Genomic DNA, 57,671 nt, shown 5'->3' on the forward strand with positions numbered 1-57,671 from the left:
CCCTTCTGATAAGATTATTTCCATCAAAATTAAAGTGGGCGTGGTAGAATGGGGAGAATATTGGTTCCACCTGACAAATTGATGGAAGTGGCTGATCAGTTCTTACACGGAAAGCATGAAATGGAACGTATGCTGAATTCTTTGAGCAGACAAATTGATTTTGTGCAACAAGGCTGGTCAGGAGCTACCCGAGAAAGATTTTTTCAGGAATTTCAGGTTTCTCGTCAATCCATGAGTGTAACGCTTGAACGACTTTCTACGGTTGCACAAGAACTCATTTTTATTTCAAATAACTTCACACAAGTAGATGGGGAAAAAGTCGTATTAGATGTGCCAGGGAATGGTGTACCTATCAAAACAGCATCCAGCGGTGAAGGTTGGTTACATAAAATTTTTGAACAGATTGGAAAAGCGGAGATCACCAAGGCGGAAGCTCAGTTGGAAGCTAGCAAACTACAAGGAGAAATTTTCTGGGATACTGCACAGGGAGCAAAAGGTGCTATCCAGGAAGATTTAACCCTAGGGATACTGCCTGATAAAGAACGGGATTATGATCATCCTATGGCAGCTAAAGTAGGCGAAATTCTCGGCCACGTAGCTACGACATTGCAGGGCGCTGGTGAGGTGGTAGCTGGAATAGGTGGAGAAGGATTATCAGTTGCTGTTTCATCTACAGGAGTTGGAAGTATCGTTGGAGTACCAGGATTAATTGGATCAGCAGCTTTGGCAGCGCATGGAAGTACCACCGCATATAAAGGTGCAAGCGGAATAGGGAAAAGCTCAGCGGAATTGTGGCAGATGGTAAAGGGAGAAGATGCTCCTTCTTATGGGAAGAAATCTGTTCCATCAGGTCCTTACCGTGAAGTAGACGGTTATCCTGTAAAAGTAAAACATGGAGATCAAGAGAAGCATATTGTGGGGACACCCAACTACAAACAAGACTTAGCAAATGGTAAGAACAAGAGTATCCTCTATGGTGATAACAAAACCGCACAAGAATTACTTGATAGTTATTCTGGAGAAGGTGATATGTTTAAAGCCGGACGGGAAAGGATTGATTTCGGAAAACCTATTGGGAAATACTATAATAGAGATACTGGTATGTTCGAGGAAACCACAAAAGGAATAATTCATTACAGTAAAGATGGCGCTCATATTGTACCTGCAGCGCCTTAAACCAAGGAGGAATATATGGGATATGATTCTTTAATTAAAGCCATTATTTCAGTACCAAAAGAAGAATTAACTATTCATTGGAATAGTGGATTAAAGATTATTGGTACTAGGGACACCATCTATGAAACAAACAATGGCTTAGATGAAGATGATAATGGGTTCATTGAATATGATGCTGCAGTTGTTGAAGTTAAAAAAATAATATCTAAGCCGATTACCGATGAAGGAAGTATATATAAATGGTTGCAAAAAGGAAAAAGTTCCTTTATTGAAATTTCCCTGCATGATGACCCCCCCAGCATGATCACCTCTTCTGATGGGTCTATTATTTGGAAAAATGAATAGCTTAGATTATCCTTAATTGAGTTTTTTTCACTTAATTGAGGATAATCTTTCACTTTTTTTCATGATGTTTATAATTATAAGTTCCATCATCTACTCCTTTCATGGGAGCTTTAGCTATTTTTTAGTTTCAACTGAATAAATTTCAGTGTTTGTATATTATTATAAAGATTGCTATTCGATGTTTCTTCATAACTATCGCCTTTTTGTAGATTAAAAAGCTTCTACTATAATCATTCTAACGGATAAGCTTCCTTAGAAATATCATGATACTAAAATAAGACATATTGCCTATTTCCTGAATTTCCCTTATGATAATTATACTATTACCAGACAAGGGGATACATATGAAGAAAGCTATTCTACTATTATTAATGTTTGTTGTTTTAATTCCATCACAAGTATTGGCAGCAACATCTACAAAAGCTATGTCAACAAGTGAAATCGAAAAATTATACTTTGAGAATTACAAAGATCGTGTAAAAGAAATTAAAGCTGCACAAAAAAAACTTAATGCTGTTCTGGGGGCAGAAGTTCGTGAACTAACTCAGAGATTAAACCAGGCAACTGCGCGATATAAAAACGAAGTGAAAAATAAGTCTAGTAAAGCGGTAATAGCTCAAGCCAAGGCTGATTGCGATAAATTAAAGAAGCAACTCAGTGTGGCAAAGGTGGAACTAAGTAAAAGTATTAAAAATTACAAGCGAGAAAGTGACCAAATTTTAAAGGATGTTGCAAAACAGAAAGCAAATCTTATAAAATTCATTAAGAATCACACGGCAGGAAAAGATAAACTTACCGAGTCTCAATTTAGCAAGCAAGTTAATGGAGAAATTATGTCGATCGACAATTCATTTACTGGAGCTTTAAAAACGTTAACGGAAGCTGAATAATAGGGAGTAAGGCGGCAGGCATTACCTGTTGCCTTTTTTAATTTAGATTTTATTGTTTCTAATTTATAGCTGTTCAATTGCTTGGGTTATAGTGATACGTATAAAACACAGGATAGTAGAGATTTTGGAGCAGATTTGGTATTTACGGATCGTGAGGGATACCGTAATGTCCTTCAGGCCAAACGGTATGCAGTCACCAATCCTGTTGGGATAAGCTTAGTACGTTTAAATGGTGGGATTTCCTATATTTCTGTGCATGTGAATATCAAACAAAATGGGTGTCATCAAGTGTCCCCCAAGGAAATATCCTTTTGTAATGTCGTCACTATTCCATGTCACCAAGGTGACACGATTCCTACTCCGCGAAGTCGCGGAAAATTCGTTCATGAGTGAGGGAGTAAAATTGTGCTGTCTCCCTTTTATTCTTCGCTGGACAGAATTGTCCAATGTAACGATGTCGTTACAAATTAATGTCCGGTGACAATAAAGTTTTTGACCAAGAAAACAAAGTTGTAGACTGGCTGCTGGTATTAAGCTAACGGGCAGTATGGCGTAGCCATGATATTTGAATATATGATACGGTTCACCGTACCGTAGTGTATTTAAACACAAAGTACAATTTGACCACAAAATATACCTCTATATAAAGACAAAGCCACTCCTTACAATGGAGTGGTTTCTTTGCATGGAACTTCTCTTTTACTTATAACTGAGTAACGGCTTTTTTCTATGTTTTGTTCGTTGTTCATATGCAAATGCTATACGAATTAGCATAGGTTCACTAAATGCCTTTCCTGCAAACGTAACTCCAAATGGTCTGCCGTTGTCTTTGAAGCCAGCGGGAACAGCTACTGATGGATACCCTGCCCTTGCACAAATTTCTGCTCCCACATATGATGGAAACATAATTGCATCCAATCCGTATTTCGCTATGGCATAATCTATGCCTTCATTCTGGGAATAATATAAATCAGTTAAAGACTCTAATATATAGTTCGGATTCTTCAATGGATTCACTAAATGTTGACGGTTCTTCAGTAAATCTTGTCCATATTTCAAAGCCTTCTCGGAGTTTTTTTCGTTCCACTCAACCAATTCACTAAATGTATGTACAGGCATACTTTGTGGAAGGTTTCGGAGATAGTTATCAAGACCATGCTTAAATTCGTTATTTAACTTGTTCCAATTCCATTTCCTATCGAAGGCTGGCATTTCAATGTCTTCAATGACGATTGCTCCCGCATTTGTTAGTTCCTCTACAGTATTATTAAATAATATTTTATCATATTCGTCAGGGTCACGAAATTGCTCTAATGGTACATCTCTATAAACCCCAATTTTCGCCCCTTCTAAGCCATTCTTGTCTAAGTAAGTTGAATAGTCAATCGTATCATCATTTTTCCATGTAGCAGGGTCATTATCGTCTTTACCTGCAAGTACACTAAGTAAGATTGACGCATCTGATACTGTCCTTGCAATTGCTCCAGCGGTATCTTGAGAATAGGAATAAGGTATTATACCTGTACGACTTATAAGCCCAACTGTAGGCTTTATACCCACAATCGAGTTTTGAATAGCTGGACTTAAAATTGATGCTGAAGTTTCCGTTCCAACTGCAACACTTGTAAAATTTGACGCCACAGCTACAGCAGAACCAGAACTTGACCCACCCACGAAAAAGTCACCGTATGGATTTAATACTTGTCCGCCTTTAGAACTGTAACCTGCCCACATATTTGAGGATACACCGTTTGCCAATTCAGTCATGTTTGTTTTTCCAAGGATAATGGCTCCAGCTTCTCTAAGTTTTTTTACAAGAAAGGCATCCGTTTCGCTAATGTTGTTTTCCAGTGCTAACGCTCCTGCACTCGTCCGCATTTTGTCCTTTGTTTCAATATTTTCTTTCAACAAAACAGGTATACCATGTAAATACCCTCTAATTCCTCTTGTTTTTCTTTCTTTGTCTAGAGCTTCTGCAATAAAAATCGCATCTGGATTGATTTCCATTATAGAATTTATATTTTGACCACTCTGGTCGTGTGTTGCAATACGATACATGTAGTACATAACAAGTTCCCTAGAAGTAACCTCCCCTTTTCCCATTGCTTCTTGCAATTCAAAAATGGTTACTTCCTCACCATTTAGATTCTTAAGTTTAAAATTAGGTTCCATTTAGTTGCTCCTTCAATGATGAACTTTTCTATTAGAAATTACATGAAATCTATGCTTTGTATACTAGCTTTTATGCTACCATATGTTGGAACTAACTACAATATCCGTTATAGCTTCATATTCTGCTTATAGTCGGTCTATGGAAGTGCCTACGGTATATGTGATAACGACCAACATGGAAAAGGTGTACTCCAACTATCCCTAACCACTTCATGAGAACGACTAAACAGCCTTCACAGGCATGTTTCAATCCTACATTAAGGTCTATCACAACCCTATCAAAGTCGTTCAGAAGTCCACACAGACCCACTCCTGCTCAAACATACAATGTCAATAACTTCGAGGGTGTAGGAGTGTCAGAAAGTCTGCCTAATGGATTTGAAATGTTTCGTATGTCTATTAGTAACATCTGAAATGTAAAATTAGCTAATCTATCCGATAAATTGTAGGATAACTCACGGTGAACCGCATTATAAAGAGTGTGAAGTCATTGAATTAACGGGATAAGTTAGTTTAATAAAACGGCAGTAGTTTCGGACTTTATTCTCTTCGGACGCTTGATTCATTCAACGTAAAATTGCGTTCAATCGGGGTACAAAAACAACCCTAGATATCTTGTCTAGGCTCTTTGCTGTGTCTATGTAGGTAATAAATTTATTATACTGTGTGCTATTCCTCATTTTCCTCGAACTGCATCAATACAGATACATTTTTAATGTTTAATGCGTCAGCAATTCTTGTCAACATCGCTAAATTAACTTCTTCACGTTCATTCCTGCACAATTCGGATATTGCTGCTTGTCGTACATTTGCTTTTTCTGATAATTACATCTGAGTGACCCCCTTTTCCTTCATAACTTCCCTCAGTTTTAATTTTAAGGGGGGATAGTTTACACCCAAAACTCCCATTAAATTTCCAAATAATGCAGCAGCACATCATTTTATAAGCGATCGATTCAGACTTTCGAACAATTTGGTAAATATGCAGAATGCCTGCGCATTTCCAGTAGGCAAAATATTCGAAATGATATCTCTTCCTGAATTAATTGGTACCGATACGGAAAATTTTCTGGAACGGAGGGGTGAAATCAAATAACCATTCAATTTATATAAATATGTGCCTAGCACTTCCACTCCCCGACATAGCCTGAATTTTATACCATCTCTAATATCATTAAGGTTGCTTGTATGTCATACACCCAATTTAAGCTCAATTCATAGATTAATTACAAGGGAGTACATACATGACTATTTAATGGAGTAACTTTGTATTGGATGAGTTGTATTATGATTTACCCAATAAACTATAGATCAACATAAAGATGATACCCTTAGTCATAAAATCATCGCAAACTATCCTAAAAGGTATCTTAAGTTCATATATGAAAGGTATATGATTTTATTCCAAAAGATGGTACAATCATGATCATTAGAGCATTCTACTACTTGTTTCACAACTACATAATAATTTTAACTATGCATCGTATTATGAGTTCACGTTGAAAGGGTGGTTTAATCCATGAAAATTACACCCACGATTAGAGCAGAATTGGAGCAATATCTTAAACAAGAAGGCTTGAGCTTATCGCAATTTGGACAAATTACAGGGATGAATAGGGGAATAATAAGTAGCATTGTAACAGGTAACAAATCTATGTCTATTAATCAGCTTGATCGAATTACTGAAGCTATGGGCTTACCAGAGGGTCACTTTTATGATCTATTTATAGAAAACTACATCATTGACCATCCTCCTAATATGAGGCGAATTGAACCGTTTTTATATCGCTGTGCGGAGTTGGAAAAGTTGGATGCGATCCGTCGAGTGGTGGGAGCCATCATGGACAATCTACTCTATTCGCCCAAACTATTTGAAATTGCAGAAGGATTGTTGGCGCAGGGACGACTAGAAGCGGCATTGATACTCTATGAGGGGGTAGCTGAAGCGGAGAAATATCAACACTCTGAACGCCTAGCCATCTGTCAATATCGCCTATTTAAGATTCAGATTGGAAATGACCAAGAAAAGAATTTCCAATCAGCACTTCAATTTGAGCCATTTGTTAAACGTCTCGATGCTATAGACCAATTAGATGCCCTTATAGATTTGGCTAATGTATACCGATCATTGCGAAAATGGGAACGCGTTAAGGAAATTGCTAAGGATTTAAGAACTTTAGCCAAAGCACAATACTCCTTAGAATATTCCCAGAAGAGGGGAGAGTGCAAGCCTCAGCGACCGTTATTTTTTTATATAGCATTCAGTAAATCACTTATTGGTGGCGTTTATTATGAACAAGGAAAATATGAGTTGGCGTTACAAATTGCGTATGAGTCTTGTGATTTGGATTGGGTGAGAGAGACCGACGAAGAAGCATTGCGCTGGAAAAGCTTGTTTCAAGAATGGGGCGAGGCTAACATATGTTTAACTAAACTCATGGCTGGAGATACAGAGGTACTTCCTTTATATATTGATCTTATTTCAACAAACAGAGAGGAATTACTACCGGGTCTGTGGAATATAATGATAGTAGCCAATCGTTATAAATTAAATGTAGACAGTATTTTGAGCCAATTTGAGTGGGAAATATCCAACATACATGATCAAGAAGGAAGACAAACGAATGACAAGCAGAATATTAATGATCAGCTTGTTGGCTTTTTAAGTGAATTGGCTGACTATTATTTGACCAATGGTCAATACAAGAAGGGAATTAGTTACTTATTAGACTGTATGAGAATATCCACTATAATCAATAATGAGCACTCTATACTTCGTTGCGTGAGAATGTTTGAACGTTGTCGCCAATTTGTCACAGATGAAGCTAAAGTGGAGTATCGAAATTTAGTGGAAATGGGGTAATGTTATGAAACGTTTGATTAAAGGGTTATTCGCGACTACTTTCTTATTAGTTTTTATAGCAAGCACACAAACAATAAACCTTCAAGATTTTGGTATGCCACAGGCATTTTCTAACGGTGGTTTCTCAGTGTTTGGCTGGCACATAGGTAGTTAGTACATTTGTTTAGATAGTTCGAAACTTTTGTTTTTGAAAGAAGAATATTAAGTCACAATTAAGGGTTAGACGGGATTGTCCGTTTAGCCCTTTTGATTTGTATGAAAAAGATCGCTAAATGTATTGTTGAGTTGGAGAGAATTTATGGTGTCCAAAATGAAAAAATCAGCATACTGACAGGGAGTCAACTAATTTTAATCCCTATGCTAAAAAACAAACCGGTATTGCTCAGGAACTTGGCATCACGAAGCAGCAGTTACATAACTACTAAAAACTTCTCACTCTTGATCCTGAATTGCAGGATATGGTTGTCGTTACAACTATAAGGTCTTTAGACATAGGTAGAAAGGTTAATCCTTCACATAACAATTAGGAATTAAGATGGTTTTCCATAAATTTGAATAGTGTTACTATGTCATAACGAACTTAAACTAGAGGTATATTATGACAACCATTAAGGTGACACCTGAGCAGCTTATGACTGTCTCCAAGCAGTTTGAGTTAGCACAGCAAACGGCAACTCATATGAACAGTAACTTAGTACAACAAATTTTATCTATGGGGCAGTTGTGGGAGGGTATAACAAAGGAACACTTTTACTATTCCTTCCAGACCTCTCAAAAGAATATGAATGACTTTGTTACACTTACGGACTCCATTTCTAAAGAACTACGCCATCATGCAGATAAATTCAAATTAGCAGATCTGATGGAAGCAGGTAACATTGACGCAAGTTGTTTACCACCTCCACCTAATTCATGTGCTGTTCCTGCTCCAGATACACGAAATGCATTCCAGAAATCAGTAGATACTTAACTGAACTAGGTCAGGATTTTGTAGACGCTAATTCAGTACGCTATGAGAAGAAGTTTGATTCGGTTTGGAGCTTCTTAGATTATATGTCATATGGTATTCCAAAAGGAATGTATCAAGGATACATGGAACGGGCAGCTAAACAAAATGATTCATGGAATGACATGCTCAATTTCGGTACATTTGGAGTAACGGGTATGATTCAGGGAGCATTCAATCCCAACAATGCCTGGTCAAAGGAACACTGGGCTAATATAATCGGTACAGCAGGATTGTTTGGAGGAGTTAGTTCTGTAATTAAGCCTAAAATTGGGATTGGTAGTACAATAAAGTTAAACGGTGAAGTTAGACCATTTCCCAAAGGCCATGATCTAGATTTGAAATCGTGGGAAGAGATGCCTGTAAGTGGTCAGAGGAAGGTAACTCCAACTGGACACAGAATTATGAATGTTAGTGAAATGAAGTCATTTAAAAAAGAAATGGATGCACTAGAAATAAAGGTTTTAATTGATAAGAAAGATAAAATTTTGCCTGAAAGTGCTGCGGCTGGTTTTAATCCAGCTACAGGAGAAATAGTTTTGAGAAAAGAACCGACAAATTTGAGTGCAATTCATGAGTCTTATCATGCCAAGCAGTGGAAGGAACTAGGGAAGGATAACTATCTACAACAAAGCACTCTTGAGAGAGAAGAATTCGTTTATAATGAAATCATGAAAAACAAAGAGCTATTTAATGATGGTGAAATTCTCTTTTCACAAAAATATATCTATAAATTAAGAAACGGGGATTGGCCTCCACCGGGCTGGAAAGGTTTTGAAAATAATGAGTGAAAAGATAAGCAAACATCTCACAGCTGAACGAGCTATGCAAATAGCTGAGAACTACAAGGAGAAGTATAACCTTTCTGGAACAATAGACGGTACAAAGGAACGTACTGTAAAATTTTATACTCAGTTTGACGATTCCAATCTCCCAGTTTGGCTTGTAATGGTAAGTATAATTCCAACTGTATTCCAAGCAGATGATGAGTATACAATTGTGATCTCAGATGCAGAGGAACAGGTCAAATATCTAATTGATCCTAATGGACATTATTATGCTCCTCATACAAAAGAGGATGGATTAACGGACGAAGAATTTGATAGATTATGGAATGAAGATTCAGAAGACAATTAATCCGTGAAGCTTGCTCCCTAAACATAGAGAGTAAGCTTTTTTCATAGTGATTAAATTGGAATAAGAGTGTGGGATGATTCTTTCTAGTTGGGTGAAATCAGGAGCAAATCGTGCAGTTCGAATGCTTGCTTGAGCTTCGTCAAGTGTAAAGTTCCTAGTTATAACGTTAAATTCTTCATCCATAACCTGAGTGCTATTAAGAGATGGAATTACTAGATTAAAAAACGTAGGTATCAAAATTAGGGAAGTTAAAGATATAGTGTTCATACATGAACGCTAGAATGGAGAGGTTCTCTTTTGGAGATTATGAAGTTAGACGATATTATTAAAAACACCCAATAAAGGAATCATTTTAATTGGAACGAATTTTGGTTTAGATAAGCAGGATCATACCAATTTGAAAGGTTTGATAGGTTCAAAAATACAAGTAGATAAGATAGATGGAACGAAAAGCGAACTGGACGTATTGGATATAAGCATTTCTTTCTCCATTACTAACCATCCGCTAATTGGAATTAGTGTAAAGGATTCAGAAAACATTGAAGATATAAAAAACGGAACACAAGTAATACGATTTTGTAAAATAAATTAAGCGAATATTACTTTGATGAAGACTGGTATGGGGAAAATTCATGTGAGAATCTAACTATTTTAATATAATAAATTACATATTAGAAAGGAGGGGGATTTATGAATCGGAAATTCTTTATTATGGCTTTGGTAAGAGGTATTTTCGTGTATTTTCCTTGTGGATTAGGAGTTGCAATAATAGCGATGGCTTTTAGCATAAATAGTCTAAGAAGTTTTTTTATTGGAGCTACAATCTTCCTTATCGGGGCATTGGTGCTTTACTTCACAAGACGCTATGAATCATCAGATTGGTTACTATAAATAGAAAAACATTTTATTAGAAGGAGTACATCATGTTAACGCCAAAACAAGAAGAGAGCCTCAGTAAATTTATGAGTAAGATTCTTAGGCATACACCAGAACAGTATGGTCTGGAGCTGGACCATGAGGGTTATTGTGACATTCAAGATCTGATTCAAGGAATAAGATCAGAGAATAGATGGTCTGAGGTCAGTGAGTCGGATATCGAGCAAGTAGTAAGCCATTGTCCAAAACAAAGATATGAGATGGTTAATGGGTACATAAGAGCTAATTATGGGCACAGTGCAGGCAGATTAAATTATGAGGAAGCTACTCCACCAGCAGTTCTCTATCACGGTACAAACACAAAGGTAATTCATAACATTTTCACTGAAGGAATTAAGCCAATGGGCCGAACGTATGTACATCTGTCTGAAGCTCTTGAGTTTGCGATTTTAGCAGGTAAAAGACGCGGGGAACTAGTGATCCTCGAAGTCGACACAGCAAAGGCATTGGCTAATCAAGTGAAGTTTTATAAAGCCAACCATGGAGTTTGGCTTGCCGACTTTGTACCGCCACAGTACTTGAAGAAGCTTGAATAAAGCGTATACCTAGAATATTACGATGATCACAGAGACTAGCAAGGAAAGATTTTGTCTAGTCTTTTTGACATTGCCTGTTTTGCTGTACATACGTGATCCGCCTAAAATTTTGAATATATCCACGAGTGTCCACACTTACCCGCAAATGCCGCATAAAATATCCCGGATGAACAAAGAGGAGGTGCATGTAATAACCATGATACACATGGAACCCATTCAAGTGGGTGAGCATACATTTACCGGGGTCGAGGTCAAACTGCCTAAAACAACGCTGTTGACGATCTCCAACTCCCGTGGTTACATCATGTGTGGTGCGTTGGATGTCGGATTACTCAATGAGCGGTTGGCGGATCGGAAAATTCTTGCTGCACGAGCTGTAGGGGTAAAAACGCTGAAGGAACTGTTAGAAGCACCAATGGAGTCAGTGACAACGGAAGCTGAGCAACTTGGAATTAAGCCGGGGATGCCAGGCTATGAAGCACTATTAAAACTGGTGTAGGAAGCCTAGTAATAGTTGTTGGATAAAAGCAAAAAAATCAAAAAACCGGGCGCTACGGCTCCGGTTTTTTCTGTGAAATTTTTCATTCTATCGAGTGAAGTATTTGAACTATTTGAATTATATACGAAGTGTATAACCTGCAAGAGCAATTAATCGGCAAACAAAGCGGTGAGGTTCTCGCTAAAAGGGGCCTGAACCATTCCTTTTTCGGTAATAATGGCCGTAATGTACTCATGAGGTGTAACGTCGAAAGCGGGGTTGTAGACTTTGATGCCTTGTGGGGCAGTTCTTTTGCCAAAGCTTTCGGTAACTTCTTCTGCGGCACGCTCCTCAATTGGAATATCTGCGCCAGTCGCTGTCTGCAAGTCAATGGTAGATAACGGCGAGGCAACATAAAAAGGTATACCATGTGCCTTCGCCAGTACAGCCAGGCTGTAGGTGCCGATTTTGTTGGCCACATCCCCATTAGCGGCAACTCTGTCTGTGCCGACAATGACCGCCTGAACCCATCCTTTGGACATCACCATGCCTGCCATATTGTCACAGAGCAGGGTGACATCTATACCTGCCTGCTGAAGCTCAAAGGCGGTCAGACGCGCACCCTGTAATACGGGGCGAGTTTCGTCAGCGAATACTTTCAGGTGGATGCCGTTCTCCTGAGCCAAATACATAGGCGCCAGCGCTGTTCCGTATTTGGCTGTTGCCAAGCCGCCTGCATTGCAATGAGTGAGTACGCCCATCCCGTCCTCGAACAAAGGTAAAGCATGGATGCCGATTAGGCGGCAAACTTCTTCATCCTCTGCCTGAATGGCTATAGCTTCACGCTCCAGCCCTGCATTCCAGTCTTCGATCTGGCCTCCCTTAGTTTCAGTGACGAGTTCGCCGGCACGCTTCTTCATGCGGTCCAGAGCCCAGAACAGATTCACGGCAGTCGGCCGTGAGGTGGCCAAATGGCCACACACTTCGTGTACATGCTCCAGCCACCCAGTAGCGTCATTGCCTCGATAGGAGACAGCCCCCAGCACAACACCGTAGGCTGCGGCCATGCCAATGGCGGGAGCCCCCCGTACCTTCATGGCATGGATGCCATCCCACACTTCTTCGGTGGTGAATAAATCCAGCATGACGATCGTTTCGGGCAGTAGACGCTGATCCAGCATGGACAAGTGGGTACCCTTCCATACCAGCGAAGATAAAGCCTGTCCAGTCATAGCTGCTTTTCGGGAGGAGGTAGGGGTCCATTCTATGTTTTCACTCATATGCATGATGCTCCTTTGGTTTGGCTCGCTGTTGCTGTCCGAACAATATCTTCTAGTTCCCGGATCGAATGAAGCTCGCGATTGCGGAGAACCAGAGCTTTTCCGATCGATAACGCCAAGCGTTCTGCGGCTTCCTTGATGTCTGGATCGGCGATGGTATCGATATCCGCCACATGCGACAGACTGATGATCCGGCGGATCACTTTGCACCCTGCAAAGCCAATTGTATCTTGCAGCACTTTCTGAAGGTACAAGTCCTGGTATCCTGGTGTACGTGCCATATGATCAGTGACATGTTCGTCCCACAGTTTACGGAACCTACCCTCAAACCGCTCCCATACTTGAATGGCAGTCTCCAGAAGCCAGTCACGCCGTTCTTTTAGAGCCTCCTCACCAGAAGTCCATCCAGGCTGTGCTGCGTAGTTCAACAGCAGATTGGCGATGACCGCCCCGATATCAAACCCCATAGGGCCGTAGTAGGCAAATTCAGGATCAATGACTTTAGTTGATTCAGTTGTAACAAAAATACTGCCCGTATGAAGGTCACCATGCAGAAGCGCCTCTGTTCGTGTCAAAAACTTTTCTCGCAGCAAAGCCACTTCCAGATGAAGCACTTGATCTGATCGGAGTGCCTCGGCTTCGTCTTCAATGTATACACCATAGTTGTTATTGTCTGAGAAGCGATATGGTTCATCTAAAATCAGATCCTCAGTTATTTTGCAAAGTTCAGGGTTGATAAAGCGTTTAACCAGCTCTTTTTTATCCTGCTGATTCATGCCTAAATCTGAGGTGAAAAAGAGTGTGCGTGCCAGAAACTCCCCAATATGATTAGCAAAATGAGGGTAGGTGTTGCCTTCTATTAGCCCCCTGCGCATGATTGTGTGTGAGCTAAGATCCTCCATCACGGTTAACGCCAGCTCATCGTCGTAGCTCAGTACTGCGGGAACCAATTCCGGGCAAAGCCGGTGTTCCTGCTGAAGGGCCTCTCGTTCAATACGTGCGCGATCCAGCGACAACGGCCAGGATTCACCTACAATTTTTACATAGGGAAGTGCCTGCTTGGCAATGATACTCTTGTTAGACTTGGAATCCGTAATATGAAAAACCAGATTTAAGTTGCCGTCACCGATTTCTCGACATTCTAGATGGGCTGTCTGACTGAAAAATCCGGGGATGTTCTTCACGAATTCAATGGCTTCTTCAGTCGTTAAGGGATGATATTTGGACAATGAGGTCACCTCCGTAAATTGTGCACATGTAAATGGGTGAAAAAAATATCACATTATTAAACCAAGTATTTTGATAGGATAGAGAAAGTATAACGAAATTCACTGAAATTTTGTACATTTTTTTTATGATAGATTGGAAGAGAGGAAACTGTTCTTATTGTTTCGTCTCTGTACAGAAAGGGTAAGTATAAAACAGACGTCCGGCAGGTGATATTCGAATGCCCGCTGGCGTCTTACCGTCAGCAGTGACGGTGATGGATACGTAAACGCTTCTGAAAGTCAATTTGATAAAAAGGAAGGGATTTATGATGGCTAAAACAACAAGTAACTCAAAAAATACGCAAACCCAATCGGTCGAGGAGCTTTTAAACCGTCAAGTCGCTAACCTCAATGTGTTATATGTAAAAATTCATAACTATCACTGGTACGTGAAAGGCTCCAGTTTTTATACACTCCATGTCAAATTCGAGGAATTATACAATGAAGTGACATTGAAAATGGACGAAATTGCTGAACGTCTGCTCGCCTTGAAAGGCTCTCCTTCCGCAACGTTGAAGGAATATCTGGAGTTGTCCTCAATTAACGAGGCCACTGGCAATGAAGATGCTCCGAAAATGGTGCAAACCCTCATTGAGGATTTTGCGACTGTATGTGAGGAATTTCAGGAAGGTATCGAATTGGCGGAAAGTAATTCCGACCAGCCTACTGCAGATTTGCTGATCGGCTATAAGGCGGATCTGGAAAAACATATGTGGATGCTTCGTTCTTATTTGGGCTAACTCTCAAGGACTTTACTTAATCGGATATGCTTTAGCTTGAGGAATTTAAAATACCCCTTACATGTAAAACGCTACTGACGTCATGCTGTCAGTAGCGTTTTTATGGCTAAAAGGATTATGTATGCCATGGTTTTTGTACTACACTGTAACTATACAAACATTTGTAGGATGGATTTTGCTATTTGTGTGCTTGGTAGGATGAACATTTTATGAAGAAAGGAGGATAACGTGCGTCTGTTAGTTGCACCCTTAAAGATATTTATTATAAAATAACTTGAGAATCATTGAGAATCAGTTTAGAATGATTATAAATAAATTTTGAAATATTGCATTTGCTTGAAATCAGGGGGCTCCCCTGTTTAAATATACTTTCTGATTTCGACACCACACTACATTTTTTGGAGGGTATTGCGAATATGGCTACAAACTTTAAGATTGAAGGTCTCAAAGCGACCATTGAAGGCAAGGAAATTTTGAAAGGTATTAACCTCGAAATGAAGGGTGGAGAAATCCATGCCATCATGGGTCCTAACGGAACAGGTAAAAGTACACTCGCTTCTGCTTTGATGGGTCATCCTAAATATGAAGTCACAGATGGCAAAGTAACCTTGGATGGAGAAGACGTGCTGGATATGGAAGTGGATGAGCGTGCACGTGCAGGCTTGTTCCTGGCAATGCAGTATCCAAGTGAAATTGCAGGGGTAACAAACTCCGACTTTTTGCGTAGTGCAATCAACGCGCGTCGTGAAGAAGGACAAGAGATTTCCCTGATTAAGTTTATCCGCCAAATGGAAAGCAAAATGAAAGAGCTTGAAATGAATCCTGAGTTTGCTCACCGTTACTTGAATGAAGGTTTTTCCGGTGGTGAGAAAAAGCGGAATGAAATTCTGCAAATGATGATGCTTGATCCGAAAATTGTCGTTCTGGACGAAATTGACTCCGGTCTGGATATCGATGCTTTGAGAATCGTAGCTAACGGTGTAAATGCTATGCGTTCTGAAGACCGTGGCTTCCTTGTGATCACTCACTACCAACGTCTGTTGAACTATATTAAACCAGATTATGTACATGTGATGATGCAAGGACGTATTGTTAAATCCGGTGGTCCTGAGCTTGCAGAGCGCCTGGAAGCGGACGGCTACGACTGGATCAAGGAAGAACTGGGTATTGTTGATGAAACTGTGGGACAAGAGGCGTAAGCCGGAAGCGAGGAGGAAAACTGATGACAACACAAACAATCCTTCCGGTAGATTCCGAGCAACTGCGTGTTCTGTCTGAACGTAATGGCGAGCCAGCATGGCTGGCCGAAGACAGACAAAAAGCACTTGAGCTTGCAGGCCAACTGGAGCTTCCGGTATTTGAAAAAACAAAAATCGAGCGTTGGAATTTAAACGATTACGGTCAACATAAACTGAGCGAGGCCATTGCATCGGTAGGGCAGGTTCCAGCAGCCATTGCCGATCTGGTCAAAGAACAGCAGGAGGGCGGTCTGATTATACAGCGCAACTCCGGTGCGGTATACGTGAAGCTGAGCGAGGAACTGGCGGCGCAAGGCGTCATTTTCACGGATTTGCAAACGGCGGTCAAAGAGCATGCTGATTTGGTCAAAGCTCATCTGAATACTGTTATTAAAGCTGAAGAAAATTCATTATCTGCATTGCATGCAGCACTCTGGAACGGCGGAGTATTTGCTTATGTGCCTAAAAATGTAGAGCTGAATGTTCCGCTTCAAGCTGTGTTCCTTACGGACGATGCGACTGCAACATTTGCGCCGCATGTGCTGCTCATAGCTGAAAATCATAGTTCCGTGACGTACGTAGACAACTATGTATCTGCGGATTTGGCGGCACCTGTTCTTCATAACGGTGCGGTAGAAGTGGTTGCAAATGCGGGGGCTAAAGTGCGTTATGCCACTGTGCATCAGTTTGGAGAGCAAGTAACGGATATTTCCATTCGTCGTGCCACACTGGGAAATGACGCTGCTATCGAATGGATCGTAGGCGAAATGAATAACGGTAATACAGCAAGCAATACTATGTCCGTGCTTAAAGGCAACGGCTCCAACTCGGATGCCAAGGTTATTGCTGTAGGTTCCGGCTCACAAAAGCTGAACTATACGACTCAAGCACAGCATTTTGGTAAAAATTCTGCTAGTCAGATGATTACGCGCGCAGTTATGCGTGAAGAAGCATCTTCCATCATTAACGGAATTACGAAAATTGAAAAAGGTGCTACCAAAGCAGACGGTCAGCAAACGGAACGTGTTCTGATGCTCAGCCCGCAAGCACGTGGTGACGCTAACCCGATCCTGCTGATTGATGAAGATGATGTAACGGCAGGACACGCAGCTTCGGTTGGTCAGGTTAACCGTGAGCAAGTGTATTACTTGATGTCCCGCGGAATTAGCCGGGCAGAAGCTGAACGGTTGATTATTTATGGCTTCCTGGCACCAGTCGTATCTGAAATTCCGCTTGAAGGACTTCAACATCAGCTGCAAAGCCTTGTTGAAAGGAAGTTAGGCCAATGAACACTGCATTGATCCGTGAACAATTCCCGATTTTACATCAGGAGATTAACGGTCATCCGCTGGTTTATTTGGATAATGCGGCCACTTCGCAAAAGCCCCTGGCGGTCATCGAGGCGATCAAGCACTATTACGAATTTGATAATTCGAACGTGCACCGTGGTGTGCACACCTTAGGTAGCCGGGCTACGGATGCTTATGAAGGTGCGAGAGAGAAGGTAGCCCGCTTTCTGAATGCCAAGCGCAGTCAAGAAATCATTTTTACACGCGGGACAACAACTGCACTGAATCTGGTGGCTTCTTCTTACGGTAGAGCTAACTGTAAGGAGGGTGATGAAATTGTCATCACACCAATGGAACATCATAGTAATCTGATTCCGTGGCAGCAGGTAGCCAAAGCCACGGGTGCGACTTTAAAATATATTCCGCTTCAAGAGGACGGTAGCGTTGATCTTGCTGACGTGGAGAAAACCGTCACAGAAAACACAAAAATTGTAGCGATTGCGCATGTCTCCAATGTGCTTGGTGTTGTAAATCCGGTCAAAGAGATTGCTGCTATTGCTCATCGCAAAGGTGCAGTCATCGTTATCGACGGTGCACAAAGCACGCCACATATGAAAGTAGACGTGCAAGACATAGATGCTGATTTTTATGCTTTCTCTGGTCATAAGATGTGTGCCCCTACAGGAATTGGTGCACTCTACGGCAAGAAGGCGTTGCTGGAAAACATGGAGCCCGTTGAGTTTGGCGGTGAAATGATCGACGATGTCGGATTGTATGAATCCACATGGAAGGAGCTGCCTTGGAAATTTGAAGGCGGCACCCCGATTATTGCTGGAGCTGTTGGCCTGGGAGCTGCCATTGATTTTCTGGAAAGCATCGGACTAGACGCCATTGCCCAGCATGAGAGCCGTCTATCCAACTATGCCCTCAACCGTCTTCGTGAAGTAGAGGGTTTGACGATTTACGGACCTGCTGAACGTCATGTCGGGCTCGTAACATTCAACCTGGATGATGTGCATCCGCATGATGTAGCTACTGTACTGGATAGCCAAGGGGTGGCCATACGTGCAGGCCATCATTGCTGTCAGCCATTAATGCGCTGGTTGAAAGCCAGTGCCACTGCACGTGCCAGCTTTTACCTCTATAATACGGAAGAGGAAATCGACGCTCTGGTCAGCGCCTTAATCCAAACGAAGGAGTATTTTGGCGATGCAACTTGATGACTTGTACCGACGCGTGATTATGGATCATTATAAAAACCCGCGTAATCGCGGACGTTTTGAGGACGATGCTGTTACGGTGGATTTGAACAATCCTACGTGTGGTGACCGGATATCCCTTCAACTCAAAACGAAAGACGGCGTGGTGGAGGATGCCCGTTTTACTGGCGAAGGCTGCTCGATTAGTATGTCCTCGGCTTCGATGATGACAGAAGCGGTCAAAGGGAAAACGATTGATCAGGCCTTGGATATGGCGAGCCGTTTCTCCTCCTTGATGAAGGGCGAAGCCGTCGAATTTGACGATTATGAAGAATTGGAAGCTTTGTCAGGTGTTAATAAGTTCCCAGCTCGTATTAAATGTGCGACATTGGCTTGGAACGCGCTGCGCAAAGGGATTGATGAAGATAAATAATTTAAATAGGATAGAGGAGGTTTGAGAAACATGGCCAAGAAAGCACCGGAAATGGAAGAGTATAAGTATGGTTTTCGTGACGAGCACAAGTCCATTTTCCAAACAGGTAAGGGTCTCACTCCGGAAATTGTAAAAGAAATCTCCAAAATTAAGGGTGAACCAGATTGGATGTTGGAGTTCCGTCTGAAAGCATTGAAACAATTTGAAAAAATGCCAATGCCAAAATGGGGCGGAGACATGGATGAACTGGATTTCGATGATATCCAGTACTATGTAAGACCTTCCGAGAAACAAGGGAAAACATGGGAAGAGGTTCCTACAGAAATTAAGGAAACCTTTGATAAACTGGGGATTCCTGAAGCGGAGCAAAAGTTTCTGGCTGGTGTATCCGCGCAATATGAATCCGAGGTTGTCTACCACAGCATGCAAAAGGATCTGGAAGAGCAGGGTGTCATTTTCATGGATACCGATACGGCGTTGCGTGAGCATCCCGAGATTCTGAAAGAGTATTTTGCCACAGTTGTACCTCCTGCGGACAATAAGTTTGCGGCACTGAACAGTGCAGTATGGTCAGGCGGTAGCTTTATATACGTGCCTAAAGGCGTAAAATGTGAAGTTCCGTTGCAGGCTTACTTCCGTATCAACTCGGAAAACATGGGTCAATTTGAGCGTACGCTCATTATTGCTGACGAAGACAGCTTTGTGCATTATGTAGAAGGCTGTACGGCTCCAATCTACAGCACGAACTCGCTGCATAGTGCCGTGGTGGAAATCATTTGTAAGAAGAACGCACGCGTTCGTTACACAACGATTCAGAACTGGGCACCCAACATCTACAACCTGGTAACCAAACGTGCGGTTGCTGAAGAAAATGCAACGATGGAATGGGTCGATGGTAACATCGGTTCCAAGCTGACAATGAAGTATCCTGCTGTTGTATTGAAAGGTCGTGGAGCGAAAGGGATGGTCTTGTCCATCGCTGTTGCAGGCAAAGGCCAGCATCAGGATGCAGGTGCGAAAATGATCCACTTGGCACCAGATACTACATCCACAATCGTATCCAAGTCGATCAGTAAGCACGGTGGTAAAGTAACGTATCGCGGATTGGCTTCCTTTGGTCGTCAGGCTCAGGGTGCAAAATCGAATATCAAGTGTGATACGTTGATTTTGGATAATCAGTCAACCTCGGATACTATTCCTTATAATGAGATCATGAATGACGATATCACACTTGAGCACGAAGCAACGGTGTCCAAAGTATCGGAAGATCAGCTATTCTATCTGATGAGCCGCGGTCTGACCGAAGCTGAAGCGACGCAAATGATCGTCATGGGCTTTATCGAGCCGTTCACCAAAGAACTGCCGATGGAATATGCGGTAGAAATGAACCGTTTGATCAAGTTCGAGATGGAAGGTAGTATCGGTTAAAACCTAGTCATCCTTGATGCGATAAGGTTTTAAGGCCATCTAAAGCTGTTATAATGAAGTCGTGCTGATTTTGTGCCGATTCGGATTTCTCGTTAGTGTAGAAGGCGAACTTTTTAAGTTCGTCTTCTTCTTTTTTTTGTAATGTTATGTCTAAATTGATGTCGGCAGTTTCTAATTGTCTTATAACATATTTCTTCAGTTCGGCTACCGACATTCTAGTTTTGCGAAACCAAAAATTTATTGTTAGGACTGCAGATAATTGCCTAGCACGTAACTATGTTTGCTTAATAGGATATTGTAAAAGCTGAACCAAACATAAGGAGGCAGGCAACGGATGCAGAAGAATAAACCTGTAGTCAAGAAGAAAACAATCTCTCCTAAACAGACACAGAGGCATGTGCACGAATTTGAAGGTAGTACCAAACTGGCTGAAGCAGGCGCAGACCGACATAACCACCGCTTTGCAGGTGTCACTGGGCAAGCAATTCGAGTTGGAAGAAGTCATGTCCATGAAATTGATCTTACCAAAACTGATTTCTTGAACCACTTTCATAATCTGAAAAAAATTAGAACAGGACCAGCTATTCCAGTCGGAAATGGAAAACACGTACATTTTGTTACGGGCCAAACTACATTAAATGATGGTCACGTACACCAGTTTAATTTCGCAACATTGATTGAGGCACCTCTTATTTAATGAACAGTGGTTCGAGCCGTTCACCAAAGAACTGCAAACCGAGGCCGTACCGATTGTGTACTGACTCGGATTCTCTGTTAGTAGAGGAGGCGAACTTTTGGAGTTCGTCTTCTTCTATTTATTTGGTTACCTCCGAATACGTGTTTACAATGATTTTTGACTCACTTTCGTTCAATTCATTTAGACACGTATTTTTTGTCGCCCACATTGGTCGACAAAAAGCCAAAGCCGCCCCAAAAAGTTGGGACAGCTCGCTTCTACATATTTATTTATCTGAGGTTTTATGATCTAAGTCATGATGTAATTCGGTTGCTGGTATTTTGGCACTATAGATTTGACCTTTGGCAACGGGATTAGAGATGTATACATAGCTTCCCGTTCCATCTGGTGCGCTACCTGTTGCCCACAGACCTTCACTGGATTCCTCGCCTTCAGACAGGTTCCAAAACTCATATGCTTCAGGCTGGGATTCTTGCTCTGCTTCAGGAGGAAAGGAAGCCGGTACCACAACACCATTTTTTTCTTCTAATTCTTGGATTGCCGCCATCCATTGATACTGATGGTAGCGATCGCGTGCTAGCATTTTCCGTAAAGTAGCCCTAACGCTTTCGTCTTGGGTCATATGATATAGTCTTGCAACCTGCAATCGACCTTGACTCTCTGCATGCAGGTTGGAGCGCATATCTGCCAAAAGATTACCACTAGCAACAATGTAAGAACCGTTCCATGGAACTCCATTTGAATTAGTAGGTAATCCGCCAAGACCACTAACCAGCAAGTGTTGCGGGTTGATTCCTCCCATAATGGCAGCTGTAACAGGGTCTTTGGCAGCTTGCTCCTGATCTTCTGGTTTAGCCCCATCAAGTAATTGACTAATTAAAGCACACAACATCTCCACATGCCCTATTTCTTCTGTTCCAATATCCATTAACATATCTTTATATTTTTCATCACCGCGACAGTTAAACCCTTGAAACAAATACTGCATCATCACGGTCATTTCTCCAAATTGGCCTCCCAAAACTTCTTGTACCTGTCGGGCAAATAGAGGGTCAGGTCGCTCTACTTTCACTTCGAACTGCAACTCTTTTTGATGTCTAAACATAATTAGTCCTCCTATAGGTTTAAAGCAGTTTAGTGAATCCAAGCTATATTAACCCATTCAATGCACAACAAAACGAGGAGCTGCCTAACAACAAATACCCCTGATACTAGACTGATAGAAGCCTTTATGAGAATAATTTTTTATTTCTTTGACTTGTATAAAAATGATAAAATAGAGTAGCCATTTTCCGTGATAACTCTGTTTAATATAGGGATTTAAATCATGCTCCTTTGGATGAAGCGATAAAACATGCCAATCCTCATCATTTTATTATGGGAGCTCAAAGTTCCTTACCCGTTGATGCGAGTGGTAATCCTTGGTTAGGCAGTTATGTCTATTCCCACGGCAATCTGATTTGCTTGATAATCTCGTACTCGAATCTACAGGGGTTTTGCAAAAATCCCGAATTTACGAAATGAGCACGAACAAAACATTCCGGGAGACATTGGCTTTTTTGATTGTACGGGATAATGCTCATCAAAATGCGTTTGCCAAAGCATTAGAGACAAAATTAGACTTATGTCCATAATACAAAAAGAGGCTGTCCTTTGTAGGAAAAACCTACGGATAAGGACAGTCTCTTTTCATTCGTGTAGCCTGTGCTTCGAATAATCATTCCGTACAAACAAAGTAACGCTGGGTGGCAGTGGCAGATCAGGATTCCAGATAAATTTCATCAATGGATACATGCCGATCCTTGGACAAATCTATATATTCATTATCGTTAATTCTTACTAAGGGGCTAAAGTAATCCACAGGATTGTTCAGAATAATGGTTCCTGTCTGACCTGTCGTTAATAGAACTTGCTTATTAATAAAATTCGGAAGCATATGTCTGATGAACACTTGGGTAGTTTCGGGATTCAGATGTCCAAAACTCATGCTGTGCAGCTCACGTAATACGGTGAGCAACTCCTGCTTCGTCTGATACACACGATTGGAAATCATTGCGCTATATACGTCGGCAACAGCTGTGATGCTGGCAAAAGGATGAATCTCTTCCTTAAATAGTCCGTGGGGGTATCCACTTCCGTCTTCGCGCTCGTGATGCTGCAAGGCGACAATTGCTGAAATTTCATCGCTGGTTGAATTGCGGATAATATCATAGCCATACAGAGAATGTTTCTTCATCTCATGAAATTCTTCAGGTGTCAGTTTATCCGGTTTGTTCAAAATTTCATCCGGTATCATGGACTTGCCTATATCATGTAAATATCCAGCTTTACCCGCGGTATATGCCTCTTCTTCTGTGTATCCAAGCCAGGTGGCAATGTAATATGATAGTATTCCTACTTGGAGAGAATGATTGTAAGTATAATGATCTCCCCGTTCCATAATTAACAGCAGAGATACGACATCCTTTTGACGAGCCAGCTCCGAAACGAGAGGCCCGAACAGCTCATCAACTCGATATTCCTCAAATTTTCCAGTTGAGGAAGCTTCGAGGAACATGCTTTCAAAGCCGCTGATTGTCTGCTCTATGAGGGGAACGGCGCGTTTAAGGGACTCGGGGGAAGCTGGAACATCGGGGGCAAAGCCAACCGGAATGCTCGCAGAACCAGCATCAATGTCGATATAATCGACACCGTGCATAATGAGCTTGGAAATATCGTCATGCTGAAGCTCGGTGCCCTGTATCATGACAGGCACACCATGCCCATTGTATGTATCGGATTTGAGGCGATCTCCCGGCTTGGCATCGGTAACGTGAACTCTCATGCGCTAACCTCCTTATTGTCGTAAATTTGTCGAAAATACGAAACAAACCTAATATATCAAGAATTATATGGGATGACAACGACTAATTTACTATTATTCCAAGCTGTGAAATGGGTCCCAAGAACCCGTTTCCTTTGAGTTACACATAGAAGGTTACGACAACGAGTTTTACTATGCTTATGACTTGAAATTGTAGAGAGACTACAGTACGATATGGTACCTATGCCCACTCATATGTACCATATTGCTAAATAACATGGTATGCTTAAACATTAGAAGCTCCAAAGTCGATATATAAAATATAAAGGAGGGCGGTTATGGAGATGACGACTCAGCAAACGTTGACCATTTTGCATACCAATGACATCCATAGTCATTTTGGCAGTATGCCTTCGATAGCCGCGATGATCAATGAACGAAGAGCTGCATCAGGAGATGCGCTACTTGTGCTGGACATAGGAGACCACATGGACCGGATGGCCCCCGAAACTGAAGGAACGCTCGGTGGGGCAAATGTGGATGTGATTAATCTGACAGGGTACGATGCCATTACGATCGGTAACAATGAGGGTCTGACTTTTACCCCGGATATGATTGAGCAGGCATATGCGGGCATTCATTGTCCAGTCGTATGTGGCAATATGACAGAGCGTGCTACGGGGATGAGTCCTTCGTGGATGAAGGAATCCCTTATTTTGGACAAAGCAGGGATCAAGATCGGTTTACTCGGTGTGACGGCTGCCTTTACCGAGTTTTACCAATTACTGGGCTGGGATGTGCTCGATCCGTTTGAGGTGCTAGGAAAGCAGATCGAGGCACTCAGAAAGCAGGTGGATGTAGTAATCGTGATGTCTCATCTGGGATTACCCTCTGATGAGCAATTGGCGTCCCGATTTCCTGAAATTGATGTTATCCTTGGCGGTCACACCCACCATGTACTGGAGGAACCACTATGGATCGGGAACACCGTTTTGTGCGGGGCAGGTAAGTTCGGAGCGTTGCTCGGTGAAGTGACACTAACCCGTAACCATAGTCTTGAACCGTTTCGAGTCACCTCAGGAGGTGTGGTTCCTGTAGATCAGACGCTGCTGGACGAAAAAGTGGCATCCGCCATTGTAATGCATCGGAGACAAGCGGAACGCGCCATGGAGAGCACGGTGGCAGTAACGGATCGGGAACTTAAGATCGCTTATGATCAGGAGTCCCCTTTCGGGAATTTGTTGGCACAATCGGTGTCCCATTTTACAGGAACCGACATTGCTCTCGTCAATGCAGGCCAACTGCTCGGTCCATTGCCTCAAGGAGATATCAGCAAAGGAATACTGCATTCCTTATGCCCATCGCCGATTAACCCCTGTGTGATGAAGTTGCGGGGAGGAGACATTCGCTTGGCGTTGGAGCAGTCTTTGCTGCCTGAATTTATAGACAAGCCCATGACGGGCTTTGGTTTCAGAGGCAAAGTGCTGGGCACGATGTGTGTGGAGGGGTTGACCATTCAGTATGACCCGGACCGTGCTCCTTATGAAAAAGTGACGGACATTCGTGTAGCGGGTCAATCCTTGGAAGAGGATGGGGAATACACTGTGGGCACGTTGGATATGTTCACATTCAAAGCAGGTTATAAGGTGCTTGCGAACGGAACAGATCTCCGATTTATGCTTCCAGAATTTTTACGGGATTTGATTGAAATGGAGTTGAAGCGTCCGGGCGCGATAGAAGAATGTTTTGCAGCTAGGTGGCTTCAGGTATCAAAACAATCGGGAGAGGATTAAGCTGCGACTGGTACCTGTTACATTATTGAGAGCCGGCATGAAGCTGGGCAAAAAAATATACAATGAAAATGGAATGGTGCTGCTCTCGGAAGGTGTTGAGCTTACTTCGCGATTGATTGAACGTCTAGGCCAAGTCGGTATTGGATATGTATACATTGAGGATGCTGTGACAGAAGATATCGTAATTCCCGAGATGATCCATGAACAGACAAGGGCCGCGGCGCTACAGGAAATCAAAAAGCAGTTTCAGGGTTTGTCATCCTACTCCGTAGATCATAAGCACAAATATTTTGGCAAGTCCTTTTATAAGGTAATGGAGTCCATTCTGGACGATATTGGAGGCCGCCAGGACGCCATCATTATGTTGATGGATATCGGGGCCGCGGATCAGGATTTATATCATCATTCTTTGAACGTATGCTTGTATTCACTAGTCCTGGGGATTTCCAACGGCTACGATAATAACCAGCTCATGGAGCTGGGGATAGGTTCATTATTGCACGATATTGGTAAAATGAAGATTTCACCTCAAGTGCTCTATAAGCCGGGTAAATTGACGGACGAGGAATATGAGCATATGAAAACACATACAGTGATCGGCTATAAGCTACTTAAAGACGAACCCGGGATTCCCTTGTTGTCAGCTCATTGTGCATTACAGCATCATGAGCGTATTGACGGCAGTGGCTACCCACATGGTTGGAAAAAGGACCAAATCCACGAATATGCGAAATGGATCGGCCTGGCGGACTCGTATGATGCGATGACAGCAAGTCGGATATACAAACAGGCTTTGTTGCCTTATGAAGCAATGGAAGTGCTATATGCCGGGGCAGGAACGTTGTATGAGCAGCGGATGCTGGAAGCCTTCCGTGACTGTGTAGCTATTTACCCTCTGGGGCTGTCTGTAGTGCTCAACACGGGAGAAGAGGGAGTCGTAGTGCGTATACATCCCAAAATTCCGCAAAGGCCTGTTATTCGTATTGTAAGAGACCGGGATGGGCAGGAGCTGAAGGCACCTTATGATGTGGATTTGTCCGTGTCCCTTTCGGTTATGATTACAAACACATTGGGCGCTGCTACCGGCCCTTTCGGAGGAGTACACGTAGATTAGCAGATGATGTGGAAGAAAGCATGCAGACACTTTACACATCATGATATGATAATTATACGTCTTTTGAGGTTAATAACAGAAATAAGGTGAAAACATAATGACAGTTCTTCAAAATAACACATTGCCCCAAATATCGCCGACGTATGATCCGTGGGACCCGATTGTCTCACTGCGTACACATGGCCGTCATTTGCTTACAAGCGTGGAAATGACTGTAACACATTTATGTAATATGCGCTGTGAGCATTGCGCTGTTGGCGATATGTTGGTTATGAAGGAGGCTCCTTTCCTTCCTTTAGACTTAATGCTGAAGCGGCTGGACGAAGTTGAGCATCTGGAAACCATAAGTATTACAGGTGGAGAGCCTGCTTTGCTGGATAAAACAGTGGATGAAGTGATCGTTCCGTTGCTGAAATATGCGAAGGAGCGCGGTATTCGTTCGCAAATCAACTCCAACCTGACTTTGGATATCCGCAGATATGAGAAAATGCTTCCGTATCTGGATGTCATGCATATTTCGTTTAACTATTTGAACGCCGACGATTTTTATGAAGTGGGATTTGCCAATACCGGACGTCCGACTCCACGCGCGGGTGCTGTTCGCCTGTATGAAAAAATGATAGAGAATGCACGTAAATTAAGCGAAATGGGCATGTTCATTTCAGCCGAGTCCATGATTAACTATCGGACACACACGAAGCTGGATGGCATTCATCAGTTGATCAACGAAATGGGATGCCGCAGGCATGAGGTTCATCCGATGTATGCATCGAATTTTGCCTCTGCCCTGCCTGTACTTTCGCTTGATGATATGCGGAAATCGATTGATAGGCTGCTGGATGTACGAAATCAGGACATGTGGATGTTGTTTGGCACACTCCCATTCTTTGCTTGTTCAGATCGGGAAGAAGATCGCAAACTGCTTCGCCGTTTGAGACAAGAGCCGAATATCACGGTGCGTAATGATCCGGACGGAAGAAACCGTGTAAATGTGAATATGTTCACGGGTAGCGTATATGTAACGGATTTTGCAGACATTCCAGCTTTCGGAAACATTCAGGAAAACAGTTTGGATAATATTTTTGGTGAATGGCTGAATGAGCATCCGTTGAATCAGACTGTGAACTGTCACTGTGATGCGGCTGCATGTTGCGGACCGAATCTGCTCGTAGCGGATATGTATTACAAGGATGTCGATTTTAAATCAAGAAAAGCACTACAATTATAAGCATTTTTACATGATTCCAATTACAGTTTCCAATCATAAATACTGAATTGAAAAGCTTGCAAGTCGAATGGTGCAAAATGCTAACTAAAGAAATGGGGAGTTCGTATTGGATGGTCATACCGAGTTTCATTGGGGATTGCTAGGGGTGAATCTCTTCTTGGTACTGCTGCTTGTCTTTCTAAACGGTGTTTTTGTGGCCGCAGAGTTTTCGCTGGTCAAAATGCGCCAATCCCGATTGACACAGCTCCAAAGTGAGGGTCATCGCCTGGCGGGCTATGCGCTGAAGGTGAACCAAAAGTTGGATGCTTATCTGTCTGCCACCCAATTGGGCATTACGCTGGCTTCATTAGGGCTGGGCTGGATTGGTGAGCCGGCAATATCCGGTTACCTGATAGAGCCACTCATGCACAAACTCGGTGTAACTGACGGTACACTGATTACAACGGTATCCGTTGTCGTCGGATTTTGCGTCATTACTTTTTTGCATATTGTATTGGGCGAACTGGCTCCCAAGTCTTTGGCGATTCAAAAGACTGAGGGTGTGGCGCTGTTTTTATCGGCGCCCTTGCTGCTTTTCTATAAGATTTTTCTGCCTGTAATCTGGGTGTTAAATGCTGCGGCAAATATGCTGTTACGCGCATTCGGCATTCAGCCGGCGAGTGAAGCCGAAGCGGCACATTCGGAGGAAGAGATCCGCATATTGATGAATCAGAGTGCTAAAAGTGGTGTAATCGATAAGGATGAAATCAAGCTGATGGATAATATCTTTGATTTTTCCGACTTGCTTGCCCGTGAGATTATGCTGCCGCGTACAGATATGGATTGCTTGTACACGAATTTGTCGTTTAAGGAAAATCTGAAAATTATCAGTGAGACCAAGCATTCCCGTTACCCGGTAGCAGTGGAGGATAAAGATCAGATCATCGGCTTTGTCCATATTACAGATCTTCTGTTAGCCGAGCAGGGTGAGCAGCTGGATTTGGCCTCGGTAGTGCGTCCTATTCTGAATGTGCCTGAGTCTATGGAAGTAAGTCATGTGCTGCGTCTTATGCAGAAAAAGCATTCTCAAATGACTCTCGTGGTGGATGAATACGGGGGAACTGCCGGTCTGCTGACAGCGGAGGAAATTCTGGAGGAAATCGTCGGGGATCTCTATGATGAGTTTGAGGATGAGCGCCCAAGCGTAGAAATGAAGGAAGACTTCATCTCTGTGGACGGTCGTATGCTCATTGAGGATGTTAATGATTTGACTGGAGTAAACATTGAAGACGACGAGGTGGATTCCATCGGAGGCTGGCTGTTCAAGGAATTGGAGGGCAGTCCGGTGAAGGGGAAGAAAATAGAGTTTTATAATCTGACCTTTGAAGTGGAGGAAGCAACGAGACTTCGCATTATGAGAGTGAAAATTCACCGTAAGTCGGAGCCTGTCATTGAGGATGAACTTTCTAGCGATGAGTAGTCCTGATCCACTGAAATAAACATGAACAGTTCAGATAGGTAAGCTATATATAGTGCTGAAGAGAGAGCCTTTAGATCCACGTTACCGTGGTCTTAAAGGCTCTTTTTGAGTTTTATTTCGTTGAATCCATTTTTTTGTTCGAGACTTGGGCGATGCGGCATATGTTGAATAGTAAAGCAGAAGGATCAATCAAAGGAGGTCCCGGCCCGTGAAATTTCCACAGCAAGGTGAGTTTGCCCCGTTTGTCGGCCCGTTCGATCCGTGTCCGCCCGTTCTATGCAAGACCTATGTGCTTCCGCCAAACTTGTTTATACAATTTCAGCCCCCTGGTCTACCGCAATTCAGTCCAGAAGAGGCGCTGACGAAAGGAACGCTATGGCCACTGCTTTACAGTCCTTATGAGCCCAGAAGAAACCAGGGGGGAGGCGAATAGAATGGAGAATCCAAATCAAGGTCAGTCCCCAAATCAATTCCAGCAGCAAAATCAGCATGAGAGCGGATATCAACAACCCAATCAATCTCAAGGCCCTTATTCAAATTCGTATCAATACCAGAATCAGTATCCATATCAAAACCAGTATCAATACCAGAACCAGTACCAAGACCAAAACCAGTATCAAGGTCAAGCTCAGGATTATAATCAACCCAGAGATCCGATCCAAGGCTATACGCCCCAAGGCTGTGCGCCTCAAACCAAGCCGGGTGATGCCCAATTTTATGCGCTATTGGAGAAGCTCCAAGCGGTGGATTTTGTGTTAGTGGAGTTGAATTTGTATCTGGATACACACCCGGATGATTTGCAAGCCATCGAGCAGTTCAATAAGCTGACACAGGAAAGAACGGCGATTGCTAACGAATACCAGCTTTTATATGGACCTTTGCAAAATTTTGGTCGCGCCTACTCCAAGTATCCTTGGGAATGGAGCCAGGCTCCTTGGCCATGGCAGGTATAGATAGGGAATCGCACAACCTTTTGTATAAAGGAGGAACATGAATGTGGGTATATGAAAAAAAACTGCAATATCCCGTACGTGTCAGCAAATGTGATCCTCATATGGCCAAACTGCTTATGGAGCAGTATGGCGGAGCGGATGGCGAGCTGGCAGCAGCATTGCGCTATTTGAATCAGCGGTATACGATTCCCGATAAGGTAATCGGTGTACTCAATGACATCGGCACAGAGGAATTTGCTCATCTCGAGATGATTGCGACTATGATCTACAAGCTGACGAAGGATGCGAGTGTGGAGCAAATGGAGGCGGCTGGACTAGGTGAATATTATGCAGCGCATGATCATGCGTTATTTTACCAAAACGCTTCTGGAGTTCCTTTTACAGCGGCCTACATCCAAGCCAAAGGTGATCCGATTGCCGATCTATATGAGGATATTGCGGCAGAGGAAAAGGCGCGAGCTACATATCAGTGGCTGATTGATTTGACAGACGATGTGGATTTGCAGGATAGTTTGAAGTTTCTGCGTGAACGTGAGGTGATTCATTCGTTGCGTTTCCGTGAGTCAGTAGAAATTTTGAAGGGAGAAAGAGACCGGAAAAAGGTGTTCTGAAGGAGTCTTGTATGACGAATAGGAAAGGCCATCTGCAAGCATCAAGTGCAGGTGGCCTTTCCTATTTATAAAACTAGTAACTTATAAACGAAGCAGATTATAGCTAATAAAGTCGATTTTCTACAAAAGAAATCGACTTTTTCAATGGCGCTCAACAGAATATTATTTTTGGTCTAGCTGTGCAAAATACTGCTCGTTATATAAAACACTTGGATGAGTAGGATGGTGCAACTGGGCTATGCGATGATGCGATTTTGCTTTTTCGATGTCACCGATTCGGTCATAACAGAGACATAATTGCAAGTGTGGAAACCAGGTATAGTACGACGAATTGGTTAAGGCCATTACATCTTGCGGGGGCCCAATCAGCGTCGCCTGCCGAAACCAATAAATGGCTTGAGCATACTGCTCATCTTCAATGAACAAATTGCCGAAAGCACAGCAGAATTGGGCGCGTGGTACATCGAGGGTAAGTGTGCGAAGCAGTGCCATACGTTGCTCCTGTTTTTGTGCTTGACGACCGTAGCAATCCGCAAGCTTAAAGCAAGCAGCAATCCGATCTTCTATCCATCCTTGATGTAGCCCTAGATAATGTTCGTACTGCTGAATGGCTTCTAGTGTGCGTCCGTTATCATATAATTCATTGGCGAAGTAGTAGTGATCTCGTTCAGAAAATAAGGTGCCCTGCTCCCGATGCTTGAGATATATGTGCAAATTACGAGCAGTATAAGCTCGTGTTTTGTTATGAGTCACCGCCATATTACTGTGAAAGATGCTGCCTGTTACATTCAGGAACTCGTGAACAAATCCGGTCCATCTGAATCTGCGATCACGCCGTACAATTCGGTTTCTTTTGAGCTTATACAACGGCTGTCCTTGTTCATCTATGGATAGCACATAATCCATTGTAATGCTGTCATAAGAGAGGGTGGCTTGTTTTTTCCAGTTGAGAAAGGATAGTCGATCTTTTTCTTCTAGTATGTCATCGGCATCCAGCCAAAATTGATATTCTTGCGTGGCTTGATCAAACGCATAATTACGGGCAGCGGAGAAATCATCGCACCACTCAAAGTTGTATATCCGAGCGTTGAATGATGCAGCGACCTCTTGGGTTCTATCGGTAGATCCAGTATCAACGATAATGATTTCATCCACCAGGTCATGGACTGATTTCAGACAGGTATGAAGGGCTTCTTCTTCGTTTTTGACAATCATACATAAGCTGACAGTCACCATGCTCTTTGTCCCTCCTGAAAAACTTGGTATAATTTCCATTTTATTAGGATAGCTTGCTCATTATGTAGTAATTCGGCTTGAACATGTAAAGGGGATATGATGATCATAAATTCAGTTCTGCTCTAATAAATTAGAAAATCAAAGCTGGATGTTTGGGGGAAGGGTATGGATTGAAGATGTGTGTGACATTCCGGGTTAGGATGTGCGACAGGATGGGTTTTATCGTTGAGTGGGGAGATTGTATTTTGTATTGATGTCGTTTTTATTGATATTTCCAGGTGTAAGTCCATTCATACCACGCTCACTCCCAATCGCTTGGTCGCAATTATGGTATGCGTTAGGACATGGAGGGGGAACGGTTATGAGGCTTCCGCCTGATGGAGGCGTTGACACATGCGTATACTAATCGGTAGCCCGGTGCACCAGAAGCCGGAAATTTTGTCTTTGTTTCTTCAAGCCTTGGAACGCCTGGAAGCACCTGACGTGTTACCAGATTATTTATTTGTGGATGATAATGACAATCCGATGTCAAGCCAATGGCTAGTTGACTTTTCCAATCGGCTTCCAGGCCGGGTTCTGCCCTTGTTAACAGGCTCGCAGCAAGTGGAGAACCGTAGTGATGAGCACACTCATTATTGGCCGCCTGCTCTCGTTTGGAAAGTGGCCGACTTTAAAAATCGTCTGATTGACTATGCACTTCAGCATAATTATGACGCGCTGTTTCTGGTCGATTCAGACCTGGTTCTCCATTCTCGTACCCTGTGTAGGCTGGTGGAGACGGAGAAGGATATCGTATCAGAGATTTTCTGGACACGCTGGCAACCGGAAGGACAGCTGTTGCCTCAAGTGTGGGTCAGTGATGAATATAATTTGTTCCACTGTGAAGATGGAGAAGTGCTGTCAGCGGAGGAGCGGGCGCAACGTGAGCTGCATTTTATACACCAGTTGCACGTTCCTGGTTTGTATGAGGTGGGCGGTCTAGGTGCGTGTACCCTAATTCGCAGACGGGCGCTTGAAGCAGGAATTCATTTTGGCAAAATTAAAAACGTTTCTTATTGGGGAGAAGATCGACATTTTTGTATTCGGGCGGCTGCATTTGGATTTCCGCTTTTCGTGGACACACACTATCCGGCAATGCATCTATATCGGGAAGTCGATCGAATAAAGGCAGAACAGCTATTATTCACCCTAAAGTATTTTACATCGAACCATCCAGAGCATTTAACGCATACAGAACACTCCAATACCTCTCCAAGCTCTTCAGCCTTCAATCATCCAGCATATTCAAGACCCCCTGAGTTCCTTGACCCTCCAGTTATACCTGATCATCTGCGCGAAACTGCTGTCTTTGCCAAGTACACGGCGGATTCGGTTGTAGTACCACAGACGTTCACGGGTCCAAGACAAAGTGAGCTTTATACACCGCCTGTCTCTAATCCTAAATTGACGCTGACCATGACGGTATACAATGAGGCAGATCGCAAGCTTACTGACGTGCTGCTGAGTCACCGGGAATACATTGATGAAGCAGTCATTATTGATGATGGTAGTCATGACAATAGCGCAGAGTTGTGCCGGGAGATCTTACAAGGAATCCCACTGCGTTTGATCCGCAATGAAACCCCCTCTTTTAACAATGAAGTCGAACTGCGAAAGCAGCAGTGGAGAGAGACATTGGCTTCCTCTCCTGAATGGATATTAAGCATGGATGCAGACGAAATGTTCGAATCCCGCTTTGCCCAAGGGGTACATTCTTTGTTAGCGGGAACGAAAGCGGATACGATTTGCTTCAGGTTGTTTGATATGTGGTCTTCCACGCATTATCGTGATGATGATTATTGGCAGGCCCATCGATATTACCGTCCTTTTTTAATTCGATATAAAGAGGGATTCCCTTATAAATGGAAGGAGCAGTCCTTGCACTGTGGGAGATTACCCGAAAATGTACTTGATCTTCCCACTGAGATCAGCAACTACCGTATTCAGCATTGGGGATGGTATACACCTGCTATTCGCATGGGCAAATTTGAGCGATATCAGCTGCTTGACCCAAGTGCTCGTTATGGCTGGAAAGAGCAATATGAATCCATTCTGGACCCGAATCCACGACTTACACTCTGGGTCGATCAGGACAACAAAAACACAGAAAAGGAACCTACACAAGAATATGAACCTGCGCAGCAGGCGAACGACTTGGATGTCGCCAAGGTGGCCAGTGTGCAGGTCATTAACAAACCCGATCTCCATGAAGCCAAGGCTATTTCTTATGGTAAGGATAAGGGGAGAGGAGCAGAACAGAGCGTAAAATGCAAATTGTGTGGCTCAGCCGACACGATAGTATTTCACAATTATGAACACTTTACCTTGATGGGATGCGGCTTCTGTGGATTGGTTTTTCGTAAGGATGTGGATCATATTCAGTCTGAGAAAATGATAGCAGAGATTTATAATGCCAATTGGGTTGCTATGCGGGATAGTGCAGCGGCGTCTACCTATGGGGATCATGCGCTTTTTGGACTTATGCTGCTGGATATGTTCAGTCCCAAAAAAGGAAAGCTGCTTGAGATTGGTTCAGGGACTGGAGAATTTATCCATGCTGCTCTTCAAGCTGGCTGGAATGCAGTGGGCATTGAGCCGTCCAGTGAATCGCGTGCCTATGCCAAGTGCAAATATGAGGTGGAATTATTACCGGGTTATTGGAACGGTGAAACAGATTTAGATACTCAAATTCAACAATCTCTAGAAATTAACCAAGATTATAAAGATCAGGAAGCGATTGAGACTGAAAGTTTAGAGGAAGAAGCGGACTTACCTCTGGAGCACCAATACGAAGCCATAGCATGCTGGCATGTGCTGGAGCATATCACGGACCCGATCACATTTTTGACGGATTTGCGTGAACAGCTTCAACCTGATGGAACGTTATATATTACCGTCCCCAATAAAAACTCGTTTACCAACGAGGCCTATGGCGTTCACTCGCCTTTATTTATGGAGGAGGATCATCTGTTCCATTATTCAGATCATACGCTGACGCTTTTGCTGGAAAAGTCCGGCTTGCGTCCGGTGACTTTGTTTACCCGCCAGCTCTCCTCTGGTCTGGATGCCTTGCTGCAAGCACACCCTTTGTACGGCGAGCTTGCCTTTACAGAGCAAATGGGATTGTTGGCTAAGCTTCAAGGCGAGAAACGGGGTCATGAATTATGCTGTGTAGCAAGAGTAATCTAAACATCCGCAAAGGAGGCTACATTCATGAATATGGCTGACCCGTATCTGTCTCGCTTTTTTGTATATTCTGATCCCAATTCGTCCAATATGATTTACAGACTCCCTCAAAGCTGGTGGAGTCGTCCCTATGAGTATGAGTGGTGTCTCCAATTTATGTCCGGGCAAGATACAGTATTGGACGCGGCTTGTGGAATACCGCATCCGTTCAAATTTGAGCTGGCCCGCCGTTGCTCTCAGGTCTATGCCTGCGATTTGGATATACGAATCGTTTCTGTAGATGCCATCTTGGCTGAGGTGCGACGGGATATTGGAGAGGAGGCTGCTGAGCGCATTCAGGAGATTTTACCAGTTCGGCTCCACTCCGCACATGCCAATTTGACTGCTCTGCCCTATGAGGATGCCAGTTTTGACAAAATTGTATGTATATCAGTGTTGGAGCACTTAACACCCGATGAATCTTTGGCAGCCTTGCGTGAATTTCACCGAACGTTAAGGGATGACGGCATGCTTCTGTTGACGTTTGATTATCCTACAGTGGATCTTTCAATGATGGAGCAATGGATAGAAAAGGCAGGATTTTCGTATTGGAGTGGTGTGGATCTCAATCTACCACGGGGAGCTTTACACACAGATATGTGGGGCGGCTTACATTGTTTTAGGACTGTTCTAAAAAAATATAAGAGTTAAAGGTATGCGCAATGAGGTTTACACAGACCTCTCTTATTGCTTATCATGAGAGGGGTCGGAGTGTAAACTTACATAGGAAAGGAATGACTGATAACTACATGAACAATGCACCTGTGTTGAAGAAACCTGAGGCTATGGTATTTGATATGGACGGTACACTTTTTCAGACGGAGACGCTGCTGCTTCCTGCGTACCACAAGCTGTTTGATACGCTGCGCGCCGAAGGACTTTATGAAGGAGAGACTCCTCCCGAGGAGCTTATTTTGAATAGTTTGGGGATGCTGCTGGATGAGATCTGGAGAAGAGTCATGCCGGAAGCCAGTGAAGCAGCTCATCGAAGAGCGGACGAGTTGTTGCTTCAGCTGGAGCTGGAAGGGTTGAAGAGTGGAAGTCATGCTCTGTATCCACATGTAAAAGAAACACTCCAGGCACTTCATGAGCAAGGTGTCCGATTATTCGTAGCTAGTAACGGGCTGGAGGATTATGTAAAGGGGATCGCTGCTGCGTATGAAATGGTTCCTATTTTTGAAGGACTGTACAGCGCTGGGGAATACAGCACGCTATCCAAAGTGAATTTGCTAGAAATTCTGTTGAGCAAGCATGATATTTCGAATGTATGGATGGTAGGAGATCGTTCCTCAGATGTGGAAGCTGGCAAAAAGAACGGACAGACGGTAATCGGCTGTGCTTATGCTGGATTTGGTGTGAATGATGAATTAAAAGGGTCCGATGCGATTATTACGGACTTTACGCAGTTGCTTACGCTTTATAAAAACGCCGAGTAACTGTGAAAATACAGATAAGGGTTATAAATAGCTTTGGCGTACCATATAAATAATACATGCAAATGATGTTGGGCAGATGACAAAACAAAGGAAGGCAGCCACTTACGCGGAGCCTTCCTTTGTTTTATTCTCTGTTTGATCTTCTACCTGATCAGCAGATCTTTGTTCCGTCTGTGGCTTCGGATTAATCTGAGTGTGGTAGACCCACAAGGCGTATTCCATGGGCCTGGTGATGGCACGACGATAGGTTTCTTTTTCGCCAATACGTGAAAATACCTCGCGCGCCGGCTTTGGATTGACCTCAAGCAGGTAGATATGACCGTCCTTATTGATTGCCAAATCGAGCGCAAGCTCACATAATGACCCGTAGATTTCTTCCAGATACGCAGCAATGTCCAGTCCGAGCCGTTCCCCTTGCTTAATGATTTTCTCTCTATGGTCTTCATCCCGAATCCATTGCGTCAGCAATTGCTTCATCGGTATTGCCTTGCCTCCGCCATGCAGGTTGGAAGTGACACTCCGGTGCGCCCCAATGCGCCCAGCGCATCCCGTTAGCTCCCATACTCCCTGGCTATTTTTCTGTACCAGCATACGGTAATCATGGACCCTGCCATTCGGCAACTGCACAGGAATACCTTCCTGAACAATGTAGTTCTCCATGTTCCAACTGCTCAGACGCGGCTCCAGGCGATCCAGACGTACCCGTTGCTGGGGAATAATATGACGCTTGCGATTGCGTCCCTCAATCAGATACAGGCCGCTTTGCTTGTTAACAGGTTCAATGCGTAAAATGCCGCGGCCTCCCGTACCGTTAATTGGCTTGAGGTATACCAGTGAATTCTGTTTAAGCATTCGCTTCACACTATGAAATCCATCGAACAGCTCTGTGGCAGGTAGATGGGGGCGAAAGGCGGCCCTTCTTGCAAGCTGCTGATGAATAGCCCATTTGTTGCTCAGCGGTCGGTTTAAATAAACAAGGTCTGTATACTGTAAGCGAAATTTCTTTAATTGACGATACCGCTCACTGCGCTGTACCCGGCAGCGGTCGAAGATCATATCCGGAAACTCTCGCCATTTTCGGGTCCATTTACCACTGTGCGGGTCATACATTTGGGCAAGAAGCAGTCTGCGTTCCTTATGGACATCCGCAGGAGTGAATACATACATATCCAGTCCCAGTCTTTTCCCTTCTGCAATCATGCGCTCATATATATCGCGTTCTTCCAGTTGCTTCTTACTGTTCAAATACAAAGTCATGATGCCTAGGACAGGTTTTGGCACAGCATTCCACCTTCCTCTGCCGTCTGCTCATCTTCGGATAACTCTCCACAAAATATCAGTGTGGGCTTTCCCGTCGGTCCAGTCGTCATTTCATGCGCAATAAGTCCAGCACGGAAACAGGTTTTGAGACTGGCCATATTGTCGGTGGCTACGCTGCACGTCAGACGGCGCAGCTGTTGGAGCTGGGCGGACAGCAGTCTAGCGCCCAGTCTGCGACCCCGGTAAAGCGGACGAACAATCACGATGCAAGCATCCTTCCCATAATTCAGAGCAAGGGAAAAACCCGCAATCCGCAGCCCCTTCTCTGTGCGCACATATGCGCACAGGAGAGAGGAGCCGGGGGTGTTCAATTGCTCCGGCGTTAAAACAGCCAACTGCCGCAGAGCATTGCGAGTAATGCGCATGCCGCCGGAACTACGAGCCAAAAACAGCAACTGTCGTCGTCTCAGTACCCAACTCCGGGCAGGCAAATGTTGAACATCGCTAATTTGCGGCATGATTCCACTTCCTTGATCATTATTTCATTCGTCCGGCCAAAAAGGAGCTGTACTGAAATATACGTCTAAGTGATTTTTGACGGATGTCCGGCTCGTCGAATTTCATCGGTTTGGCATTGGCTTCAAAAAACCAGAGGGTCCCGAGTGTATCTACACCCAAATCCATGGACATTTCACCGTGAGAAAGACCGGATCCGCGTTCAATTTGGCGTGCAATCAGAATAGCCGTACTTTTAACCTTATTCATCAAATCTGTACTGTCCTCGGGCCCAAAAAGTGAGGACAGTAGCTTAAACGGGTCTTCCACACTTCCCCCACGCGGAACATGGGTAGTAATACTCCCCTTACCCGCTAGTCTGGCACCGACTCCAGTAATGCTCCATGCGCCACGGGCATTTTTTTGCACCAAAATACGCAGGTCAAACGGCTTTTTCTGATAGGTTGCTAGATCGATACCTTGCTGAATGATATAGGGCGAGTTGCCTGCTTCTCGGCGAATACGTCTCCACAGCCGAGACAATGATACGGATCGATAGGTGATGCTTTTTTTGTCATGTTGAATGGTCAGCCTGTATGCTGTCAGATGCTCTGGGTTAAATCTGAGAATCATAATTCCTTTTCCGGCTTTGCCGTTTTCGGGTTTGAGATACAGGTATGGATACGCAGACAACATTTTTCCTAGAGATGGCAGGTTGCTTAACCGTTTGGTAATCGGAACAAATGGACGAGTGGATTCCGAGGTACGGAGCCATTTGAACAATTCCCACTTGTTAAAAAATCCTGGATTGTACAGTTCAACGTCTGGGGTATGCGAAATTTCATCCAGCTTTGCGCGCACAGAGGTTTTAAGTTCATAATTACGATTTGGGATACGATTATAAATGACCTGTGGGGATGGGAAATTCTGTTCCTCCCACATCTGTGTGTTTTTGTTATAGATGTATCCCTTCACAGTTTCATCTGTCAGCTTCAAGTCCCTGACAGTAACAATGTACACTTGATACCCCATGCGCGTTCCCGTTTCAAGAATATCCCTGAAGTTTCGCTGATTCCCCTTGAAAAGTTGTACCTCGTCGTGCACTGTCAATACAGCAACGACTGGTTTTTGCTCCACCTGGGTATTCATAGTTCCTCTTTTCTGCGGAATTTACTGAGGTAAAGACAGTGGTCCAAAATATGCTCCACGGATGCTTTACCCTCCGCACGTAACGATGGATGCTGAAAAATGGATCGACCTGGTTTAGAGTTGGCTTCAAACATCCATACCTTTTCATCCTGATCAATGCCCAGGTCAAAGCCGATTTCACCCAGTAGATGCTGGTGGTGGTATTCTATTGCTTCTGCTAGCGTAACTGCTACATTCTTGGCGCGTTGAAGTACTTCACCCGCCCGGTCTCCGAATACACGACCGAGCGCTTGCTCGGGTGTCATAAGTGAACCGCCGTTTTTGATATGGGTTGTGACACTGCCACGTCCAGCTTTTTTGGCCCCAATCCCAACGACGACCCATTGGTTGTTGCCGTCTTTGTGCATATGGAACCGGAAGTCAATCGGGCAATTATCAATCTCGATCAGCTGAATGCCCTGCTGAATGACATAGCCTTTCAGCGTCTGCCCCTTATTGGAGGAGTGGAGCATCCGCAGCATGGAGCTAAAAGAGGAGAACCGCAGCAACACATTGCTATTTTTTTTCCGATACCTCACATAGTATCCTTGCTTGGGGACATAGGACAAACGATAGATTCCTTTACCGAGACTGCCGCTGCTTGGCTTGTAATAAGCAAATTGATGCCGCTCCAGCATACCTCGAATACGTTCAGAGCTGGGATTCATATAGGATTCAGGGACATAGCGGTTAACCTCTGAGTTATTTTCCAACAGATGATAGATATCGGATTTATTGAAAAAGCTCCAGTTAAAGAAAGGAATTCGCCTGCGAGAAAAGCGTTCGCGTAGTTGATTAATCGCTGGGGAAAAATCAGAGCGGCGGCTTGGCAAACGATTGTAAATCACGTCCGGCAGAGATACGAGTTTACGTGTAAATTCCCCGCTGGATGACAGAAAATAGCCGTTAACGGTATCGTTTTGCCAGTTGATATCCCTTGGCGTGAAGGCAAAAATATAAGATTTTTTGCTGCCTTCCTTCAGCAGCTGCTTAATAAAGCCTGTGCGTGATCCAAAAGGACGGGTGGTGGAGTTAGTAGCATCAGACAGCACTCCAATCAACGGTCCAAGCTGCACATCTCCGTCCTGATTTCGCAAATAGATAGACCCGCTTTTAGGAACACGGATTGCATTGCGTAAGCCGGAGGTCAAGTATAGATGGCGTCCCGCCTTCTGGATGGGTTTTACTGTTACAGGAATCTGATCCTTGCCAAGCCGTAAACGAATGGACTTGGCTCCAGATAACTTAAGGCTTTTCAACAAGGCAGTGGATATATACGCCACCTTGTCGGGCTGCTGTGAGAAATGCACATTGCAATGCGTTAAACTCATCTGTTTATCCTCCTATACCGTATGTTCAAGGGAGGCGCCCGCGCCCTTTGGCCCTGTCGCTTGGGAATGGGTCATTAAATATCGAGCATATTCGAGCGGGCGGTTGACTGAACGAAAAGCGGATTTGGGCTGACGAGTCTGAAAAAAGGAGGCCCGACCAGGGCGGGAATTAACCTCCAACAGCCAGATATTCCCATTCCGATCAATACCATAATCAATTCCCAACTCGCCAAGGCGGCCATAGCGTTTCTCCAACGCCCCAGTAATGGTCAAGGACAGCTCCATCATCTGCCTAATGATGAGACGTGTGCTGTCCGCACCAAATTGTTCACGAAGGTAAGGCTCTGCTGGATGGGCTTCGCCCCCACCGTGCAGATTGGAAGTCAGAGTTCCTTTTCTGCCTTCTCTCACGGCAAAGCCCGTCAGGCGCCAACAGCCGTTACCGTCCTTTTGCATGAGTGCACGAACATCAAAGGGGTGGTTGCTTTGGCTTGTTAATTTCAAATAAGGCTGCACGATATAGGCGCGTTTGTGTGCAATACCGTCGATCCATGATAATCCTGCATCCAATTCAGAAAACAAGCGACGAAACGGGCGGTTTTGGGAGTTTCTGCCTTGTACGTACAGTCCCTGACCTTCTTCCGCCAGCCGGAGATACAGCGTGCCCTTGCCATGTGTTCCAGACTGTGGTTTCATAAATAGCTCCGAATGGCGCTGTAGCCACTCCACAAGCTGGGACGTATCCCGGTATGGGGCCGTAGGCGGCACAAAAGGCCGCACTTCATCTACCGTATGCAGAGCGCGATACACCTGCCATTTGCCAGGCAAATTACGCGACCAGTAGATGAGCTTGCGCGATTTTTGCTCCGCTATATCTTCCAGAGTGTGCTTGACATTCTGGCTCTCATGGACATGAAGACAGCGGTTATAAACAATATCCGGCAAGGGAAAACGGCCTAATGTCCATGCTCCGGCACGATAAACATAACCCCGTATCGATTGATCTTCAGGTGAAACTCCTTCGGCGGTAAACGCCATTACGCTAATACCAGAGCGCCTGCCCAACAAACTTAGCCTGCGGCAGAAATCGGCTTCGGTAATAGGAGGAGTAGCATCCTGCTTTCGGCTAACAAGCACGCCCAGCATGCTTGGCATAACAAGAGACACCGACAACAGCTCCTTTGGCAGCCGGACTCTGCAAGAGATCAATTCATTTGAATCCGGCTGAATAACGGCAGTATTCAATCATTTTTTTTACGGACGGGCGGGTTTTCTGATCGTTTAACGGCGTATTGTCATTTTTTGACGGCTTGGAATTGACCTCCAGCAACCAGATTCGCCCTGTGCTATCAATCGCCAAATCAATACCAAATTCCGCGAAATGAGCAGGAATCGCTTTTTCCACTCCACTTGCGATATCCAGTGCAGCTGCTTTGAGAGAGGTAAGTCCATTCGATTTAACTGCTGCAGGCAGTGTGGTTTTAGCCAGTGCTTCCTTGACTGTACTGAGCGTACCGCCTCTTGCCAGATTGGATACAAAGTGGCTGCCTCCGGCGATCCGAGCGACAATGGAGGTTACGGTCCAGGTTCCAGACGCATTTTTTTGTACAAGCGCGCGAAAGTCGACCGGACGCTTACCCTGATCAATCAAGGTAAGACCCTGTTGCAACTGAAAGCGTGTTGATTTCATTTTCCCCGCTAAGCTTTTGTACAGTTTATCGACGTTGGCGTACGTTTGCTTACGGGGAGTGCCCGCTGTCGTGGATAGCACCGTAAAGGTACCATCGGCTTGCTTGTTAATGCGCATAATGCCTTTACCAAGGCTTCCGCGCACAGGTTTGAGAAAAACAGACGGGTACTGATTGCACATTTTTTTGAAGACGGCAAAGGTTTGCAGCAAGTGAGACTCGGGTAAATACTTGCGCAGGGAAGAATTAGACTTGAGCGCATCAAACACTTCATTTTTATCCAAAAACTTTTCATTAAAAATGGTCGTGCCGTACTGCGATTTTACTTCTTTCATGAAATGCTGTACGCTAGTTCTGTTCTCGAGTTTACGGGAGGTAAGCCGGTTATTGACGACATCGCCAGCAGGCATGACCGTCTTTTTCCAGTCTCCGTCATACACCCATCCCTGAACTCGCCCGGGCTGACTACCGATATGCTCCGGGGTGAAGAAATACACATATGCTCCTTGTCTGCGGCATTCCCCGACTAGTTCACGGCAGAACAGGGTGATCGACCCGAAAGGCTTGTCGGGCTGTTCGGGATAGTCCCGACTAACCAGCACGCTAATAAGTGGGCCCACTCGAAGTGTCCGGCGGCCTCGGCTGTAGGTTACTCGCAGATCACAACTGGCATGACTGGCATGAAGCCCCATTTTTCGGGCCAGCACGCTTCCCACGCGTAGACCGCTGTATCGGGGTACCGATATGACGGTAACCTCTTGGCGGAACGAGCCGAAGGCGAGCTGAACGGGGTGGCCTGCGGATATCTTCCATTTGCGAAGCAAGGACTCGCCGACCATGAGTACGTCATCCTGCAAGATGCCCGATCCGATGATTTGAATCGTTGTTTTTTTGATGGACATCGTGGATCTCCTTCCGGGCAGCAACTTGATGTCTTGAAAGTAACGGGAAACGTGAATGGGCTGTAATAGCACTGATTCATCATATGAGGACATATATACCTTGGTGATTGACGGACAATGTGAAATGTTGACACAAAACTTGTAATGGAGGAATGAACAATCATGAATATCTATGACAAAGCCCACGATTTAGCGAAAGCATTGAAGGAAAGCAAAGAGGTAGAGGAAATTACGTCAGCGATGAAGCTGATTGAAACTGATCCGGAAGCCAAAAAAATGCTCGACGATTTCCGTGAACGCCAAATGGAAGTACAACAGCGGATGATGAGCGGCGATATGCCAGCACAGGAAGAGATGGAAAAGATGGAAAAAATGTTCGAGGTACTCAGCTTGAACCTCAACATCCGTCGTCTGTTCGACGCTGAACGCCGCCTGAGCGTGATTATTGAGGACGTAAATAAGATTATTGCAGATAGTCTGCAACATTTGTACGGTTCGTCTCTGTAAGTTTGTCTCATATTCCTTCCTGTCCTCTCATAGACTAGATACATAGAGTCACAGGGAGAGGAAGGGATACGATTGGGTTCTTTTAAAAAATGGAAACACGGTTTGTACACACTGATTGCATTGGCTATGGTATTGGTTGCGTTACCACGCATCTCGCTGGCAGGTGGCCTGAACTGGGTTAACGGCTTTGGGATGGTGTGGGTGCTTTTTGCGTTGCTTGTCATCGGAGCGAACATGCATTTTTTGCTGGGTGTGGATGAGGAAAAGCGCAAAACACTGGAGCGTGCGCGACGGGCCAAACTGCAGCAGTGGCAGATGAAATGGGATAATAAAGCTGACAAAGGCAATATGCTGTAAGTGTTTTTCCTAGTATGAAGCGTCCCTTAACAAGAGGGGGCGCTTTTTTGTTTTCTCCAAAGCAAAGATATCCTAATGACAAGGTCTAAAACAAAGGGATTTTGTGTTATAATAGATACAGAATGATACAGATTGAACGTTGGGGGTGTAACAGAGTTGGACGGGCTAGATGAAACAGTTACGAAGCATGAGCAGCTATTGCGTCATATCGAGCAGTTGAAAATAGGCTCCAAAATTTCTGTACGCAGATTAGCTAAAGAAATGAGCGTTAGCGAAGGCACGGCTTATCGGGCCGTGAAGGAAGCAGAGAATTTGGGAATTGTCATTACCAAGGAACGGATCGGAACAGTACGAGTGGAGAAGCGTCCACGCGGCTTGTCTGAGCAACTGACCTTTGCAGATGTTGTGAATATTGTAGAGGGACATGTGCTGGGCGGAAGCGAGGGACTTGAGAAGCCGTTGCACAAGTATGTGATCGGGGCGATGCGTGAGGAAGCTATGGCGCGTTATATTGACGCAGGTAGTTTGCTAATTGTAGGTAACCGAGAGGATGCGCATTCGCTTGCATTGGAGCAGGGAGCAGGTGTGCTGATTACAGGGGGATTCGGTACGAGTCGAGAGGTTAAGCAGCTTGCAGACCAGATCAGTCTGCCGATTATTTCCTCGCGTCATGATACGTTCACCGTCGCTTCTATGATTAATAGAGCGATATTTGACCGTCTGATCAAGAAGAAGATTATGTTAGTTGAAGATATTGTGGCAGGCAAACCGAAGACGCTGACCTTAAAAATCAACAGCACGCTTACCGAATTTGAAGAGCTATCGGTAACCACAGGACATCATCATTTTGCCATAGTGGATGAATGGAATCGGTTAATAGGGATCGTCAGCCGTAAAGATGTGGAAGGGCTTCAACCTGAGCATACGATGGATAAATGTATGATCCGTAATCCCATTACGGTCACCTACCAGACCTCGTTGGCTTCTGCCGCTCAAATGATGGCATGGGAAGGTGTAGATTACTTGCCAGTCGTGGACCGCAACCGTAAGCTGCTCGGGTCCGTTACACGGCGTGAGGTGCTGGAAGCACTGCGTAACGCCCAAAAGCAGCCACAACTGGGCGAGACGTTCGACCAGCTGATTTGGAACGGGTTCGCTGAGGAGCGTAATGAGGACGGATCATTATTTTTTCGCGGTTTTATTATTCCACAGATGGCCACCAATTTAGGGACGATCTCGGAAGGCGTACTGGTCAATGTGATGACACAAGCGGGCTACCGCGCAGCCAGAGATATGAGTGGCAAGGATTATGTGCTGGATAATTTGACGACTTATTTTATTCGACCGGTACAAATTGAGGATGCTGTCGTTCTTCGTCCGTTGCTGCTTGAGATGAGTCGCCGCACCTGCAAGCTGGAAATTGCTATTTCTCGGGAAAATCATTTGGTGTGCAAAGCAGTGATGACGCTTCAATCCATTGAACATGGTTAATCTACCAGATGGTTTGGAGCAGGAACTGGAGTTAGCTTAGATCGACTTAGTGGCTTTGAGGCAGTCTCTCCTTTGCTTCCAGCCAAATTTGCAGCACGCCTTCCATTACAAGCATCGTTTTGACCTGGATTGTATACTCCTTGTCACGAACGGTGTATTTTTTTTGGTGCAGCAACATACGTACTAGCTTGCTGTCAGAGTCAATCTCGAACATATCTCTGCCGCGTAGCACCTCCAGATCACGACTGACACGGCGAAGAAGCTCTTTCAGGTTAATCGCGTCAATTTTTTCAACTGAAGCTTCCTCTGCGATCAGTTTAATCTCTTTGATAACGGTTTGACGCTTGCTATATTTGCGCAATGTTTTGTTGTCTTCTTCGGCTTGCTGAAGCTGAAATTGAAGGTCCTGGTTATTCGTCCACAGCTGATTGAAGCTTGCATGCCAGATCACATTATAGATCATCCCCCCCGTAATCATACCGAGTACAAAAACGGAGGATAATTGCATAAAAGGGCGCAGGCGATCAAAAGGGGGAACTCTCATAGTTGTATCACCTCACGGCCGTCCGTTGCCGCATATCCATTTGACCAGCTCGGCACCCATATGAGCGCCTAAAAAGGCGAAAATCAAGAACAATATCTGTTTAATGGCAGGTGACAAATTGCCATCCAACATATTGCTCTCAATGACCCGGATCGGGTCCATCGTTCCTCCCACAGCGGCGGCAAGCGCCCATATCTTAATCCTTCCTGCAACCTCCAGCATCGTCTGGGTAGGCGGCTGAAGCGATACTACAGCTCCCATTCCGCCGAGCATGGCTCCTCCGAGCACGATGCCGAAGGCAATGAAGAAGTCAAGAATCGCTTTGGATATAAAAGTGCTCATGCTCTTTTCCTCCTTGGGTATACGAATCAGGACCGCGCTTGTCCGCCGGGGTCTGTACTTTTATTCTATGGGCGCTACTAACGCGGATATGATAAAATAGTTTGAAGAAAATCAAGCGGTGAAGGGAAGAGAAGCGCATGAGTTCATTTGTGCATTTGCATGTTCACAGCGAGTACAGCCTGCTGGACGGCGCGGCTCGTACCGCGGAATTGGTCAAACAGGCATCAGCTTACGGAATGAAGGCGCTGGCCCTTACAGATCATGGGGTCATGTACGGTGCCATACCTTTTTATAGAGCATGTGTAGAGAACGGCATTAAGCCGATTATCGGGTGTGAGGCTTATATGACGGCAGGATCGCGCAAGGAGCGTGGCAGCCGGAAGGATCAGCCTATATATCATTTAATTTTGCTCGCCAAAAATAAAACAGGCTATCAAAATCTGATGAAGCTGTGCTCCATCGGCCATTTGGAGGGCTTTCACTATAAGCCGCGCATCGATATGGATGCTTTGGCTGCTCATCATGAAGGCATCATATGCTTGAGCGCTTGCTTGGGCGGTGAAGTGCCGCAGCATTTGCTGCATGGACGGGAAGCCGAGGCACGACGTGCAGCGGAACGATACCGTAGCATTTTTGGCGAAGATTTCTACCTGGAGCTTCAGGATCATGGTCTGTCGGAGCAAAAACGTGTAAATCCTCAATTGATCGCATTGGCGAAAGAACTGGATATTCCGCTAGTGGCGACGAATGACGTGCATTACTTAACCGAGCCGGATGCTGATGTCCAGGACGTTCTGATCTGTATCGGGACAGGGAAGACCGTTGATGATGAGGAGCGCTTGCGGATACCAACACGTCAATTGTATCTGAAAAGTCAGGAGGAAATGGCTCGTTTATTTCCACATGTAGCAGAAGCCATCGCTAATACGGTGCGTATCGCTGAAAAATGCGAGTTGGAACTGGAATTCGGCCAATCTATTTTGCCTGAATATCGGCCTCTGCCGGAAAGCATGACATCTTCGTCCTATTTGCGCAATCTGTGCGCACAAGGACTGGAACGGCGCTACGGAGGCGATCCTGTATGGGAGCAGCCGGAGGAGCGGAAAAAACTAGATCAGCGGCTAAACTACGAATTAAATACGATTGACAGCATGGGCTTCAGCGATTACTTCCTGATCGTATGGGATTTTATTGCTTTTGCTCATAAGCATAAGATTGCAACCGGTCCGGGACGGGGGTCCTCCGCAGGTAGTTTGGTGGCCTATGTGCTTAATATCACGAATGTTGATCCGATGAAATATAATTTGCTGTTTGAACGCTTCCTGAACCCTGAACGGATCAGCATGCCGGATATAGATATTGATTTTAGCGATGAACGCCGTGACGAGGTAATCGACTATGTAGTACAGAAGTATGGAAATGAGCATGTAGCGCAAATTATTACTTTTGGAACGTTAGCGGCAAGAGCCGCGGTCCGTGACGTCGGCCGTGTATTGAACGTGCCGTATGGCGAGGTGGATAAGGCGGCCAAGTTGATACCGGCTCAGCTCGGCATTAATATTCGGCATGCGCTGGAAATCACCCCTGAGCTAAAGGCGCTGTACGAAACAAAGCCCAAAACACGTGAGCTGCTAGATATGGCGATCAAAGTAGAAGGAATGCCTCGTCATGCTTCGACACATGCGGCGGGTGTTGTCATCTCGCGGACTCCATTGACTGATGCGGTTCCGCTGCAAGAGGGGAGCGAAGGGGTTCCTTTGACGCAGTATTCGATGGAAAGTCTAGAGCGCATCGGTTTGCTGAAAATGGACTTCCTTGGACTGCGTACACTCTCCATTATTGAACGGTGTATGCGCTGGATTGCGGAGCAGCATGGAGCAGCACCTGACTTTAGCCGTGTTCCCGATGATGACCCGCAGACCTATGACTTGCTGGGCAAAGGAGATACAGGGGGCGTATTCCAGCTGGAGTCGGCCGGTATACGCCGGGTACTTAAAGATTTAAAGCCGAGTGTTTTCGAGGATATCATTTCTGTTCTGGCATTGTATCGTCCGGGCCCGATGGGCTTTATTCCTAACTTTATACAGGCGAAGCACGGACAGATTGAGATTTCCTATCCGCACCCTGATCTTGAGCCGATCTTAAAGGACACGTACGGTATTATTGTGTATCAGGAACAAATCATGCAGATTGCTTCGCGTATGGCTGGCTTTTCCCTGGGAGATGCTGATCTGCTGCGCCGCGCGGTGTCCAAGAAAAAGCGCGAGGTGCTGGATCTGGAGCGGGGTCATTTTGTTGAAGGCAGTATCAAGCAGGGTTACACAGAGGAGGAAGCCGGCAGGGTTTACGATATGATCGTCCGTTTTGCCGACTACGGTTTTCCGCGTGCCCATGCAGCTGCTTATGGTGTGCTAGCATTTCAGACGGCATATCTTAAGGCGCATTATCCAGTGCAATTCATGGCTTCCATGCTGACGGCCGTAATGGGAAGCCATCGAAAAGTGGCTGAATATGTTGTCGAATGCCGTCGCATGGATATTGCAGTGTTGCCGCCTGATGTGAATGAGAGTGGAGTGCTGTTTACCCCATTACAGCAAGGCAATATCCGCTTTGGACTGGCTGCGATTAAAAATGTCGGCACACAAGCAATGGAAAGCATTCTTGCTGTACGGAAGGAACGTCCTTTCGACAGTTTGCTCGATTTTTGCCGACGTGTTGATCTGAGGGTATGTAATAAGAGAGTGATTGAATCGCTCATTCAGGCAGGGGCATTTGATTCATTGACGGGTCATCGGGCACAGTTGCTTGCCATGCTAGATGAGACGGTGGAAGCAGCTGCCAAATGGCGCAAGGAACGTGACGATTTGCAAATTGATATGTTTGGGTTTGTGGAAATGCCTAATTGGGACATCGAATATCCTAATGTGCCCCATTTTAGTGCCAGCCAGCAATTAGAGCTGGAACGCGAATTGCTGGGATTGTATTTATCGGGGCATCCGTTAGATGCTTTTGAGTCGCTGCTGGTAAGCAGTCAAGCGGATCGTCTAATGGAGCTGAGTGATGTCCCAGATGAAACGGTCATTGTGACCGCAGGCATGGTGGTGTCACTCAAAACGATTACGACCAAGCAGGGGAAAGCCATGGCATTCATAGAACTGGAGGATCAGATTGAGCGCTGTGAGGTCGTGCTGTTTCCTGAGGTTTGGAAGCGAAGCCAGCAGTGGATTGAAAAGGGTGCCTTGCTTGCACTTCGTGCCAAGATGCAGCAGCAGGACGAGCACTTCAAGCTCCTTGCCGATGAGGCAGCTCCGCTAGCGGAAGACGCGCTGTCCCGGCTCCTCCAGCGTCGACGTACTAGCGCACGTTCGTCCGCAGCAGCTGGGGCATCCGTGCCGGCTGCCGGCAGTCCGGGCGGGAGAGCGCCGCGTGTGTCGCCCTCGCCTTCGGCAGCCACTACATCAGTGTCGCCGCAGCAGAAGGCAGCTCGCCCCGTATCGCCTGCTTCCCAACGCGGAAGCGAAGCGGCTCATGTTGAGCAGGCGCCGTCCTCGGGCGGCTCGGAATCGCCCGCCCGTCAGCGGGTGTTTGTCAAAATCACCCGCCAGGCCGAGGAGGACGCCAGCTTGCTAGCCAGCCTCAAGGCGCTGCTACAGGAGCATCCCGGTGCTCTGCCTACCGTGCTTTTTTACGAGAGCAGCCAGCGTCTGCTGGCGTTGAGTGACGCCTATAGCATTAAGCCTTCTCCTCAGCTTTTTGATCGAATAGAGTTGATGTTGGGTGAAGGCACTGTGAAAGTCAAATGATAGGCACACAGCAATCGCCCTTAATGTAACGGTTTTATGAACATTTTCCCTTCCATTCGCATACACTTGGAAAACTGGCGGAACAGGAGGTTCAACACGAACCCTGCATCATTAGGTCCCGCACGGTGGAAGCATACAACTGCATGGTGAAAGCGGGAGGGAAATCATGTCCTATGAATATGCAGAAACCTTGTTAAATCGCAGAGGCATTCGGATCGAGTCCATTGCGGACATTGTTTTTCAGCTTCAGCTAAAATATTATCCTCATTTGACTATGGAAGAATGTGTAGAAAGTGTCAAAGCGGTTTTGCAAAAACGAGAGGTACAATATACACTGCTGACAGGCATTGCGCTCGATGAGCTGGCCGAAAAAAAACTTCTGCCTCAGCCACTTCAAGCCATTATGGAGGCAGATGAACCGTTATATGGAGTGGACGAGACACTAGCTCTTGGCATTACGAGCGTGTACGGCATGATTGGCTTGACCAGTTTTGGCTATCTGGATAAAGAAAAGATTGGAATTATCGATAAGCTGAACCAAAAAGGCAGTGGTATTCATGTGTTTTTAGACGATCTTGTCGCCGGATTGGCTGCCGCTGCTTCTTCGCGTATTGCCCATCGGAGCCTTCATGCCAAGCATTATCCTGCATCATTGGATGATTAATTGGTCTGAATAAACAGAATTAATGATTTTCTAGGCCCTCCGACGGAACTTGAATGATCAGGAGGGCTTTTGTTGCGGGAAAAAAGTAAGGTATGTTATCATGAGTCTATTATATGGGCTCAAAACTTGAGGCTTAGGGGGTAGAAACAAGGCATGTGGACGGTGATATATATTGCACCGACGGCCAGACTGGCTGACATGATTAAGCTCAAACTGTCTGAAGAAGGTTTTATGGTGCAGACCCGGGCCATCAGTGCATCCAAGCAACAGTTTGAGATACTTGTGCCTTCGGGTGAAGTCGAAGAAATACAGGAAGTGCTTAATTCGATTTTGCGCCCTTGAGTCCGGAACGGCGGAAGTGATACAGCAGCATGAATGGAACAAAGGATGCACGATCGGCGGTAATGTTGTAAAACAGGCGTTGACGTGTGTATGAACATAATGCTTAGAGGTGCCGCATCGACGGCAGAGGACCTTGTATCGGTTACGGCTGACAAATAAACGGCTGGAGAGGTGTAGTTGTGTTTAAAGATTTATTCCAAAAGAAGCGTAAATACGCGACCATCCCTTCGGAACGGGCGCTGAGCGGCGATCAAGCGGACATGCCGGATCGTCCCAAACGGGAAATTCCCGAAGGTCTTATGACCAAATGTGGCAAGTGCGGAAGTATTCAATACAGCAAAGAGTTGGAGAAAAACTTGAAAGTGTGTCCGGTGTGCGGATACCATATGCGTTTGAATGCGATGGATCGCATTCGCATGGTACTCGACGAAGACACGTTTACGGAATATGATGCCGATATGATTTCGGTCGATCCGCTGGATTTTCCGGGATATGCAAGTAAGTTAGAGCAACAGACCCTGAAATCTGGCCTGCGCGAGGCTGTCGTTACGGGCGACGGCCTTATTCATGGGCTTCCTGTTGTCGTAGCGGTAATGAGCTTTGACTTTTTTACAGGCAGCATGGGTTCGGTCGTAGGAGAGAAAATTACGCGTGCCATTGAGCAGGCGATTGAGAAGCGCTTGCCGCTTATTATCTTCTCCACATCTGGTGGAGCACGTATGCAGGAAAGTATCCTGAGTCTGATGCAGATGGCCAAAACAAGCGCTGCTCTCGCTCGTCTGGACGAGCAGGGATTGCTCTATATTTCTGTGATCACTGATCCGACTACAGGTGGAGTTTCTGCCAGCTTTGCTATGCTTGGAGACATTATTATTGCAGAGCCAGGTGCTGTATTCGGTTTTGCAGGTCGTATTGTAATTGAGCAAACGATCAGACAGAAGCTGCCGGATGATTTCCAAACTTCCGAGTTTAATTTACAGCACGGACAATTGGATATGGTTGTACACCGCAAGGAACTGCGTGAAACCCTTGGGCAATTGCTTGATCTGCACAGTGTGAAAGGGGAGGAATAAATGGCTGGCGAATTGCCTTATGAAAAGCCCCTGGTCGAGATGCGACAGAAGATCGAAGAACTTAAGCAATTCGGACAGGATAAGCAAATTGATTTTACAGATGAAATTAACCGCCTGGAAGAACGTTATCTCCAGATGGAAGAAGAAATATACACGAACATTACAGCATCGCAAAAGATGCACCTGGCTCGTCATCATCAAAGACCAACGTCTCTTGATCTGATCGAGCAGGTGTTCACGGATTTTATGGAATTGCATGGCGACCGCTTGTTCGGAGACGATCTGGCGGTTGTGGGCGGGATTGCCAAGCTAAATGGTATTCCGGTGACCGTCATTGGTCAGCAACGTGGTAAGGATACCAAAGATAACATTGCACGCTTTTTTGGTAGTGCCCATCCGGAAGGATTCCGTAAAGGCTTGCGTTTGATGCAGCAGGCTGAAAAATTTAAGCGTCCTATTATCACATTTATTGATACGAAGGGCGCTTATCCGGGTAATACAGCAGAGGAGAGAGGTCAATCGGAAGCGATTGCCCGCAATTTGCGGGAGATGGCAAAGCTTTCGGTGCCTGTTATTTGTGTGGTCATCGGTGAGGGTGGAAGCGGCGGTGCGCTTGCCTTTGCAGTAGGTAACCGTGTGCTGATGCTGGAGCATGCTATTTATTCGGCCATTTCTCCGAACGGTGCAGCCTCGATTCTATGGAAAGATGCTTCTAAGGCAGATCAGGCAGCTGAAGCGATGAAGATCACCGCTAATGACCTCCTGCGCATGGAGATTATCGAGGATATTGTGCCAGAGCCGAAAGGGGGCGCGCATCGTAACTATGAAGTGACTGCTGCCGCAATCAAGGAGCTATTAGAACGTCATTTGGCAGACCTTACAAATATGAGCTGCGATGAATTGAGAGAAGACAGGTATCAAAAATTCCGGAAAATAGGCCAATACACCTTTTTGAAGCCTTCGGAATCTGAACCTATGTTGTAATACACTGGAAACGGGTAACAATAAATATGACGAACTTCCTATACAAATAGGAAAAAGTGTAGTAGATTTAATTGTTGGAAAAAGATATAAAGAGTAGCACCTTTGAAAACGGAGGAAAAACCCAAATGCGCAAAACTAAGATTGTATGTACCATCGGTCCTTCCAGTGAATCATTGGAAAATGTGAAGAAACTGATTATGGCTGGTATGAATGTAGCCCGCCTGAATTTCTCTCACGGTGATTTCGAGGAGCATGGCAACCGGATTAAAAACATCCGTCAAGCTTGTAAGGAGCTTAACAAAAATGTTGCTATTTTGCTCGATACGAAGGGGCCGGAAATCCGGACAGGAAAGCTCGAAGTTGAACCTATTGAGCTTGTTCAGGACGAGTTCATTACGCTGACAACGGAAGAAATTCTCGGTACGCAAGATCGTATTTCCATTACGTACAAGGATCTTCCCTCGGACGTGGAGCCCGGCTCCACCATTCTGATCGACGATGGTCTGATTGGACTCACTGTTATTGAAGTATCAGGCACTGAAATCAAATGCCGCATTGTCAATGGCGGAACGATCAAAAGCAAGAAGGGCGTTAACGTTCCAGGCGTTGCTATCTCATTGCCTGGTATTACGGAGAAAGATGCTAATGATATCATCTTCGGTATTGAGCAGGACATTGATTTCATCGCGGCTTCTTTTGTTCGTAAAGCAAGTGATGTACAGGAAATCCGTGAATTGCTGGCGAAGCATAACGCAAGCCACATTCAAATCATCTCCAAAATTGAAAATCAGCAAGGTGTAGACAACCTGGATGAAATTTTGGAAGCTTCGGATGGTCTGATGGTTGCCCGTGGTGACCTCGGTGTGGAAATTCCTGCTGAAGAAGTGCCTTTGGCGCAAAAATTGATGATTAACAAATGTAATGTAGCGGGCAAGCCTGTTATTACGGCAACACAAATGCTGGATTCCATGCAACGTAACCCGCGTCCGACTCGTGCGGAAGCAAGTGACGTAGCCAACGCTATTTTCGACGGAACAGATGCAATTATGTTGTCCGGCGAAACAGCTGCTGGGAAATATCCAGTAGAATCTGTATTGACGATGTCCCGTATTGCAGAAAAAGCTGAATCATCTTTGAACTACCGCGATTTGTTCAAAAAACAAAGAACGGCTCAAGAAATTAGTATTACAGAAGCAATCAGCCAATCCGTTTCTATTTCTGCACTGGATCTGCATGCCAAAGCAATTCTGACGTCCACACAAAGCGGAACAACGGCGCGTATGATTTCTAAATACCGTCCAGAAGCTCCGATTGTTGCTGTGACAACACAGGAAAGAACAGTACGCCGTTTGGCTCTGATCTGGGGCGTACATGCAGTACAAGGCAGACCAATTGTAGACACAACAGACAGCTTGTTTGACAATGCACTGGAAGGTGGTCGCAAATCTGGCCTCGTTAAAGAGGGAGATTTGGTTGTAATTACAGCGGGCGTACCTCTTGGTGATTCCGGTTCTACGAACCTGATCAAAATTAGCTGCGTTCCAGCACAAGCGTAATTGTAGTCTCTACCCGGTAATATAGGAACGATATTCTACTCGTTACAATAAGCAAAGAGCATTCAGGTTAATATGACCTGGATGCTCTTTTTTTGTTATCTAGCTCTCATTCCTTCTTGTCTAATAACATCAAGGAATGCCTGCTGCATCATGTTCAAGTGTGTATCTTGTTGATACACGATGTTTATTTGATAATGGCTCTTTTGGCTATCATTCTCGGGATACGGAATCCACTCCACCGAGGGGATAGTCTGATCCTCGTTACGAATTCCGCAGGCAGGAAAGAAGGCAAGCGCTTCTCCGCTACCTACCATTTGCTTTACTACATCCCATGAGTTGATTACCAGATGGGATCTAACTAGCGAAGAATAGCGATCTACAACCGATGTCCCGCTATATTTTACCCATATGTGCTTGTCCAGCATATCGGACCCACTAATGTCTAGTGACTTGGATGTCTCTGCCAATGTAGACCGGATAACCCCCACCTGATCTGAAGCGAATGGTTCTGCCACCGTATTCTCCAGAAGAGGCTCCGCGTCGTCGAGAAAAGCAAAATCGATTTTTCCCTCTTTCAGTAGCTGCTTAATTACATCTGGAGATTGAATCTCTAATTGAATACGACATTCTGGATATTGCTGAGCAAATTCAGCCATGATAGCCGGGAGAAGATACATGCCTGAAATCGACTCTGCGCCCAGATGTAATTGACCCTGTGAATGTTCTGTCAGTTCGTCTACAGCTTGTCGGGCTTCTTGCTCCAGAGAGAGAATTTGCTTAGCGTAAGGCAACATTTTTTTTCCAGCCTCGGTTAACATTATTCTACCTTGTTGAAGAGAGAATAGATTAGCACCCATTTCCTTTTCCAGGCTTTTCATATGAAAGCTGACGGTAGGCTGTTTGACTTGCAATGCTTCGGCCACCTCTGTTGCTTTATGGAATTTGTCAATCAGCACTAAGATACGTAATTTTAGAATATTCATAGAATCGAACAGCTCTCCTTACTTGATAATCATACGCAAATTCATACTATAGATTAATTATATACCGAAAAATAATTTATCTATCAATATTTTATATTTGTTTTACAAAACCTAGTCGTTCGTCTAACATTCCAAGCCTACAATGTAAAAGTGTTGATGGTCATAAATAAAAAACCGTCACTTAAATAAGGGGAGGACAATAAAAAATGTTGAAAAAATGGCCGTTCATTCTGATGACTCTCACCATGGTATTTGCACTTGCAGCTTGCGGATCAGGTAACAATGCTGCACCACAAGGAGACGCTGCTGCAGGAACAGACAATAAAGCAACTGCTGAACTGACAGGTAACATTCTGGCTGTTGGCTCCACTGCACTTCAACCATTGGTAGAGCAAGCGGGACAAAAATTTATGGCTGTCGATAAATATAAAGGCATTGCAGTTCAAGTGCAGGGCGGCGGTAGCGGTACTGGCTTGACTCAGGTTTCCGGCGGACAAGCGGATATCGGTAACTCTGACGTATTTGCAAAAGAAAAATTGGAGAGCGGCGCAGAAGAACTGGTCGATCACCAAGTTGCTGTTGTAGCTATGTCAGCGGTAGCGAATCCTAAAGTAGGCGTTACAGATCTGAAGAAAGATCAACTGATCCAAATTTTCACAGGTAAAGTTACGAACTGGAAAGAAGTTGGTGGTGCAGATCAAAAAATCGTGATCGTGAACCGTCCAAGCAGCTCCGGTACTCGTGCAACCTTTGAAAAATACGCACTGGGGCAAAAAACGGAAGATCTGCCAGGCTCCATTCAGGAAGATTCCTCTGGTACTGTGAAAAAGCTGATTGCTGAAACACCTGGTGCGATTGGTTACCTGGCTCTGTCTTATATCGACAACACAGTTACTGCTTTGAAGTATGACGGTGTGGAAGCTAACGTTGAAAATGTAGAACAAGGTAAATATCCAGTGTGGGCATATGAGCACATGTACACCAAGGGTGAGCCAAAAGAGCATGTAAAAGCATTCCTGGACTACATTTTGTCCGATGAAATCCAAAAAACAGACGTTGTAGACTTGGGATACATTCCGGTAGCAGGTATGCAAGTGAAACGTGATGCTGACGGTAATATCACGAAATAAGGGGAGCTACTCCTGTTCGGATG

At 44.8% G+C, this 57,671-nt stretch carries 51 protein-coding genes and 3 pseudogenes; 39 read left to right on the forward strand and 15 right to left on the reverse strand.

From position 1 onward, the window contains the following. Positions 1 to 48 precede the first annotated feature (48 nt). From ABEW32_RS19360 to ABEW32_RS19375, 4 genes and pseudogenes are all read left to right on the forward strand, one after another. Positions 49 to 1,176, forward strand: coding sequence for a WXG100 family type VII secretion target (locus ABEW32_RS19360; protein WP_430190804.1), 1,128 nt, complete (start codon positions 49 to 51; stop codon positions 1,174 to 1,176). A gap of 15 nt (positions 1,177 to 1,191) precedes the next feature. Next, positions 1,192 to 1,521: a hypothetical protein gene (locus ABEW32_RS19365; RefSeq protein ID WP_430190807.1), complete on the forward strand. Its 330-nt coding sequence runs from the start codon at positions 1,192 to 1,194 to the stop codon at positions 1,519 to 1,521. A gap of 344 nt (positions 1,522 to 1,865) precedes the next feature. Further along, complete coding sequence (locus tag ABEW32_RS19370) at positions 1,866 to 2,411, forward strand: hypothetical protein (protein ID WP_430190810.1); 546 nt, start codon at positions 1,866 to 1,868, stop codon at positions 2,409 to 2,411. A 69-nt stretch (positions 2,412 to 2,480) separates the two neighbouring features. Beyond that, a pseudogene (locus tag ABEW32_RS19375) lies at positions 2,481 to 2,636 on the forward strand (restriction endonuclease); the annotation flags it as partial. 474 nt (positions 2,637 to 3,110) lie between these two features. Here ABEW32_RS19375 and ABEW32_RS19380 read toward each other — a convergent pair. Then, on the reverse strand, positions 3,111 to 4,583 hold the full coding sequence (locus tag ABEW32_RS19380; protein ID WP_430190812.1) for an amidase family protein: 1,473 nt from the start codon (positions 4,581 to 4,583) through the stop codon (positions 3,111 to 3,113). Positions 4,584 to 6,102: 1,519 nt separating this feature from the next. Between ABEW32_RS19380 and ABEW32_RS19390 the strand changes: the two genes are divergently transcribed. The 7 genes and pseudogenes from ABEW32_RS19390 to ABEW32_RS19420 all read left to right on the forward strand — a co-directional run bounded on the left by ABEW32_RS19390 (position 6,103) and on the right by ABEW32_RS19420 (position 11,560). Next, a complete protein-coding gene (locus ABEW32_RS19390; RefSeq protein WP_430190815.1) occupies positions 6,103 to 7,446 on the forward strand; it encodes a helix-turn-helix domain-containing protein in 1,344 nt (447 codons plus the stop codon). 4 nt (positions 7,447 to 7,450) lie between these two features. Then, positions 7,451 to 7,600: a hypothetical protein gene (locus tag ABEW32_RS19395; protein WP_153794997.1), complete on the forward strand. Its 150-nt coding sequence runs from the start codon at positions 7,451 to 7,453 to the stop codon at positions 7,598 to 7,600. Positions 7,601 to 8,044: 444 nt separating this feature from the next. After that, a pseudogene (locus ABEW32_RS19400) lies at positions 8,045 to 9,243 on the forward strand (WXG100 family type VII secretion target). Further along, entirely contained in the window at positions 9,236 to 9,589 is a 354-nt protein-coding gene (locus ABEW32_RS19405) for a hypothetical protein (protein WP_031463195.1), read from the forward strand. The pseudogene ABEW32_RS19400 and the gene ABEW32_RS19405 overlap by 8 nt, the downstream one beginning before the upstream one ends. A 690-nt stretch (positions 9,590 to 10,279) precedes the next feature. Beyond that, positions 10,280 to 10,480, forward strand: coding sequence for a hypothetical protein (locus ABEW32_RS19410; protein WP_430190819.1), 201 nt, complete (start codon positions 10,280 to 10,282; stop codon positions 10,478 to 10,480). 32 nt (positions 10,481 to 10,512) lie between these two features. Then, positions 10,513 to 11,061 (forward strand): RNA 2'-phosphotransferase, encoded by a 549-nt coding sequence (locus tag ABEW32_RS19415; protein ID WP_430190821.1) that lies wholly within the window; start codon positions 10,513 to 10,515, stop codon positions 11,059 to 11,061. Between the two features lie 196 nt (positions 11,062 to 11,257). Further along, complete coding sequence (locus ABEW32_RS19420) at positions 11,258 to 11,560, forward strand: YunC family protein (protein ID WP_123797037.1); 303 nt, start codon at positions 11,258 to 11,260, stop codon at positions 11,558 to 11,560. 149 nt (positions 11,561 to 11,709) lie between these two features. On the opposite strand, the gene mtnA is transcribed toward ABEW32_RS19420, so the two are convergent. Further along, positions 11,710 to 12,819 (reverse strand): S-methyl-5-thioribose-1-phosphate isomerase, encoded by a 1,110-nt coding sequence (gene mtnA / locus ABEW32_RS19425; RefSeq protein WP_430190824.1) that lies wholly within the window; start codon positions 12,817 to 12,819, stop codon positions 11,710 to 11,712. Next, a complete protein-coding gene (mtnK, locus tag ABEW32_RS19430) occupies positions 12,816 to 14,048 on the reverse strand; it encodes an S-methyl-5-thioribose kinase (protein WP_430190826.1) in 1,233 nt (410 codons plus the stop codon). Before mtnK ends, mtnA begins: the two co-directional genes overlap by 4 nt. A gap of 308 nt (positions 14,049 to 14,356) precedes the next feature. On the opposite strand from mtnK, the gene ABEW32_RS19435 reads away from it, so the two are divergent. From ABEW32_RS19435 to ABEW32_RS19465, 7 genes are all read left to right on the forward strand, one after another. Further along, positions 14,357 to 14,827 carry a Dps family protein gene (locus ABEW32_RS19435; protein ID WP_430191986.1) on the forward strand — a complete coding sequence of 157 codons (471 nt, stop codon included), beginning with the start codon at positions 14,357 to 14,359 and terminating at the stop codon, positions 14,825 to 14,827. A gap of 416 nt (positions 14,828 to 15,243) precedes the next feature. After that, positions 15,244 to 16,026, forward strand: a complete 783-nt coding sequence (gene sufC, locus ABEW32_RS19440) for a Fe-S cluster assembly ATPase SufC (RefSeq protein WP_013370290.1) — start codon at positions 15,244 to 15,246, stop codon at positions 16,024 to 16,026. A gap of 23 nt (positions 16,027 to 16,049) precedes the next feature. Continuing rightward, positions 16,050 to 17,354, forward strand: coding sequence for a Fe-S cluster assembly protein SufD (sufD, locus tag ABEW32_RS19445; protein WP_430190829.1), 1,305 nt, complete (start codon positions 16,050 to 16,052; stop codon positions 17,352 to 17,354). Continuing rightward, the gene (locus tag ABEW32_RS19450; RefSeq protein ID WP_430190831.1) at positions 17,351 to 18,574 is read left to right on the forward strand and encodes a cysteine desulfurase; all 1,224 of its coding nucleotides are present in this window, start codon (positions 17,351 to 17,353) and stop codon (positions 18,572 to 18,574) included. The genes sufD and ABEW32_RS19450 overlap by 4 nt, the downstream gene beginning before the upstream one ends. After that, positions 18,564 to 18,986, forward strand: coding sequence for a Fe-S cluster assembly sulfur transfer protein SufU (sufU, locus tag ABEW32_RS19455; RefSeq protein ID WP_013309555.1), 423 nt, complete (start codon positions 18,564 to 18,566; stop codon positions 18,984 to 18,986). The genes ABEW32_RS19450 and sufU overlap by 11 nt, the downstream gene beginning before the upstream one ends. Before the next feature lie 30 nt (positions 18,987 to 19,016). Next, positions 19,017 to 20,414: a Fe-S cluster assembly protein SufB gene (sufB, locus tag ABEW32_RS19460; protein WP_016819590.1), complete on the forward strand. Its 1,398-nt coding sequence runs from the start codon at positions 19,017 to 19,019 to the stop codon at positions 20,412 to 20,414. A gap of 334 nt (positions 20,415 to 20,748) precedes the next feature. After that, the gene (locus ABEW32_RS19465) at positions 20,749 to 21,111 is read left to right on the forward strand and encodes a YmaF family protein (protein ID WP_430190833.1); all 363 of its coding nucleotides are present in this window, start codon (positions 20,749 to 20,751) and stop codon (positions 21,109 to 21,111) included. A gap of 265 nt (positions 21,112 to 21,376) precedes the next feature. Here the strand turns inward: ABEW32_RS19465 and ABEW32_RS19470 are convergent, their stop codons facing one another. Further along, entirely contained in the window at positions 21,377 to 22,216 is an 840-nt protein-coding gene (locus tag ABEW32_RS19470; RefSeq protein ID WP_430190836.1) for a manganese catalase, read from the reverse strand. Positions 22,217 to 22,434: 218 nt separating this feature from the next. On the opposite strand from ABEW32_RS19470, the pseudogene ABEW32_RS19475 reads away from it, so the two are divergent. Beyond that, positions 22,435 to 22,724 (forward strand): annotated as a pseudogene (locus ABEW32_RS19475) (manganese catalase family protein); the annotation flags it as partial. A gap of 146 nt (positions 22,725 to 22,870) precedes the next feature. Here the strand turns inward: ABEW32_RS19475 and ABEW32_RS19480 are convergent. Further along, entirely contained in the window at positions 22,871 to 23,935 is a 1,065-nt protein-coding gene (locus tag ABEW32_RS19480) for an HD-GYP domain-containing protein (protein WP_430190838.1), read from the reverse strand. Positions 23,936 to 24,252: 317 nt separating this feature from the next. On the opposite strand from ABEW32_RS19480, the gene ABEW32_RS19485 reads away from it, so the two are divergent. The 7 genes from ABEW32_RS19485 (at position 24,253) to ABEW32_RS19515 (ending at position 31,072) form a co-directional block, all read left to right on the forward strand. Beyond that, positions 24,253 to 25,707, forward strand: a complete 1,455-nt coding sequence (locus ABEW32_RS19485) for a bifunctional metallophosphatase/5'-nucleotidase (protein ID WP_430190841.1) — start codon at positions 24,253 to 24,255, stop codon at positions 25,705 to 25,707. After that, positions 25,661 to 26,821 (forward strand): HD-GYP domain-containing protein, encoded by a 1,161-nt coding sequence (locus tag ABEW32_RS19490; RefSeq protein WP_430190844.1) that lies wholly within the window; start codon positions 25,661 to 25,663, stop codon positions 26,819 to 26,821. The genes ABEW32_RS19485 and ABEW32_RS19490 overlap by 47 nt, the downstream gene beginning before the upstream one ends. Positions 26,822 to 26,918: 97 nt before the next feature. After that, positions 26,919 to 28,049 (forward strand): radical SAM/CxCxxxxC motif protein YfkAB, encoded by a 1,131-nt coding sequence (gene yfkAB / locus ABEW32_RS19495; protein ID WP_430190847.1) that lies wholly within the window; start codon positions 26,919 to 26,921, stop codon positions 28,047 to 28,049. A 106-nt stretch (positions 28,050 to 28,155) separates the two neighbouring features. Next, the gene (locus tag ABEW32_RS19500; RefSeq protein ID WP_430190851.1) at positions 28,156 to 29,508 is read left to right on the forward strand and encodes a hemolysin family protein; all 1,353 of its coding nucleotides are present in this window, start codon (positions 28,156 to 28,158) and stop codon (positions 29,506 to 29,508) included. Positions 29,509 to 29,716: 208 nt separating this feature from the next. Further along, complete coding sequence (locus ABEW32_RS19505) at positions 29,717 to 29,941, forward strand: spore coat associated protein CotJA (RefSeq protein WP_430190854.1); 225 nt, start codon at positions 29,717 to 29,719, stop codon at positions 29,939 to 29,941. Between the two features lies 1 nt (position 29,942). Further along, entirely contained in the window at positions 29,943 to 30,461 is a 519-nt protein-coding gene (locus tag ABEW32_RS19510; RefSeq protein ID WP_430190857.1) for a spore coat protein CotJB, read from the forward strand. 41 nt (positions 30,462 to 30,502) lie between these two features. Beyond that, entirely contained in the window at positions 30,503 to 31,072 is a 570-nt protein-coding gene (locus tag ABEW32_RS19515; RefSeq protein ID WP_016819601.1) for a manganese catalase family protein, read from the forward strand. Between the two features lie 162 nt (positions 31,073 to 31,234). Here ABEW32_RS19515 and ABEW32_RS19520 read toward each other — a convergent pair whose 3' ends face one another. Further along, positions 31,235 to 32,308 carry a glycosyltransferase family 2 protein gene (locus ABEW32_RS19520; RefSeq protein WP_430190860.1) on the reverse strand — a complete coding sequence of 358 codons (1,074 nt, stop codon included), beginning with the start codon at positions 32,306 to 32,308 and terminating at the stop codon, positions 31,235 to 31,237. A gap of 393 nt (positions 32,309 to 32,701) precedes the next feature. Between ABEW32_RS19520 and ABEW32_RS19525 the strand changes: the two genes are divergently transcribed. The 3 genes from ABEW32_RS19525 to ABEW32_RS19535 all read left to right on the forward strand — a co-directional run bounded on the left by ABEW32_RS19525 (position 32,702) and on the right by ABEW32_RS19535 (position 37,008). Further along, positions 32,702 to 35,536: a methyltransferase domain-containing protein gene (locus ABEW32_RS19525; RefSeq protein WP_430190863.1), complete on the forward strand. Its 2,835-nt coding sequence runs from the start codon at positions 32,702 to 32,704 to the stop codon at positions 35,534 to 35,536. Between the two features lie 24 nt (positions 35,537 to 35,560). After that, positions 35,561 to 36,223 (forward strand): class I SAM-dependent methyltransferase, encoded by a 663-nt coding sequence (locus ABEW32_RS19530; protein WP_430190866.1) that lies wholly within the window; start codon positions 35,561 to 35,563, stop codon positions 36,221 to 36,223. Positions 36,224 to 36,306: 83 nt separating this feature from the next. Next, positions 36,307 to 37,008, forward strand: coding sequence for an HAD family hydrolase (locus ABEW32_RS19535; protein ID WP_080710675.1), 702 nt, complete (start codon positions 36,307 to 36,309; stop codon positions 37,006 to 37,008). Positions 37,009 to 37,110: 102 nt separating this feature from the next. Here the strand turns inward: ABEW32_RS19535 and ABEW32_RS19540 are convergent, their stop codons facing one another. The 6 genes from ABEW32_RS19540 to ABEW32_RS19565 are packed head-to-tail and all read right to left on the reverse strand — an operon-like array spanning position 37,111 to position 43,872. Then, positions 37,111 to 38,289 carry a YheC/YheD family endospore coat-associated protein gene (locus tag ABEW32_RS19540; RefSeq protein WP_430190869.1) on the reverse strand — a complete coding sequence of 393 codons (1,179 nt, stop codon included), beginning with the start codon at positions 38,287 to 38,289 and terminating at the stop codon, positions 37,111 to 37,113. Further along, positions 38,271 to 38,786, reverse strand: a complete 516-nt coding sequence (locus ABEW32_RS19545) for a GNAT family protein (protein ID WP_040101724.1) — start codon at positions 38,784 to 38,786, stop codon at positions 38,271 to 38,273. The genes ABEW32_RS19540 and ABEW32_RS19545 overlap by 19 nt, the downstream gene beginning before the upstream one ends. A gap of 19 nt (positions 38,787 to 38,805) precedes the next feature. Further along, the gene (locus ABEW32_RS19550) at positions 38,806 to 39,912 is read right to left on the reverse strand and encodes a YheC/YheD family endospore coat-associated protein (RefSeq protein WP_430190872.1); all 1,107 of its coding nucleotides are present in this window, start codon (positions 39,910 to 39,912) and stop codon (positions 38,806 to 38,808) included. Then, the gene (locus ABEW32_RS19555; RefSeq protein WP_430190875.1) at positions 39,909 to 41,282 is read right to left on the reverse strand and encodes a YheC/YheD family endospore coat-associated protein; all 1,374 of its coding nucleotides are present in this window, start codon (positions 41,280 to 41,282) and stop codon (positions 39,909 to 39,911) included. Before ABEW32_RS19555 ends, ABEW32_RS19550 begins: the two co-directional genes overlap by 4 nt. A gap of 12 nt (positions 41,283 to 41,294) precedes the next feature. Further along, on the reverse strand, positions 41,295 to 42,449 hold the full coding sequence (locus ABEW32_RS19560; RefSeq protein WP_430191988.1) for a YheC/YheD family endospore coat-associated protein: 1,155 nt from the start codon (positions 42,447 to 42,449) through the stop codon (positions 41,295 to 41,297). Between the two features lie 43 nt (positions 42,450 to 42,492). After that, positions 42,493 to 43,872 (reverse strand): YheC/YheD family endospore coat-associated protein, encoded by a 1,380-nt coding sequence (locus ABEW32_RS19565; RefSeq protein WP_430190878.1) that lies wholly within the window; start codon positions 43,870 to 43,872, stop codon positions 42,493 to 42,495. 162 nt (positions 43,873 to 44,034) lie between these two features. On the opposite strand from ABEW32_RS19565, the gene ABEW32_RS19570 reads away from it, so the two are divergent. From ABEW32_RS19570 to ABEW32_RS19580, 3 genes are all read left to right on the forward strand, one after another. After that, on the forward strand, positions 44,035 to 44,379 hold the full coding sequence (locus tag ABEW32_RS19570) for a YlbF/YmcA family competence regulator (RefSeq protein WP_016819612.1): 345 nt from the start codon (positions 44,035 to 44,037) through the stop codon (positions 44,377 to 44,379). A 72-nt stretch (positions 44,380 to 44,451) separates the two neighbouring features. Continuing rightward, positions 44,452 to 44,736: a hypothetical protein gene (locus ABEW32_RS19575; protein WP_430190881.1), complete on the forward strand. Its 285-nt coding sequence runs from the start codon at positions 44,452 to 44,454 to the stop codon at positions 44,734 to 44,736. 156 nt (positions 44,737 to 44,892) lie between these two features. Continuing rightward, on the forward strand, positions 44,893 to 46,227 hold the full coding sequence (locus tag ABEW32_RS19580) for a DRTGG domain-containing protein (protein WP_430191990.1): 1,335 nt from the start codon (positions 44,893 to 44,895) through the stop codon (positions 46,225 to 46,227). A gap of 46 nt (positions 46,228 to 46,273) precedes the next feature. On the opposite strand, the gene ABEW32_RS19585 is transcribed toward ABEW32_RS19580, so the two are convergent. Together ABEW32_RS19585 and ABEW32_RS19590 are read right to left on the reverse strand one after the other, a co-directional pair. Further along, positions 46,274 to 46,771, reverse strand: coding sequence for a sporulation membrane protein YtrI (locus ABEW32_RS19585; protein WP_430190884.1), 498 nt, complete (start codon positions 46,769 to 46,771; stop codon positions 46,274 to 46,276). A 12-nt stretch (positions 46,772 to 46,783) separates the two neighbouring features. Further along, positions 46,784 to 47,113, reverse strand: coding sequence for a YtrH family sporulation protein (locus tag ABEW32_RS19590; RefSeq protein WP_430190887.1), 330 nt, complete (start codon positions 47,111 to 47,113; stop codon positions 46,784 to 46,786). A 137-nt stretch (positions 47,114 to 47,250) separates the two neighbouring features. Here ABEW32_RS19590 and ABEW32_RS19595 point away from each other — a divergent pair, with 137 nt between their 5' ends. From ABEW32_RS19595 to pyk, 6 genes are all read left to right on the forward strand, one after another. Next, positions 47,251 to 50,916 carry a DNA polymerase III subunit alpha gene (locus tag ABEW32_RS19595; RefSeq protein ID WP_430190890.1) on the forward strand — a complete coding sequence of 1,222 codons (3,666 nt, stop codon included), beginning with the start codon at positions 47,251 to 47,253 and terminating at the stop codon, positions 50,914 to 50,916. A 166-nt stretch (positions 50,917 to 51,082) separates the two neighbouring features. Next, a complete protein-coding gene (locus ABEW32_RS19600; protein WP_430190892.1) occupies positions 51,083 to 51,580 on the forward strand; it encodes a phosphatidylglycerophosphatase A family protein in 498 nt (165 codons plus the stop codon). Positions 51,581 to 51,733: 153 nt separating this feature from the next. Next, positions 51,734 to 51,922, forward strand: a complete 189-nt coding sequence (locus ABEW32_RS19605; RefSeq protein ID WP_007429680.1) for a hypothetical protein — start codon at positions 51,734 to 51,736, stop codon at positions 51,920 to 51,922. Between the two features lie 179 nt (positions 51,923 to 52,101). Further along, positions 52,102 to 52,995 (forward strand): acetyl-CoA carboxylase, carboxyltransferase subunit beta, encoded by an 894-nt coding sequence (gene accD / locus ABEW32_RS19610; RefSeq protein WP_430190895.1) that lies wholly within the window; start codon positions 52,102 to 52,104, stop codon positions 52,993 to 52,995. Further along, complete coding sequence (locus ABEW32_RS19615) at positions 52,996 to 53,979, forward strand: acetyl-CoA carboxylase carboxyltransferase subunit alpha (protein WP_430190897.1); 984 nt, start codon at positions 52,996 to 52,998, stop codon at positions 53,977 to 53,979. 125 nt (positions 53,980 to 54,104) lie between these two features. Next, positions 54,105 to 55,535 carry a pyruvate kinase gene (gene pyk / locus ABEW32_RS19620; RefSeq protein WP_016819620.1) on the forward strand — a complete coding sequence of 477 codons (1,431 nt, stop codon included), beginning with the start codon at positions 54,105 to 54,107 and terminating at the stop codon, positions 55,533 to 55,535. A 95-nt stretch (positions 55,536 to 55,630) separates the two neighbouring features. Here pyk and ABEW32_RS19625 read toward each other — a convergent pair whose 3' ends face one another. Then, positions 55,631 to 56,518: a LysR family transcriptional regulator gene (locus ABEW32_RS19625; protein WP_430190901.1), complete on the reverse strand. Its 888-nt coding sequence runs from the start codon at positions 56,516 to 56,518 to the stop codon at positions 55,631 to 55,633. 206 nt (positions 56,519 to 56,724) lie between these two features. On the opposite strand from ABEW32_RS19625, the gene ABEW32_RS19630 reads away from it, so the two are divergent. After that, positions 56,725 to 57,648 (forward strand): phosphate ABC transporter substrate-binding protein, encoded by a 924-nt coding sequence (locus ABEW32_RS19630; RefSeq protein WP_430190904.1) that lies wholly within the window; start codon positions 56,725 to 56,727, stop codon positions 57,646 to 57,648. Positions 57,649 to 57,671 lie beyond the last annotated feature (23 nt).

Source organism: Paenibacillus jamilae, from assembly GCF_050482105.1.
Taxonomy (GTDB): domain Bacteria; phylum Bacillota; class Bacilli; order Paenibacillales; family Paenibacillaceae; genus Paenibacillus; species Paenibacillus jamilae_B.

What these genes read in the sequence shown, in the direction of transcription:
- ABEW32_RS19450 (WP_430190831.1), top strand. Translation starts at nt 17,351, where the DNA reads ATGAACACTGCATTGATCCGTGAACAATTCCCGATTTTACATCAGGAG.
- ABEW32_RS19410 (WP_430190819.1), top strand. Translation starts at nt 10,280, where the DNA reads ATGAATCGGAAATTCTTTATTATGGCTTTGGTAAGAGGTATTTTCGTG.
- ABEW32_RS19420 (WP_123797037.1), top strand. Translation starts at nt 11,258, where the DNA reads ATGATACACATGGAACCCATTCAAGTGGGTGAGCATACATTTACCGGG.
- pyk (WP_016819620.1), top strand. Translation starts at nt 54,105, where the DNA reads ATGCGCAAAACTAAGATTGTATGTACCATCGGTCCTTCCAGTGAATCA.
- ABEW32_RS19510 (WP_430190857.1), top strand. Translation starts at nt 29,943, where the DNA reads ATGGAGAATCCAAATCAAGGTCAGTCCCCAAATCAATTCCAGCAGCAA.
- ABEW32_RS19530 (WP_430190866.1), top strand. Translation starts at nt 35,561, where the DNA reads ATGAATATGGCTGACCCGTATCTGTCTCGCTTTTTTGTATATTCTGAT.
- ABEW32_RS19630 (WP_430190904.1), top strand. Translation starts at nt 56,725, where the DNA reads ATGTTGAAAAAATGGCCGTTCATTCTGATGACTCTCACCATGGTATTT.
- ABEW32_RS19520 (WP_430190860.1), bottom strand. Translation starts at nt 32,308, where the DNA reads ATGGTGACTGTCAGCTTATGTATGATTGTCAAAAACGAAGAAGAAGCC.
- ABEW32_RS19480 (WP_430190838.1), bottom strand. Translation starts at nt 23,935, where the DNA reads ATGAGAGTTCACGTTACCGATGCCAAGCCGGGAGATCGCCTCAAATCC.
- sufU (WP_013309555.1), top strand. Translation starts at nt 18,564, where the DNA reads ATGCAACTTGATGACTTGTACCGACGCGTGATTATGGATCATTATAAA.
- ABEW32_RS19545 (WP_040101724.1), bottom strand. Translation starts at nt 38,786, where the DNA reads ATGCCGCAAATTAGCGATGTTCAACATTTGCCTGCCCGGAGTTGGGTA.
- ABEW32_RS19550 (WP_430190872.1), bottom strand. Translation starts at nt 39,912, where the DNA reads ATGAATACCCAGGTGGAGCAAAAACCAGTCGTTGCTGTATTGACAGTG.
- yfkAB (WP_430190847.1), top strand. Translation starts at nt 26,919, where the DNA reads ATGACAGTTCTTCAAAATAACACATTGCCCCAAATATCGCCGACGTAT.
- ABEW32_RS19380 (WP_430190812.1), bottom strand. Translation starts at nt 4,583, where the DNA reads ATGGAACCTAATTTTAAACTTAAGAATCTAAATGGTGAGGAAGTAACC.
- ABEW32_RS19590 (WP_430190887.1), bottom strand. Translation starts at nt 47,113, where the DNA reads ATGAGCACTTTTATATCCAAAGCGATTCTTGACTTCTTCATTGCCTTC.
- ABEW32_RS19595 (WP_430190890.1), top strand. Translation starts at nt 47,251, where the DNA reads ATGAGTTCATTTGTGCATTTGCATGTTCACAGCGAGTACAGCCTGCTG.
- ABEW32_RS19570 (WP_016819612.1), top strand. Translation starts at nt 44,035, where the DNA reads ATGAATATCTATGACAAAGCCCACGATTTAGCGAAAGCATTGAAGGAA.
- ABEW32_RS19515 (WP_016819601.1), top strand. Translation starts at nt 30,503, where the DNA reads ATGTGGGTATATGAAAAAAAACTGCAATATCCCGTACGTGTCAGCAAA.
- ABEW32_RS19390 (WP_430190815.1), top strand. Translation starts at nt 6,103, where the DNA reads ATGAAAATTACACCCACGATTAGAGCAGAATTGGAGCAATATCTTAAA.
- ABEW32_RS19365 (WP_430190807.1), top strand. Translation starts at nt 1,192, where the DNA reads ATGGGATATGATTCTTTAATTAAAGCCATTATTTCAGTACCAAAAGAA.
- ABEW32_RS19470 (WP_430190836.1), bottom strand. Translation starts at nt 22,216, where the DNA reads ATGTTTAGACATCAAAAAGAGTTGCAGTTCGAAGTGAAAGTAGAGCGA.
- ABEW32_RS19465 (WP_430190833.1), top strand. Translation starts at nt 20,749, where the DNA reads ATGCAGAAGAATAAACCTGTAGTCAAGAAGAAAACAATCTCTCCTAAA.
- sufD (WP_430190829.1), top strand. Translation starts at nt 16,050, where the DNA reads ATGACAACACAAACAATCCTTCCGGTAGATTCCGAGCAACTGCGTGTT.
- ABEW32_RS19525 (WP_430190863.1), top strand. Translation starts at nt 32,702, where the DNA reads ATGCGTATACTAATCGGTAGCCCGGTGCACCAGAAGCCGGAAATTTTG.
- ABEW32_RS19360 (WP_430190804.1), top strand. Translation starts at nt 49, where the DNA reads ATGGGGAGAATATTGGTTCCACCTGACAAATTGATGGAAGTGGCTGAT.
- mtnA (WP_430190824.1), bottom strand. Translation starts at nt 12,819, where the DNA reads ATGAGTGAAAACATAGAATGGACCCCTACCTCCTCCCGAAAAGCAGCT.
- ABEW32_RS19585 (WP_430190884.1), bottom strand. Translation starts at nt 46,771, where the DNA reads ATGAGAGTTCCCCCTTTTGATCGCCTGCGCCCTTTTATGCAATTATCC.
- ABEW32_RS19555 (WP_430190875.1), bottom strand. Translation starts at nt 41,282, where the DNA reads ATGAGTTTAACGCATTGCAATGTGCATTTCTCACAGCAGCCCGACAAG.
- ABEW32_RS19600 (WP_430190892.1), top strand. Translation starts at nt 51,083, where the DNA reads ATGTCCTATGAATATGCAGAAACCTTGTTAAATCGCAGAGGCATTCGG.
- ABEW32_RS19535 (WP_080710675.1), top strand. Translation starts at nt 36,307, where the DNA reads ATGACTGATAACTACATGAACAATGCACCTGTGTTGAAGAAACCTGAG.
- sufC (WP_013370290.1), top strand. Translation starts at nt 15,244, where the DNA reads ATGGCTACAAACTTTAAGATTGAAGGTCTCAAAGCGACCATTGAAGGC.
- ABEW32_RS19415 (WP_430190821.1), top strand. Translation starts at nt 10,513, where the DNA reads ATGTTAACGCCAAAACAAGAAGAGAGCCTCAGTAAATTTATGAGTAAG.
- ABEW32_RS19605 (WP_007429680.1), top strand. Translation starts at nt 51,734, where the DNA reads ATGTGGACGGTGATATATATTGCACCGACGGCCAGACTGGCTGACATG.
- ABEW32_RS19565 (WP_430190878.1), bottom strand. Translation starts at nt 43,872, where the DNA reads ATGTCCATCAAAAAAACAACGATTCAAATCATCGGATCGGGCATCTTG.
- ABEW32_RS19435 (WP_430191986.1), top strand. Translation starts at nt 14,357, where the DNA reads ATGGCTAAAACAACAAGTAACTCAAAAAATACGCAAACCCAATCGGTC.
- sufB (WP_016819590.1), top strand. Translation starts at nt 19,017, where the DNA reads ATGGCCAAGAAAGCACCGGAAATGGAAGAGTATAAGTATGGTTTTCGT.
- ABEW32_RS19485 (WP_430190841.1), top strand. Translation starts at nt 24,253, where the DNA reads ATGGAGATGACGACTCAGCAAACGTTGACCATTTTGCATACCAATGAC.
- ABEW32_RS19615 (WP_430190897.1), top strand. Translation starts at nt 52,996, where the DNA reads ATGGCTGGCGAATTGCCTTATGAAAAGCCCCTGGTCGAGATGCGACAG.
- ABEW32_RS19405 (WP_031463195.1), top strand. Translation starts at nt 9,236, where the DNA reads ATGAGTGAAAAGATAAGCAAACATCTCACAGCTGAACGAGCTATGCAA.
- ABEW32_RS19625 (WP_430190901.1), bottom strand. Translation starts at nt 56,518, where the DNA reads ATGAATATTCTAAAATTACGTATCTTAGTGCTGATTGACAAATTCCAT.
- ABEW32_RS19370 (WP_430190810.1), top strand. Translation starts at nt 1,866, where the DNA reads ATGAAGAAAGCTATTCTACTATTATTAATGTTTGTTGTTTTAATTCCA.
- ABEW32_RS19395 (WP_153794997.1), top strand. Translation starts at nt 7,451, where the DNA reads ATGAAACGTTTGATTAAAGGGTTATTCGCGACTACTTTCTTATTAGTT.